Origin of the sequence: Micromonospora sp. NPDC049257 (genome assembly GCF_040678915.1) — a bacterium.
Lineage (GTDB): Bacteria > Actinomycetota > Actinomycetes > Mycobacteriales > Micromonosporaceae > Micromonospora > Micromonospora antibiotica.
Map to the genome: position 1 here is coordinate 114,761 of NZ_JBFAQU010000012.1, position 55,617 is coordinate 170,377.

Consider the following 55,617-nt stretch of genomic DNA (forward strand, 5'->3'; position numbering starts at 1 on the left):
CCCGTTCTGGGCCCCGCCCACCCGGATCCCCGTCGAGGGCTACACCCGGCAGGGCCACGGCGGCGCGGACACCCGGATGACCCGGGTGATCTTCGGTGGCGAACCGGACCCGCTGGACCGGGCCGCCACCGCCCACGACGGGGCACTGGCCCTGCTCACCGGCCTGGCCGCCAACCGGTCCTTCGCCACCGGCGACCCGGTGCGCGTCGCCGACCTGCTCACCCTGCCCTGACCGCTGCCGGCCGACCCTGCACCCACCCTGACCCGTTGCGGCCCAGCCACCTGCCTAGCCCGGCCGTTGCGGCCCACCCCACCACCGCCCCCGCCCTGATCCGCCGACCCGCCGCCCGCATCCGAGGAGTCCCCCGACGTGCCGACCTCTCCTGACCTGCTCCTGCCGACCGACCCGGGCGTCCGGGCCATCGCCCGCGAGCTGTACGCCCTGGCCGGGCCGCAGCCGATCATCTCGCCGCACGGGCACGTCGACCCGGCGCTGCTGGCCGAGGACCAGCCCTTCCCGGACCCGGCCCGGCTGCTCATCGTGCCCGACCACTACCTCACCCGGATGCTGCTCAGCCAGGGCGTCCCCCCGGCCGAACTGGGCGTGCCCAGCGTCGACGGCAGCCCGGTGGAGACCGACGGCCGGACGATCTGGCGGCGCTTCGCCGCGCACTGGCACCTGTTCCGGGGCACCCCGTCCCGACTGTGGCTGGAACGCACCTTCAGCGAGGTGTTCGGGGTGGACACGGCGCTGACCCCGGACACCGCCGACGCCGTCTACGACGAGGTGGCCGCCCGGCTGGCCGAGCCGGAGTACCGGCCCCGGGCGCTGTTCGAACGGTTCCGGATCGAGGTCCTCGCCACCACCGAGTCGCCCCTGGACGACCTCGCCGCGCACGCCAAGCTCGCCGCCGACGGCTGGGGCGGGCCGGGTGGCCGGGTGGTCACCACGTTCCGCCCGGACAACGTGGTCGACATGGAGTTCGACGGTTGGGCCGACAACGTGGCCCGGCTCGGCGAGGTGGCCGGCGTCGACACCGGCACGTACACCGGTTACCTGGACGCGCTGCGGGCCCGCCGGGCGGCGTTCGTCGCGGCCGGCGCGACCTCCTCCGACCACGGCCACCCCACCGCACGCACCCTGGCGCTGACCGCCGACGAGGCGGCGATGCTCTACGACAGGGGCCGGCGCGGGCTCGCCGACGCCGCCGACGCCGAGACGTTCCGGGCGCACATGCTGGTGGAGTTCGCCCGGATGTCCCTCGACGACGGGCTGGTGCTGCAACTGCACCCCGGGGCGGTCCGCAACCACAACCGCCGGCTGTACGCCCGCCACGGCCGCGACGTCGGCGGCGACGTCCCGCACGCCACCGAGTACGTGCACGCGCTCGCCCCGCTGCTCGACGCGTACGGCAACGACCCGCGGCTGCGGGTGGTGCTCTACACCCTCGACGAGTACACGTTCACCCGGGAGCTGGCCCCGCTGGCGGGCGGCTACGCCGCGCTCTACCTCGGGGCGCCCTGGTGGTTCCTGGACTCCCCGGAGGTGCTGCGCCGGTTCCGGGAGGCGGTCACCGAGTCCGCCGGGTTCTACAACACCGCCGGGTTCGTCGACGACACCCGCGCGTTCTGCTCCATCCCGGTCCGCCACGACGTGGCCCGCCGGATCGACGCCGGTTTCCTGGCCCGCCTCGTCGCCGAGCACCGGTTGACCGAGGACGAGGCCGCCGAGACGGTCGTCGACCTGGCGTACCGGCTGCCCAAGAAGGTCTTCAGGTTCGGAGGGTCCGCATGAGCACCAGGATCACCGACGTCGACGTGCACGACGTCCGGTTCCCCACCGCGGCGGCCGGCGACGGCTCCGACGCGATCAACCGGGGTGACTACTCGGCCAGCTACGTGGAGCTGCGCACCGACGGCGGCCCGACGGGTGCCGGGTTCACCTTCACCAACGGCCGGGGCAACGAGATCACCTGCGCGGCGATCGAGGCCCTCGCCCACCACGTGCGGGGGCGCACCGTCGAGGAGATCGCGGCCGAGCCGGTGGCGTTCTGGCGCTCGCTCACCGCCGACGTGCAGCTGCGCTGGCTGGGGCCGGAGAAGGGGGTCATCCACATGGCCGCCGGCGCGCTGGTCAACGCGGTCTGGGACCTGCGGGCCAAGCTGGCCGGCAAGCCGATGTGGCGCTACCTCGCCGAGCTGCCCACCGACGAGCTGGTGGCCAACATCGACTTCCACCACATCACCGACGCGCTCACCCCCGACGAGGCCGCCACCCTGCTCGACAAGGGACTGGTCGGCGCGGCGGAACGGCTCGCGGAACTTGAGCAGAACGGTTTTCCGTCGTACACCACGTCGGTGGGGTGGTTGGGGTATCCGGACGAGAAGGTGCGGGCGCTGACCCGCGAGGCGTACGCCCAGGGGTGGCGGGCGATGAAGATGAAGGTCGGCGGCCCGCCGGCCGACGACCTGCGCCGGGCGCGGATCATCCGGGCCGAGATCGGCCCGGACGCGCTGCTGATGATGGACGCCAACCAGGTCTGGGACGTCGACGAGGCGATCACCAACATGACCGCGCTGGCCGAGGTCGACCCGTACTGGATCGAGGAGCCGACGCACGCCGACGACATCCTCGGCCACGCCCGGATCGCCCGCGCGGTGACCGCGCTGACCGACGGCCGGTGCCGGGTCGCCACCGGCGAGGTGGCCGCCAACCGGGTGATCTTCAAGCAGTTGCTCCAGGCCGAGGCGATCGGGGTGATGCAGATCGACGCCTGCCGGGTCGCCGGGGTCAACGAGGTGCTGGCGGAGATCCTGTTGGCGGCGAAGTTCGGGGTGCCGATCTGCCCGCACGCCGGTGGCGTCGGCCTCTGCGAGTACGTGCAGCACCTGGCGATCTTCGACTACCTGCGGGTCGGTGCCAGCCTGGACGGGCGGATGGTCGAGTACGTCGACCACCTGCACGAACACTTCGTCGACCCGGTCCGCACCCGGGGCGGCCGGTACCTGCTGCCCACCGCCCCCGGCTACAGCGCCACCATGCGCCCCGAGTCGATCGCCCGGTTCCGCTTCCCGGACGGCCCGGCATGGCGGTGAACGTCGGCACCGACCGGCTGGGGCTGGCCACCCTGCGCCGGGTGCCCGAGCAGAGCCGACCGCTGATCCGGCCGGGCAGCGTGCCGGCCGGCATCGTCCACCTGGGACTGGGCGCGTTCCACCGGGCCCACCAGGCGGTCTACACCGAGGCGGCGGTCGACGCGGCCGGCGGCGACTGGGGCATCATCGGCGTCGCGCCGCGCAGCACCACGCTGGTCGAGGCCCTCGCGGCGCAGGACGCGCTGTTCAGCGTCACCACGCTGGCCGCCGACCGGTCCGAGACCCGGGTCGTCGGCGCGCTGGCCGGGGTACGGCACGCCGCCAGCGACCCGGCGGCGGTGCTCGCGCTGCTGGCCGACCCGGCGATCCGGGTGGTGACGCTGACGGTGACCGAGAAGGCGTACCGGCTCGACCCGGTCTCCGGGGCGTTGCGGGCCGACCCGGAGCTGACCCGCGACCTCACCACCGACCGGCTGCCGGTCACCGTGCCGGGCCTGCTGGTGCGCGGGCTGCTCGCCCGTGCCGCCGCACAGGCGGGGCCGATCGCGCTGGTCAGCTGCGACAACCTGCCGTCCAACGGGCGTCGGCTGCGCGGCCTGGTGCAGCAGTCGCTGGCCCTGGCCGGGGTGCCGGACGCCGTGCTGGACGCCCTCGCCGGGCAGGTGAGCTTCCCCGGCACGATGGTGGACCGGATCGTCCCGGCCAGCACCGACGCGACGCTGGCGGACGCCCGCGCCGCGCTCGGGGTGACCGACCTGGCGGCGGTGGCCGCCGAGCCGTACACCCAGTGGGTGGTGGAGGACGACTTCCCCGGCGGCCGGCCCCGGTGGGAGCGGGCCGGTGCGGTGCTCACCACCGACGCAGGCCCGTGGGAACGGCTGAAGCTGCGCGGCCTCAACGGCGTGCACTCGGCGGTGGCCTACCTGGGTGCGGTGGCCGGCCGCGAGACGATCGCCGAGGCGCTGGCCCTGCCCGGCCTGACCGACGTGCTGCGCCGGTTCGTCGCCGACGACGTGGCCGAGAGCTTCACCCCACCCGACGGGGTACGGGTCACCGGGTACGGCGACGAGGTGCTGGCCCGCTTCGCCAACCCGGCGATCCGGCACCGCACCCTCCAGGTGGCGATGGACGGGTCGCAGAAGCTGCCGCAGCGGGTCCTGCACACCGCCGTCGACCTGCGCGCACAGGGCCGGCCGGCGTACTGGTCGGCGCTGGTCGTGGCGGCCTGGCTGCGGTTCCTCGACGGGCGGGCCGACGACGGCACGGTGCTGCCGCTGGACGACCCGCTGGCCGACCGGATCACCGCCGCGCTCGCCGCCGCCGGGGGCACCCCCGCCGGCACGGTGGAGGCGCTGTTCGCCCTGCCGGAGGTCTTCCCGGCCGCGCTCGCCGACGACGACGGGTTCCGCACCGACGTCGCCGGCTGGCTGGGCGCGTTGCGTACCCACCCGGTGGCGGCGGTCCTGGCCGGTGCGGCGTGACCGCCCCGGTGCCGCCGGCCGCCGTCGGCGGGCTCGCCGCCCGGGGCGCACCGGCGACGACCACCGGGACACCGCCGGGCTCCCCAGCCGGGACACCGCCGGGCGGCCCGGCCGGGGCCGCCCACCCCGACCAGCCCGCCGGGGCCGGGGTCGCCGTGCCCCGGGTGGCGATCGTCGGCGCGAACGGGCACGGCCGCTGGCACCGGCGGGCGGTGGCCCCGCTGCACGCGGCGGGACGGCTGCGGCTGGTGGCGCTGGTGGACGTACGGCCGATCGAGGACGAGCCGGCCGCGCCGGTGCCCACCGGGACCACCGTGCACACCGACCATCGGGAGATGCTCACCGCCGCCCGCCCCGACGTGGTGATCGTGTGTACCCCGCCGCACACCCACCTGCCGATCGCCCTGGACGTCCTCGCCGCCGGTGCCGACCTGCTGCTGGAGAAGCCTCCGGTGCTGTCCACCGCCGAACACCGGACGCTGGCCGGGGCGCTGGCCGCGACCGGTCGGGCCTGCCAGGTCGGCTTCCAGGCGCTCGGGTCGGTGGCGCTGGCGCAGTTGTCGGCCGCCGTCGGGCAGGGCCGGCTGGGCACCGTCACCGGCATCGGCACGGTCGCCTGCTGGCAACGCCCCGACAGCTACTACGCCCGTTCCCCGTGGGCCGGCCGGCGCACCCTGCACGGCCGACCGGTGCTGGACGGGGCGTTGGCCAACCCGCTGGCGCACGCGGTGATGCAGTGCCTGGCGGTGGCCGAGACGGTGACCGGCGCCCCGGTCCGGCCGGCCCGCATCGAGCTGGAGCGCTACCGGGTCCGGCCGATCGAGGTGGACGACACCGCCACCCTACGGATCGTCACCCCCGGCGGGCCGCCGATCGTGGCGGCGGTGACGCTGGCCGGGGAGGACTTCGTCGCCGGTGAGGTGATCGTCACCGGCACCACCGGGCGGGCGGTGCTGGAGTACCCGACCGACCGGCTGCTGCTGCCCGGTGACCCGCACCCCCGGGAGGTGCCGGGCCGGCAGGGGCTGCTGGCGAACCTGCTCGCCCACCGCGCCGACCCGGACGGCACCCCGCTGATCGCCCCGCTGGCCCGCACCGCACCGTTCACCGCCGTGCTGGAACGGGTGCGGCAGGCCCCCGAGCCGACCCTGCTCGACGGCGACCTGGTCACGGCCGCCGGCAGCGGGCCGGAGCGGGTGGTGACGGTACGCGGGATCAACGCGGTGCTGCGCCGGGCCGCCGAGCAGGGCGCGCTGCTGTCGGAGCTGGCGGTGCCGTGGGCGGTGCCGCCGGCGCGTATCCCCCTGGCGGCACAGGACGACTGACGCACCACCCACCACCACCCTTCGGGAGAGTCCCATGCGTCCACGCACCACCGGGGCGGCCCTGGTCGCCCTCACCCTCCTGCTGACCTCGGGCACCGCCGCGTACGCCGCGCCACCCGACGGGCCGCCCCGGGGCGTCGAGCGGTTCGCCCGGCAGACCCTGCCGGCCGGTGACGGCTGGGCGGCCGACGGCCCCGGCACCACCGGCGGCGCGGCGGCCGCCCCGGACCAGGTTCACCTGGTGCGCAGCCGGGCCGACCTGGTCCGCGCGCTGGGCGGCGACAACGCCACCAACAAGAGCAACGCCACCCCGAAGGTGATCGTCGTGGACGGCACCGTCGACGGGTTCGCCGCCGACGACGGCCACCTGCTCGGCTGTGCCGACCTGGCCGACCCGGAGTACAGCCTGCCGGCGTACCTGGCCGCGTACGACCCGGCGGTGTGGGGCATGGTGCCGCCGACCGGGGCGCTGGAGGCGGCCCGGGTGCGCTCGGTGGCCAACCAGACCCGCCAGACGCAGATCAACGTCGGGCCCAACACCACCATCGTCGGCCGGCACGGGGCCACCCTCACCGGGCTGACCCTGATGATCGACGGGGCCAGCAACGTCATCGTGCGCAACCTGACCTTCGACGACGCCCGGGACTGCTTCCCCGCCTGGTCGCCCACCGACGGCGCGACCGGCAACTGGAACTCCCAGTACGACCAGGTCTCGGTGCGCCGCAGCGAGCACGTCTGGGTCGACCACAACACCTTCACCGACGGCGACAACCCGGACAGCGCCCAGCCGGTGTACTTCGGCCGGCCGTACCAGGTGCACGACGGGTCGCTGGACGTCACCCACACGGCGAGCCTGGTGACCGCCTCGTACAACCGGTTCACCGGACGGGACAAGCTGATGCTGATCGGCTCGTCCAACACGGTCGGGCCGGACGTCGGCCGGTTGAAGGTGACGCTGCACCACAACCTGTTCGACCGGGTGCTCCAGCGGCTGCCCCGGGTGCGGTTCGGCCAGGTCGACGTCTACAACAACTGGTACCGGCTGGCCGGCGACGACTTCGCGTACGCGATCGGGGTGGGCGTGCAGTCCGCCGCGTACGTGGAGAACAACTTCTTCACCCTCGGCGCCGGCATCGCCGCCGGCGACCTGCTCTACGACTGGGGTGGCACCGCCGTCACCACCCGGGGCAACTGGGTCGACGCCGACCGGGCGCTGCCCCGCCCGGTCGACCTGGTGGCCGCCTACAACGCGACCCACGACCCGGATCTGGGCGGCGACGCCGGCTGGACGCCGACCCTGCGCGCGGCGCAGGCGGTGCCCGCGCCGCTGGTGCCGCTCGTGGTGGGGCCGTTCGCCGGGGCCGGTCGACTGCCCTGGTGACCCGCGTCCGGGGCCAACTGTCACGGTGACCCGTTCCGGTCGGGCCGTGCCGTCGCCGGTGCGGTCCGACCGGTCGGTCGGCCCGGCCGGGGCGGCGCTGACCGGGGTGCGCTGACCGGGCCGGGGGCTACTTCGGCAGGGTCATCACCTCGGCGCCGTCGTCGGTGATGGCGATGGTGTGTTCGCTGTGTGCCGTCCGGCAGCCGGTCACGCTGCGCAGCGTCCAGCCGTCGCGGTCGGTGACGAGTTCGGCGGTGTCCGCCATGATCCAGGGTTCCAGGGCCAGCAGCAGCCCGGGGCGCAGCCGGTAACCGCGACCGGGCCGGCCCGTGTTGGACACGTGCGGGTCCTGGTGCATGGTGGAGCCGACACCGTGCCCCCCGAACTCGGTGTTGATCGGGTATCCCGCCGCGCCGAGGACGCTGCCGATGGCGTACGAGATGTCACCGACGCGGGCTCCGGGGCCGGCGGCGGCGATCCCGGCGGCCAGCGCACGCTCGGTCGCGTCGATCAGCGCGACGCTCTCCGGGGACGGTGTGTCGCCCACGACGAAGCTGATGGCCGAGTCGGCGACCACACCGCCGAGGGAGACCGCGAGGTCGAGGGAGAGCAGGTCACCGTCGGCGAGCGGATAGTCGTGGGGCAGGCCGTGCAGCACCGCGTCGTTGACGGAGGTGCAGATGTAGTGGCCGAACGGCCCGCGTCCGAAGGATGGCTCGTAGTCGACGTAGCAGGACTGCGCACCGGCCTCGACGATCATCTGGTGCGCCCACCTGTCGATCTCCAGCAGGTTGGTGCCGACCACGCTGCGGCCCTTCAGCGTCCGCAGGATGTCGGCGACCAGCGCGCCGGTGTCCCGCGCGCGCAGGAGGTCGGCGGGGTTCAGGATCTCGATCATGCAGCGCCTTCCTCGGACCACCAATAAGTATCCCGGTCATGTTATCCCGGTACTAGAATCGCAGCCATGGTCAGGTTGCCGCTCACTCCCGCCGAGGTCGAACGCGGACAACGCCTCGGCGCCCTGCTGCGCCGCGCCCGGGGCCAACGGTCGATGCTCGGCACCGCGCTGGCCGCCGGGCTCTCCCCGGAGACCCTCCGCAAGATCGAATCCGGCCGGGTCGCCACCCCCGCCTTCCCGACCATCGCGGTACTCGCCGACGTCCTCGGCCTCTCCCTCGACGCGGTCTGGTCGGAGATCAACCAGTCCGACGGCGGCCTCGATCTCGCCGGCCCGGTGCACGACCCCGCCGGACGGCTGGCCTCCTAGCCCCCACCGCCGACCGACCCGGCCGGGCCCGGTGGCACCGAGCACCCGCCCGCCGGACCCGTGTGCGGCGTCACCGTCACGGGAAGACCCTGGTCCGGGTACGGCCGGCCGGGACAGGAAGAATGGCGGGAACGACGGTCGGGCCCGGCCCCGGCGGCGAGGATCAGCGGAGGTGGGCGCGGGTGACGGGTGGACGCGACGTCGGCGCGAGCTGCCCCGACCTGGTGGCCGCACGCCACCCGGCGCACGACCCGCCCGGCACGCCACCACCTGCCGGTCCGGCGGCCCGGGACGCGCCGGTGGTGTTCCGCGCCGCACTGGCCGCCGACCCGGCCCAGCTCTCCCCCACCCGGGAGGCGCTGCGGTCGTGGCTGACCGGGGCCGGGGTGGACGAGGCCGACGTGGAGGTGGTGCTGATCGCCGTCGGCGAGGCGTGCGCCAATGCCATCGAACACGGCTGCCGCTTCGCGTCCGGGGCCACCGTCACGGTACGGGCCGGACTGCACGCCGGCCGGCTGGAGATCGAGGTGTCCGACACCGGCGGCTGGCGCGACGGGCCCTCCGACGGGCGCGACCGGGGGCGAGGGCGACTGATCATGGCCCGGCTGATGGACGAGGCACAGCTCGACGGCACCTCCGACGGGACGACGGTACGCCTGGTCAAGCACCTTTCCGGCAGGAGGTGACCCGGTCACATGCCCGACGACGGGGTCCGCTGGACAGTGAAGATCGGCTATAAGTAGGCGATGGAGTTCCCGCCGTACCTCGCCACCATGCCGATGCACGCGATCACCGAGCTGCACGGTGAGCCGGGCCTGCTGGCCCGGTTCCGGTTGGAGCTGCCGGCCTTCGCGGCGGCCGACCGGGACCGGCTGACCGCCGCCCTGGACCTCGCCGCCGAGCTGCACCGCGACGACCGCCGGTCCCGGGAGCCCTACCTCAACCACCTGCTGCGGGTGGCGATCCGGATGATGCACCACTACCAGGTGCGCGACGTCGACGTGATCGTCGCCGGTCTGCTGCACGACGCGGTGGAGGACCACCCCCGGGAGCTGGCCGGCACGCAGGCGTCCGACCCGACGGCGGCGGCGCTGGCCACGCTGGCCGACCGGTTCGGGACGCGGGTGGCCCGGCTCGTCGGCGCGGTCACCAACCCGGTGTACGACCCGGACCGGGACCCGCACGTGCAGTACCGCGAGCACGTCGCGGCCAGCCTGGACCGGGAGCCGTGGGCCCGGGTCATCAAGATCTCCGACTTCACCGACAACGGCGTGGGGGTGGTCTACGCCGTCGGGCCCAAGGTGGCCCGCTCGGCGGCGAAGTACCGCCCACTGGTGCCGGTGTTCCGGGATCTGATCGCCCGGCCGGACACCCCGCTGTCGGCACCGGTGAAGCGGCACATCTTCGCCCAGCTCGACCTGGCCGAGGAGCGGTTCAGCGCGATCCTCGACCACCCCAACTGACCTCGCCCCGCCGACACCTTCGCTGCGCCTCTCCCGCCGGCAGGTCGGGCGGGGCCGGCTCAGCGCCCCGGGCCTGCCGGTGGCCGGAAAACGACCCGACCCGGCACGGCACCGCACGGCTCAGCGCGCCACGCCGCCGGGTGGGACGGCCACGCCACAGCCGCCGAGGACGGCGGAGAGCCGCAGTCGCAGGGCGGGCAACGCCTGCGGGGTGTCCCGCAGCACCAACCGGACCGGCTCCCGGGCACCCGCCGACACCCCGCCCACCACGTCGAGCAGTGTGCCGAGCTGGCCGGACGGCTCGTCGGCGAGCAGCAGGCCGGCGTCGGTCACCTCCAGGGTGAGCGGGCCGGCGTCGAGCCGTTCGGCCAGCACGTCGGCGAGCGCGTCCCAGTTGCGGCCGAAGTGTCCGGGCAGGTCGAGGGCGACGGCGAGGGCGTCGAACAGCGCGGGACGGGTGCGGGCCGCCGCGCCGGCCACGGTGAGCGACGGCGTGGGATGCCCCGACGGCGACGGCTCGTCGGTCACCCGCAGCCAGCCCGGCTGGCGCTGTCCGGTCATCGTGCATCCTCCTGCTCACCCGGGGTGGGCCGACCGACCGGCCCACCCCGATGGTTCCTGGCTCAGATCCGGTAGAAGTTCGCGTAGTGGTCGGGCGAGAACCAGGTCGCCCCGGTGCTCCTGTTCACCACGATGCGGTACGCGTCCCGCGCCGCGCCGGAGACCCGCGGGTAGACGTCGTACTCGTAGTAGGTGGCGCCGCCGGGGAGCTGCCCCTCGTAGTTGTGGAACTGGCCGCCGGCGAAGTTCGACAGGCCGCCGCTCCAGGCGTACCAGCCCCGGCTGGTGGGGAAGCTCTTGGCCGACCAGCCGGATCGGGCGGTACGGGCGTCCGCGCAGCGGGACATCGTGCAGGAGCCGTAGACCGCCGCCGACGCGGAGTCGGCCAGCCTCGGGGTCACCACGGACGGCCCGACCAGCACCGCCGCGATCATGGCGGTCAGCAGCGCGAGGGTGCCCAGCAGCCGGTGCGGTCGGGTGACGGGGTGCGGGGTGGCGGGGTGCGGGGCGGTGACGGGGGTGACGGGGTTCGCGGGAGTGCGCAACGGGTCCTCCGGGTCGCGGGGGCCGACAGGAACGTATCGATCGGGATGGTTATCCCGGTCAGCCACATTCTGGCGGGAGGCGAACCCCGCCGACCAGAGGTCAGCCTGGCAACCGTGGATGAACGCACCATGATCGGCACGTCACCGCCGGCTGAAATGCTCGGGCGACACGGCCGGGACCGGGCAGCCCCGTCGGCCACCCGGTCCCGGCGGGGGTCAGCAGCCGATCCGGCTGCTGCCCAGGGCCACGTCGTCGTACCAGATGGTGTCCGCGCCCTCGCCGTAGCTCTCCCAGCCCAGCTTCAGGTCGGTCAGCCGGGGCCGCCAGGTGCGGTTGAGCCACTGGCCGTCGACGTCGTGGGTGGGCACCCCGTCGGCGGTCAGCCCGGTGATGGCGGTGCCGTCGAGCCAGGTACGCAGCTGACCCTGGTTGCCGTCGACCATGAACTCCAGGCACGTCCAGCGCCCGGTGGGCAGCGGCACGCTCAACGCCACCCCGGCCGGGCTCTGCTCGGGCAGGGTCGCGTCGTCGGAGGCCCGGTTCCACTGCAACGCGCCGTTCTGGCCGCCCATCCGCAGATCCTTGTTGCCGTCGGCGGCGTCGGTCATCGCCGTCATGGTGACGTGCTGGGTCGGCAGGGCGGTGGTGTGGCGCAGCCAGATCCGGCCGTACCGGACGGTGCCCACGGCGCTGAGGTCCTTGTTGGACCGGACGAAGACGTGGTTGCAGTAACCGGCCGCGCCGTCGATGCGCAGCGAGCGGCTACCGCTGTGCGTGGTGGTCGTGTCCACCGCCGCCCGGCCCGCCCCGGAGCAGTCCGGGTTGACCACGCTCCAGTCGCCGGCCGGCGTCGAGCCGGTCTGGTTCTCGAATCCGTCGCAGAGCACCGCACCGGCGCACCCGGCCGGCGGCGGGGTGGTCGGCGGCGGGGTCGTGGGCGGGGGCGTCGTCGGCGGCGGCGTCGTGGGCGGCGGGGTCGTCGGCGGAGGCGTGGTCGGCGGCGGGGTCGTCGGGGGCGGCGTGGTGGGCGGCGGCGTCGTCGGGGGCGGGGTCGTGGGCGGCGGCGTGGTGGTCGGCGGCGGAGCGCCGTTGCACGGTACGCCGTTGAGCGCGAACCCGGTCGGCGCGGCGGAACCCGAGGTGCTGGTGCCCTGGACGCCGAACTCGGTCGAGCCGCCGGCCGGGACACTGCCGTTCCAGGCGGCGTTGCGGGCGGTGACCGTGCTGCCGACCTGGCTGACCTGGGCGTTCCAGCCACCGGTGATCCGCTGGCCGCCCGGGTAGGACCAGGTGACGGTCCAACTGCTCAGGGCGGTGTCGCCCGGGGAGACCCGGACGTTGGCGGTGAAGCCGCCGGTCCACTCGTTGGGCTGGTAGTCGACCCGGCAGCCCTGGGCCGCCGAGGCGGTGCCGGCGAGCACGGTGGTGACGGCCGCCGCCGCTGTGACGGTGGCAGCCACGGCGGCGGTGATACGGGTACGGGAAATCCTCACAGGGGTCCTTCCGGCTGGCCGTCGGGGAAACACCGACGGCGCGGGAGCATCGACATCGCTCGCGCGTCGACATGCCTCTCGGCACGTGGACAACAGCCCGGCTCAGGCCACACCGCCGCCCGGCAACAGGGCGGCACCCGGACCCCAATGTAGTGATGGTTGCCTATGGAAACAAGTGCCCCACCGCGTACGGCGATGGTCGCCGGCGCAAACCCCGGCGTCGAGCCCCACCCCGGTCGGCGTCACACTGCCGGCGCGCGGTCGACCCGCCACCGGGTCGACCGCACGCTGCCGCCTCAGCGGTCGGTGGACAGGCTGGCGCAGTCGGTCTCGTCGGGCAGCAGCGGCCGGAGGGTGATCGACCAGCGTTTCCCGCCGGAGGTCCACGGGGTCACCGCGTTGGCCTTGTCGGCGGCGGCGATCACCTGCTGCACGGCGGCCCCGGTGACCGTCACGCAACCCAGTTGGAGCCCCTCACCGAGACTGGTGCCGGGCAGCGCCGGGCCGGGCCACTCCACCCTGGGCTGCTTCGCGGTCTCCGGTGTGGCGACCCACGGCCCGGCCACCGCCGCGATGGCGGTCGGCTGGTACGGCTGCGTCGCGGCACCCGCCGGATCGGTCACCTTGTCGGCGAAGGTCCGCAGTTTCTCCCGGGCGGCCTGCTGGGCGGCGGTCAGGCCGGCCTCCGGGCCGGTCGCCTCACCCAGGGCGTAGACCTCCAACCGCTCGGTGCCGACCGGCCCCCGGATGGTGAACCGGGTGGTGGCCACGTCGGTGATCGACGGGGTGCCCACGTCGACGGAGCTGCCCACCCCGGCGGCGCGGGCCTGCTCGACCAGCTTCGCCACCTCGGCCTTGCTGATCGTGCGAACCTGGATGTTGGGCAGCGCCGGCCCGGGATAACTCAGGATCGTCGGCCCCTCGGTGATCACCCGACCGTCGCCGTAGACGCTGACGGCCGGCAGCCGGGTCACATTGGTCTCGGGCCGCACGAAGCCACCCGTATAGTCGATCCGCAGCACCGGCACATCAGCGGGAAGAGCGGATGGGACCGCGTCGGGGGCCACACCCGCCCCGTCCTGCCCCGCACACGCCGCCGTGAGCAGGAGCACCGGAACAACCACCACCCACATGCCTCGAAAACTCGTCATACCCCTTGGACGCACCCAGACCCCCCACGGCTCCCCCCACTTTCCCCACCCCCGCCCCGCTCCCACCCCACCCCCACCACGCCCCGCCCCACCCCGCCCCGGTGATCAAGAGGTTTACGTCAACTTTGATCTTCTGAATGACCTAAACCTCTTGATCACCGGGGCATAACGCTCGACGTGGGGAGCGAACGAGGCGGAGCGGAGACAGAGGGACGCGGAGCCTGCCACGCGCCTGGTGATCAAGGAGTTTGCGTCATCGGGGAGATCAAAGTTGACGTAAATCTCGTGATCACCGGGTAGATCGCCGTGTGGGGGCGGGGTGGGTGGGTGGGGTGGGGTGGGGTGTTGCGGGTGGACGGGTCAGGCACCCGGCGCGGGTTCGGAAACCTGCCGATCCGGCTGGGGTTGGCGGGCGCGCAGGAACGGGCCGAGGCCCATTCCGTCCTCGGTGGCCAGGAACGCGCCGCGTGCGGTCAGCAGGGTCTCGTCGGCGTGCGCCATGCACCCCCACGCCGTGTCGCCCCACGAGTCGGCGAGCTTGACCTCCGCCGGTTCGGGGCAGGGCTCACCGCGCGGGCCGCCGATCTGGCACCGGGCGGGTGCGCCGCCGCGCCGACCGGCCGCCTCGGCGGCCTCCCGGATCAGCGAGAACCGCACCTCACCGCCCGCCTGCGGGTCACGCTCCTGCGGCGGTACGGCCTGCCGCTGCCCGAAGGCGACCACGTTGCCGTCGGGGTCGGTGACCCGGCACTCGCCCCCGGGGGCGTGCTCCGGGTAACCGCTCTTCTCGACCGGGTGCCCGGCGGCGGTGAGCCGCTCGGCGGTCGCGGTCAGGTCGTCGACGTACAGGTAGACGAGCAGGGGCAGCTCGACGGTGACCAGGCGGGGGGTGACCGCCGCCAGGAGCAGCGTCAACTCCCCGCACCGCAGGTACGACCAGTGTGAGCCACCGTCGCCGCCGGCCCGGATCTCGGTGTAGCCGAAGTTCTCGTAGAACCGTCGGGCCGCGTCGGCGTCCGCCACGTACAGCACCGGCACCTGGGACCGCACACCACCACTCTGCACGGCGTCACTCTAGTCACCGATGATCGGGGATTCACGTTGTGCAGATCGGGGGTTCTCCGCCCGCCCGGTCGGCCCGGGTCAGCCGGCCAGGGTGGCGTACCGGCCGGCGCGGGCCAGCAGCGTCTCGTGGGTGCCGGACTCGACGATCCGGCCGTGGTCGAGCACCGCGATCTGGTCGGCGTGGCGCACCGTGGACAGCCGGTGCGCGATGGTGATCACCGTGCGTCCCTCGGCGAGGGTGTCGAAGGCCCGTTGGACGGCGCGTTCGGTCTCGGTGTCCAGCGCGCTGGTCGCCTCGTCGAGCACCAACACCCGGGGGTCGCGCAGCAGCGTACGGGCGATGGCCAGGCGCTGCTTCTCGCCACCGGAGAAGCGGTGGCCCCGGGAACCGACGACCGTGTCGTACCCGTCGGGCAGGGCGGCGATCAGGTCGTGGATCTGCGCGGCGCGGGCGGCGTCGGCCAACTGGGCGTCGGTGGCGTCGGGGCGCGCGTACCGCAGATTTTCCCGGATGGTGGTGTGCAGCAGGTAGGTCTCCTGGCTGACCACGCCCACGACGGCGGCCAGGTCGGTCAGCCGCAGGTCGCGCAGGTCGACACCGTCGATGGTGATCCGGCCGGCGTCCGGGTCGTGCAGCCGGCTGACCAGGGCCGCGAGGGTGCTCTTGCCGGAGCCGGTCTCGCCGACCAGGGCGAGGCTGGTGCCCGCCGGGACGTCCAGGCTGATGCCGGCGACGGCGGCGGTGTCGCTGCCCGGGTAGCTGAAGGTGACGTCCTCGACGCGCAGGTGCCCGCGCACCCGGGTCGGGTCGATGGTCACCGGCCGGGCCGGGTCGTCCACCTCCACCGGCAGGTCGAGGTACTCGAAGATCCGGGCGAACAGCGCCAGCGAGGCGGTCAGCGTGACACCCACGTTGAGCAGCCCCATCAGCGGCCGGAACAGCCCGCCCTGCAGGGCGGTGAAGGCGACCAGGGTGCCGATGCTGAGCGTGCCGGCGGTACCGGGCAGCCCCGCGCCGAGGTAGATCACCGCCGGGATGGCGGCGAAGATGATCGTCATGGTGGCCATCCGCCAGCGGCCGGCCAGCTCCGAGCGCAGCTCCAGATCGACCAGGCGGGCCGAGCTGCTGGTGAACCGGTCGATCAGTGCGTCACCCGCGCCGAGGGTCTTGCTGAGCTGCACGCCGCTGATCGACAGCCCCTCCTCGATGGTGACGTTGAGGTCGGCCAGCTCCTGCTGACGCTGGGCGGTGATCTCACGGCGCATCGCGGCGACCCGGCGGGTGAGCCAGATGGCCGGCGGCAGCACCACCAATGAGACCAGGGTGAGCCGCCAGGACAGCGCCACCATGGCGACCAGGGTGGCGACCACCGTGGTCAGGTTGGACGCGATCGAGGTGGCGGTGGAGGTGACCACCGTCTGCATGCCGCCGATGTCGTTGGTGATCCGCGACTGCACCTCGCCGGTGCGGGTGCGGGTGAAGAACGCGATCGACTGCCGGTGCAGGTGGGCGAAGACGTCGGTGCGCAGCCGGTGCATCACCAGCTGCCCGACCCGGGTGGAGATCCAGGTCTGCGCCACGCCGAGCACGGCGGTCACCGCCGCGACGGCGATCATGCCGACGACCAGCCAGACCAGCAGGGTCAGGTCGCGCTCGGGCAGCGCCCGGTCGATCACCGCCCGCAGCAGGAACGGCGAGGCCATCGCGACCATCGACGACACCACGATGATCGCGGTGACCACAGCCAGTTGACCACGGTACGCGGTGAACAGCCGGCCGATGCGGCGCAGCGAGACGGCACGGGCCTGGGTCTTCTCGGCGGCACTGGCGGTCCGGGGGGCGCCGCCGCGGCCCTCCCGGTGGGTCTGGGTGGTGTCCAAGGGGGTCCTTCTTCCGTTCGGGGTTGTCCGCGGGGGTGGAGGTTCACGCTCTGCGGCGCGGTGCGCTCGGCACAGCGGGCGAACCGGTGTTCCGTTCAGGTCCAGTTACTGAGGTTACCTCATCATGAGGTAGCAACAGTGAACACTGCTACCGTATTCCGGTGACCGGTGCGACATCCGACCCCCTGGCCGACCCGCCCGCAGGCGTTCCGGTGGAGCCGTCGGCCGAGCCGGTCGGGGAGAGCCTCGCCGAGTTGTTCTGGGCGGTGGCCCGTCGGCTGCGCCACCAGTCCCGACGTACCCTCGAACCCTGGGACGTCAACCCCGGACACGCCCGCGCCCTCGCGGTGCTCACCCGGCACGGGGCGATGCGGCTCAGCGCCCTCGCCGAGCACCTGCACATCGCCCCCCGCTCCACCACCGAGGTCGTCGACGGCCTGGAGGAACGCGGGCTCGTCGCGCGCCGCACCGACCCAGCCGACCGGCGGGCGACCCTGGTCGCGCCGACCGACGAGGGTACGCGGGTAGGCGCGGCCATCCGGACGGCCCGCGCGGCCGAAGCGGAGCGCTTCTTCGGCCACCTCTCCCCCACCGACCACGCCGACCTCACCCGCATCCTGCGCACCCTGCGCGACTGAGCCCACCCCGGCCCGGCGGCACCTCGACAGCCACACCGGCCCGACATGCCCGGACGCGGGAGCGGGTGGGTGGGCGTAGCGGCGGGTGGGTGGGGTATGCGCGGGCGGTGCGGGTGGTGGTGGTCGGTGGGGGTTTCTCGGGGCTCGCCGCTGCGGCGGTGTTGTGCCGGGGTGGGGCACGGGTGCTGGTGCTGGAGGCGCGGGAACGGGTCGGGGGGCGGGTGGCGACCCGGCGGCTGGACGACGGCACGGCGCTGGACCTGGGCGCGCAGTGGATCGGCCCGACCCAGGAACGGATGGCCGCCCTGGTGGCCGAGCACGGGCTGACCACGTTCCCGTCGGCCGCGTACGGGAGGCCGGTGGTGCGCTGGGACGGTCGGCTGCAGGAGACACCGCCGGAGTCGGTCCGGCAGACGGTCAACCTGCTCGACGACTTCGCCGCCGAGGTGGACCCGGCAGCCCCGTGGCGGGCGGCGCGGGCGGACGAGTGGGACCGGCTCACCCTCGGCGGCTGGTTGGCCACGGTCACGCCCGATCCGGTGACGGCCCGGTACGTGGGTCGGCTGATCGCCGGTGGGTTGCTGGCGGCGGACCCGGACGAGGTGTCGCTGTTGCAGGTGCTCTTCTACCTGCGCAGCGGCGGTGGGAGCGGGTTGCTGCTGGGGATGGCCGGGGGCGCCCAGCAGGATCGGATCGTGGGCGGGCCGGCCCTGCTGGCGCAGCGGATGGCGGCGGCGCTGCCCCCGGGGACGGTACGGTCCGGGGCACCGGTGCGGACGATCCACCAGGACGGGCACCCGGTGGTGGCGTACACCGATGACGGGGCGTACCCGGCGGAGGCGGTGGTGGTGGCGGTGGCCCCGACGCTGGCGGGCCGGATCGCGTACTCGCCGGCGCTGCCGGCCCTGCGCGACGCGTTGACCCAGCGGATGCCGATGGGGTCGGCGTTGAAGCTGCACGCGGTCTACCCGACGCCGTTCTGGCGGGCCGACGGGTGTTCCGGGGTGACCACGTCGACCGACGGGCCGCTGACCGAGACGGTGGACAACTCGACGCCGGGTTCGACGCGTGGGGTGCTGACCGCGTTCAGCTACGGCCGGCAGGCCCGGGAGCTGCGCCGGCTGTCGCCGGGCCGGCGACGGGCGGCGGTGCTGGCCGCGCTGGTGGGGCTGGTCGGCCCGGCCGCCGCCGAGCCTGACGACCTCGTCGAGTACGACTGGTCGGCCGACGAGTGGACCCGGGGCTGCTTCTGCGGGGCGTTGACCCCCGGCTCGTGGCGGGACCACGGTCCCGAGCTGCGCCGGCCGGTGGGGCGGGTGTACTGGGCGGGCACCGAGACGGCGACCCGGTGGGCCGGCTACCTGGAGGGCGCGGTGCTGGCCGGCGAGCGAGCGGCGGCCGAGGTCCTCGCCCACTACGCCGCCTGACCCGGGACCAGTCGACCCGCCCACCTCTCGACCGTCGGGCAGACCGCGCGACCCGGGCCCGGTGGATCCGCTCGCACCGCGATTGTCGGGCGGGTGGACGGTAGCGCCACGTGCAGAAATAGATAATCTTGATTCAGTCTATTGAAACCTATCTCCGGCCGTGACCTAATACCTGACAGTTCCTTTCGTCGCTCCCGCCGTAACCACGCGGCATCCCCCAGGGAGGAAAGATGAACCGTCTCCGTGCGGTCACGGGCGCGCTGCTGGCGGCCGTCACCATGGTCGCCGCCACCACCCTCGGCATCGTCACCCCGGCCACCGCCGCCCCGGCCGGCCTGCCCGGCATGGACGTCTCCAGCTACCAGGGCAACGTCAACTGGTCCGCCGCCTGGAACAACGGCGCCCGGTTCGCCTACGTGAAGGCCACCGAGGGCACGTACTACACCAACCCGTACTTCGCCCAGCAGTACAACGGGTCGTACACCGTCGGGATGATCCGGGGTTCGTACCATTTCGCCCGGCCGGACACCACGACCGGCGCGACCCAGGCCAACTACTTCGTCGACCACGGTGGCGGCTGGTCGAAGGACGGCCGGACGCTGCCCGGCGCGCTCGACATCGAGTACAACCCCTACGGCGCGACCTGTTACGGGCTGAGCCAGAGCGCGATGCGCAACTGGATCGCGTCCTTCGTCAACCAGTACTACGCCCGCACCGGGCGCTGGGCGACGATCTACACCACCACCGACTGGTGGACCACCTGCACCGGCAACTACAGCGGCTTCGCCGCCACCAACCCACTCTGGCTCGCCCGGTACGCCGGCACGGTGGGCACCCTGCCGGCCGGCTGGGCCACGTACTCCTTCTGGCAGTGGGCGTCGTCGGGCACCTTCCCGGGCGACCAGAACGTCTGGAACGGCACCCTCGACCGGCTCCGGGTGCTGGCCTGCAACGGCCCCTGCTGACCCGACCGGAGCGCCGCAGCCGCCCGGTCGGCCCGGCAACGACCCCCGGCCACCCCGGAGTCGTCGCAATGGTCGACCGGCCGGCACCTCCCCCACCCCCTGAGGAGCCCGCCATGTCCGTACCCGTGTCCCGGCGCAGCGTGCTGCGCGGCGCGGTCCTGCTCGGCACCGCCGGGGCGCTCGCGCCGAACCCGTTCGGCGGATCCGCCGCGAGCGCCGCCGCCGTGGGCCACTCCGCCGTCGACCCGGCCCTGACCACCGCCAGCGCCCTGACCCACGGCAGCGCCCTGACCACCGGCAGCACGTCGGCCGACGGCCGGGTCGTCCTCGGTCGGGTCGACCAGCCGGTGATCGCCAACTGCGCCACCTGGGGGGCCCGGCCGCCGTCCTCGCCGGTGAGCGTGGTCGGCAGCCGGCCCAACAAGATCATCGTGCATCACACGGCGTTCCCGAACTCGACCGACTACAGCCTGGCCCACGCGTACGCCAACTCGCGGGAGATCCAGGACCTGCACATGGACGGCAACGGCTGGCTGGACTCCGGGCAGCACTTCACCAACAGCCGGGGCGGCCAGCTCACCGAGGGCCGGCACGGCAGCCTGTACGCGCTGCTGCACGGGCAGACGATGGTGCAGGGCGCGCACTGCGTGGGGCAGAACAGCCAGGCCATCGGCATCGAGAACGACGGGATCTACGTCGACGTGCAGCCGCCGCAGGCACTCTGGGACAGCCTGGTGGTGTTCTGCGCGTTCACCTGCCAGCAGTACGCCATCCCGGCGAGCCAGATCTACGGCCACAAGGACTTCGCCAGCACCCAGTGCCCGGGTCTGCTGCACGACCGGTTGCCCGAACTGCGCTCCGCCGTCGCCGCTCGACTGGGTTGATTGCTTATATAAGCCATGCCTGATACAAAGGGGACCGTGCACGCCTTCGACGTCCTCGGCGACCCGGTACGCCGGCGCATCCTCGAACTGCTCGCGCAGGGCGAACGGAGCGCCGGTGGGGTCTGCGCGGTCATCCAGGAGGAGTTCGGGATCACCCAGCCCGCCGTCTCGCAGCACCTCAAGGTGCTGCGGGACAACGGGTTCGCCACGGTCCGCCCGCAGGGCGCCCGTCGGCTCTACGCGGTCGACCCCGCTCCGCTGCGGGAGGTCGACAGGTGGCTGGAGGGATTCCGCCGGTTCTGGACGCCGGCCCTGGACGCCCTGGCCACCGAGATCGCCCGGGGTCGGCGCGAACGGCGGGCGCACACCACGACGGACGACCCGACCGAGCACCGGAGCACCTCATGATCGAGACCAGCCACCAGATCAGCGCCGTACGACGCACCGTGGGCAGCCGCACCCTGGAGGCGGGTGAGGCACGGGTGCTGACCATCAGCCAGACGTACCCGACGACGCTGGACGACCTCTGGGACGCCTGCACCAGCGCCGAACGCATCCCGCGCTGGTTCCTGCCGATCTCAGGCGACCTGCGGCTGCACGGCCGCTACCAGTTCGAGGGCAACGCCGGGGGCGTGGTGCAGCGCTGCGACCCGCCGAAGAGCTTCGCCGCCACCTGGGAGATGGGCGACGAGACCAGCTGGATCGAGGTCCACCTGACCCCGGAGGGCGACGAGCGGACCCGGTTCACCCTGGAACACGTCGCCCACGTCGACGACGTCCGGTGGACCGAGTACGGCCCCGGCGCGGTCGGCGTCGGCTGGGACTCCGGCCTGCTCGGCCTCGCCAGCCACCTCGACGCCGACGGTGGAGGCGTCACCCCCGACCAGGCCGCCGAATGGATCGGCTCGGCGGACGGGCGACGCTTCATGACGCTCAGCGGCGAGGCGTGGGCCGAGGCCGACATCGCCGGCGGCACCGACCCGCAGGCCGCCCGGGCCGCCGCCGCCCGGACCATCGCCGCGTACACCGGCACGCCGCCGGCCTGACCCCGGGGCCCGCACCGGGTCCGGGCGAAACCCGGGCGCGGGTTGTCGGTGCCGGCAGGGACACTGTGCGGCATGTCGATGCGCCGCGCCGAAGACGTCCTCGCCCTGCACCGCGCCGGGCACCGGGTGCGCTACCTCTGCTTCTGGGGGCACCAGCCGCAGCGGGACGGCACCGTCGGCCGCGGCTGCCTGAGCCAGTGGTGGCCGGCGGCGTTCACCGTCGACGGGCGGCGCTTCGCCACCGCCGAGCACTGGATGATGTGGCGCAAGGCGCTGCTCTTCGACGACGCCGAGGCCGGGGAGCGGGTGCTCGCCGCCGGCCACCCGCAGCAGGCCAAGGGGGTCGGCCGCCAGGTCCGCGGGTTCGACCAGGCGGTGTGGGAGGCCGAGCGGTACGCCGTCGTGCTGGCCGGCAGCCTGGCCAAGTTCGGCCAGCACGCCGACCTGCGGGCGTACCTGCTGGGCACCGGGGACCGGGTGCTGGTGGAGGCCAGCCCGGTCGACCGAGTGTGGGGGGTCGGGCTGGCCCCCGACGACCCGCGCGCCGAGGACCCGGCCCGCTGGCGTGGGCTCAACCTGCTCGGGTTCGCCCTGATGGAGGCCCGGGAGATCCTGCGCGACGACCGGCCGACCGACCCCGGGCCGACGGCGGACCTGCCCTGAGCGGGGTGGCCCGGGGGCGGTAACGTGCGGCGGCATGACCGTCCTGCCGTACGCGCACTGCCACTACTGCGGGGCGGCCTACCCGCCGGACGCCGACTGGCCCCGGCTCTGCCCGGCCTGCGGCCAGACGGTGTGGCGCAACCCCACCCCGGTCGCGGTCGCGCTGCTGCCGGTACGGACCGACGCCGGGCTCGGCCTGGTGGTGGTGCGCCGGGACATCGAACCGGCCCGGGGCCAGCTCGCCCTGCCCGGCGGGTTCGTCGAGTACGGCGAGGAGTGGTCCGAGGCGCTGGTCCGGGAGCTGCGGGAGGAGACGGGGCTGGTCGACGAGGCGCAGCGGGCCCGGTTGTTCGCGGTGCACGGCGCCCCGCACGGCGGCACCATGATGATCTTCGGGGTGCTGCCGGAGCGGCCGGCCGCACAGCTCCCCCCGTCGACGCCGACCGAGGAGGCCACCGAGTGGCTGGTCCTCACCGAGCCGGTCGAGCTGGCCTTCTCGACCCACACCCGGGTGCTGGCCGACTTCCTCGCCGGCCGGCACTGACCCCGCCGCGCCCGGCCGGCGCGGACCCGCCGCAGGTGCCGGACCCGCCGGACGCGCCGTGGTCAGACCCGGGCGGGCTGCGGGGCGAACGGGACGCTCGGCGTCGGGTCGGGGGCCGGCTCACCGGCGGGATGCCGCCACAGGCCCCGGGCCCGCAGGATCGGCAGCACCCCCTCACCGAACCAGTACGCCTCCTCCAGGTGCGGGTGGCCGGAGAGGACGAACTCGTCGATGCCGAGCGCGTGGTACTCGGCGATCCGGTCGGCGACCTCGGTGTGGCTGCCCACCAGGGCGGTGCCGGCCCCGCCCCGGACCAGCCCCACTCCGGCCCAGAGGTTCGGGGCGACCTCCAGCCCGTCGCGGCTGCCGCCGTGCAGGGCCAGCATCCGGCGCTGCCCCTCGGACTCGCTGCGCCGCAGCCCCTCCTGGGCGGCCCGGATGTCGGCCTCGTCGATGCCGTCGAGCAGCCGGCCGGCCTGCGCCCAGGCCGCCTCGGCGGTGTCCCGGGCGATGACGTGCAGCCGAATACCGAAGCGCGGCGACCGGCCGGCGGCGACCGCCAGGGCGCGGATGTGGTCGAGCTTGCCGGCCACCTGGGCGGGCGGCTCACCCCAGGTCAGGTAGACGTCGCTGTGCCGGGCGGCGACCGGGCCGGCGGCGGTGGACGAGCCACCGAAGTAGACGGGGGGCACCGGGTCGGGCAGCCGGGCCAGCCGGGCGCCCTCGACGCGCAGGTGTTCCCCGACGTGGTCGACGGTCTCCCCCCGCCACAGTGACCGCACGACGTGCAGGAACTCGTCGGTGCGGGCGTACCGGGCGTCCTTGTCGAGGAAGTCGCCGTAGGCGCGTTGCTCGGCGGACTCCCCGCCGGTGACCACGTTGAGCAGCAGCCGGCCGCCGGACAGGCGCTGGAAGGTGGCGGCCATCTGGGCGGCGAGGGTGGGTGAGAGCAGGCCGGGGCGGAACGCCACCAGGAACTTCAGCCGTTCGGTGACCTCGGCGAGCATCGCGGTGGCCAGCCAGGCGTCCTCGCACCAGGCCCCGGTCGGGGTGAGCGCGCCGACGAAGCCGAGTTGCTCGGCGCTGCGGGCGATCTGCCCGAGATAGGCGACGGTGGCGGGGCGGGCCCCACCGGCGGTGCCGACCGCGACGCCGTGACCACCGCCGACGATGTCGCGGCTGTCGCCGTAGGTGGGCAGGAACCAGTGGAAGGTCAGCGGCATCGGGGGTCCTCCTGAGGGATGGGACGACAACCAGGACAGGCTACCCATAAAACCTATCGGTTTGGTAGGTTACTGCCCGCCGCCGACCTGCGGCGTCGCGAGCACATCGTCCACTCCCGAGGAGCCGACATGTCCACCCCGCCGAGGAACCTGCGCCGGCTGGCCACCACCCTGTTCACCGCACTGTCCCTGGTCGCCGTCGGCGGGGTCAGCGGCTGCACCGACGACGCCGACGCCCAGGCCGGCAGCGGCCCGCTGCGCATCGGCTACCAGCGCTTCGGCGGGCTGAGCCTGGTCAAGGCCCGCAACGCCGCCCCGGACGCGCAGTGGTCGCTGTTCGAGAGCGGCCCCGCCCTGACCGAGGCGCTCAAGGCCGGCGCGATCGACATCGGACAGGTCGGCGAGGCACCCCCGATCTTCGCCGCCGCCGCGAAGATCCCCTTCTCGGTGGTCGGCACCTCCGCCCCGATCCCCCAGGGCGAGGCGGTGCTGGTCAAGGAGAGCAGCGGCCTGAAGACCTTCGCCGACCTGCGCGGCCGGACGGTGGCGCTGAACAAGGGCAGCAACGTGCACTGGCTGCTGGTCCGGCTGCTGGCGGCCAACAACATGACGCTGAAGGACATCACCGTCAAGTACCTCAAGCCGGCCGAGGGACGGCCTGCGTTCGACAACGGCCAGATCGACGCCTGGATCATCTGGGACCCGTACTTCGCCCTCGCCGAGCAGCCCGGGGTGAAGGTCCTCGCCGACGCCACCGGCCTGGCCAGCAACCGGGAGTACGTGCTGGCCTCACCCGAGGTGGTCCGGGACCGCACCGACGACGTCCGCGCCTTCCTCACCACGTACCGGAAGGTCACCGACTGGGGGATCGCCAACCCGGCCGAACGCGCCACGGTGCTCGCCCCCGAGCTGAAGATCCCGCTGGACGTCACCACCCGGGCCCTGGCCCGCAGCGCCCGCCCGCTGGCCCCGGTCACCCCTGCCGTCGGCACCGAACTCCAGGCCATCGCGGACGGCTTCACCACCCTCGAGCTCGTCCCCGGCCCGGTCGACATCGCCGGTCGGGTGGACGACCGGTTCAGCGCGGTGTTCCAGTGAGCAGCACCGTGCTGGTCAGCGCGCCACCGGCCGCCGTCGCGGCACCACCCGACGCCGGCCCGCGACGACGTGCCGGCCTGCGCTGGCGGCGACTGGTCAGCCCGGTCGTGCTCGTCGCCGGGTGGGAGGCCGCCGCCCACGCCGGACTGCTCGCCCCGGAGAAACTGCCCGCGCCGAGCCGGGTGCTCGCCACCGGCGTACGACTGGCCCGCGACGGCACCCTCGGCGTCCACCTGCTCGACTCCCTCACCCGGGCCGGCGTCGGGTTGCTCCTCGGCGGGCTGCTGGCGCTGGTCCTCGGCGTCGCCGCCGGGCTGCTCCGCCTCGGCGACGACCTGGTCGACCCGCCGGTGCAGATGGCCCGGATGCTGCCCCACCTGGGACTCGTCCCGCTGCTGATCATCTGGGTGGGGATCGGCGAGTCGCTGAAGGTAACCCTGGTCGCACTCGGGGTGTTCTTTCCGATCTACTTCAACACCTACGCTGGCATCCGGGACATCGACGAACGGCTCGTCGAGGCAGCCCGCACCTGCGGCCTCGGGCCCGCCGCCCGGCTGCGGCACGTGGTGCTGCCCGGGGCGCTGCCGTCGCTGTTCCTCGGGCTGCGACTGGCGATCGGGGCGGCCTGGCTCAGCCTCGTCGTCGGCGAACAGATCAACGCCCAGACCGGCATCGGCTTTCTGATGATGGAGGCCCGGGAGTTCAGCCAGACCGACGTGGTGGTGCTCGGCCTGGTCGTCTACGCGCTGCTCGGCCTGCTGTCCGACCTCGCCCTACGGATCCTGGAGAGGAGGACCCTGACGTGGCGACGCGGCCTGCGCGCGACCTGACCGGCCCGGCCGGCGGCGCGGACGGGGCACCCGCCCGGGCGGACGGGGTGACCGGTGGGGCCACGGTGCTGACCGCCCATGCGGTGCGGCGGGCCTTCGACGGCCGGCCGGTGCTCGCCGGGGTCGACCTGACCATCGCCGCCGGTGAGGTGGTGGCGCTACTCGGCGGCAGCGGGTCCGGCAAGAGCACCCTGCTGCGGGTCCTCGCCGGCCTGGACGCCGAGGCCACCGGCCGGACCCGGGTGCGCGGCACCGCCGCCGTGGTCTTCCAGGAACACCGGTTGCTGCCCTGGAAGCGGGTCGGCGACAACGTTGCGCTGGGGTTGACCGGTCCCCACGTGCGCTCCCGGGTGGACCGGGCGCTGACCGAGGTGGGGCTGGCCGACCGACACCGGGCCTGGCCGGCGGAACTCTCCGGCGGTCAGGCGCAACGGGTCGCGGTGGCCCGGGCCCTGGTCCGGGAGCCGGACCTGCTGCTGCTCGACGAGCCGTTCGGGGCACTCGACGCGCTGACCCGACTGCGGATGCAGTCCCTGCTGCGCCGGCTACGCGCCGAGCACGGCTTCGCCGCCCTGCTGGTCACCCACGACGTCGAGGAGGCGCTGCTGCTCGCCGACCGCATCCTGCTGCTCGACGGGGGCGTCATCGCCGAGGAGATCCCCGTCGACCTCGGCCCCGCCGGCCGGTCCGCCGACCGACCGGCCCGCTCCCCCGACCAGCCCGCCTTCGGCGCGTTGCGTCGCCGGCTACTCGACCGCCTCGGCGTACCCGCCGCCTGACCCCGGAGCCGACCATGACCCGCTGGACACCCGACCCGAGTTTCTACCCCTCCCCCCGCGAGGCGGCCACCGCGCCCGCCGAGAAGCTGGCCTACGTCGCCGCGTTCGACCGTGCGGCGCAGCGGCCGGACGCGATCGTCGTGCTCGACACCGACCCGGACTCCGCCGACTACGGCCGGGTGGTCGGCTGGACCGACCTGCCGCACACCGGCGACGAGCTGCACCACTTCGGGTGGAACGCGTGCAGCAGCGCGCTCTGCCCCACCGCACCGCACCCGCACGTCGAGCGGCGCTACCTGATCGTGCCGGGGCTGCGGTCGTCGCGCATCCACGTGTTCGACACCCGGCCGGACCCGCGCGCCCCGCAGCTGGTGAAGGTGATCGGCGCGCAGGAACTGGCCGAGAAGTCCGGCTACTCCCGCCCGCACACCGTGCACTGCGGCCCCGACGGCATCTACCTGTCGGCGCTCGGCGGCGTCGACGGTGCCGAGGGTCCCGGCGGCATCGCCGTGCTCGACCACACCACGTTCGCCGTCCGGGGCGCCTGGGAGGCCGACCGGGGCCCGCAGTTCCTGGCGTACGACGTGTGGTGGCACCTCACCCAGGACGTCCTGGTCACCAGCGAGTGGGGCACCCCGTCGATGATCGAGGACGGCATCGTCGGCGAGCTGCTGCTGGGGCGCAAATACGGGCACGCGATCCACTTCTGGGACCTCGCCAAGCGCCGGCACGTGCAGCGGGTCGACCTCGGCGACCAGTACCAGATGGCGCTCGAACTGCGCCCCGCGCACGACCCGACCCGGTCGTACGGCTTCGTGGGGGTGGTGATCAGCGTCGAGGACCTGTCCGCGTCGGTCTGGTTGTGGCACCGCGACGGCGCGGGTGCGGACGCCCCGTGGACGGTGACCCGGGTGATCGACATCCCGGCGGAACCCGCCGACCCGGCCGACCTGCCGGACCTGCTCAAGCCGTTCGGGGCGGTGCCACCGCTGGTCACCGACATCGACCTGTCGGTGGACGACAGGTTCCTCTACGTCTCCTGCTGGGGCACCGGGGAGCTGCGCCAGTACGACGTCAGCGACCCGTTCCACCCGGTGCTGGTCGGCTCGGTGCGGCTCGGCGGCATCGTGGCCCGCACCGCCCACCCGGCCGCGCCGGACGAGCCCCTGGCCGGTGGCCCGCAGATGGTGGAGATCAGCCGGGACGGCCGGCGGGTCTACGTCAGCAACTCGCTCTACGGTTCCTGGGACGACCAGTTCTATCCCGACGGGGTGGGCGCCTGGCTGGCCAAGCTGGACGTCGACCCGGAACGCGGCGGGCTCACCCCGGACGTGCGGTTCTTCCCGCGCGGCGAGGAGTTCCGGGGGCTGCGGGTGCACCAGACCCGGTTGCAGGGCGGCGACGCCAGCTCCGACTCGTACTGCTTCCCGTGACCGGGCGGACCCTGCTGGCGTTGGTGGCGCTCGGCGCGTTCCACGGGTTGAACCCGGCGATGGGGTGGCTCCTCGCGGTCGCCCGGGGGTTGCAGGAGCGTCGCCGGGCGGCGCTGCTGGCCGCGCTGCCCCCGGTCGCGGCGGGTCACCTGGCCTCGGTGGCGGTGGTCGCCGCGCTGGTCACCGCCACCCGCTCGGTCACGGCCAGCACCGCGCTGACGGTGACCGGCGGGGCGGTGCTGGTCGGTTTCGGGCTGTGGCGGCTGTTGTCGCAGCGGCACTTCCGCTGGGCCGGGATGCGGCTGTCGGCGGCGCAGGTGGCCGGTTGGTCGTTCCTGATGTCGTCGGCGCACGGCGCCGGGCTGATGCTGCTGCCGGTGCTGCTGGCCGACCCGCAGCCGGCCGGCGGGCACGCCGGGCACCTGGCGGCGGCGCCGGCCGGCGCGCTGCCGGGGCTGGTCGCGGCCGGGGTGCACACCCTGGTCATGCTGGGCGTCGCGTCGACCGTCGCGCTGGTGGTGTACGAGGTGCTGGGGGTCGGGGTGCTGCGCCGGGCCTGGTTCAACGTGGACCGGCTCTGGGCCGGGGTGCTGGTCGCGGCGGGGGTGGTGACGCTGGCCGCCGCGATCTGACCGAATGGCCCCGGCCGTGGTCGGCCAGTGGCCCTGCCCGGCGGGTAACTCCTACTGATTCAATAGGAGTTACCGTCGCCGAGCCGAAGGAGCCCCGGTGTCCACCGTTGTGTCGTACGACGAGGCAGACCACGACGCCCGCCGGGCCCGGCAGTGGCTGGCCGGTCAGGCCCGGGACCCCGGGGTGTCCCGCGCCGAGCTGATCGCGGTGGGCACGGCGATGAGCGCCCTCGCCACCGACACCCGGGAGCCGGTCACGCCCGCCACCGGGCCGGTCGGGGTGCCCCCGGGCATCGTCAAACCGCTCGACCCCGCGCAGCTCACGCCCCGCGAGGGCAACGCCGAGATGCGGTGGGAGGCGATGGCCGGCCAGGGATACGTGGTGCCGAACGACCGGTTCTTCGTCCGCAACCACACCCACACACCCCGCATCGACGCCGACACCTGGCGACTGCGGCTGCACGGCGACGGCCTGCGCGACGCCCCGACCCGGGACGCCCCGGTCGAGTTCGGCTACGCCGACCTGCGGGCGCTACCCGCCGTCGAGCTACCCGCCCTGGTCGAGTGCGCCGGCAACGGGCGGCACTTCTTCGCCAGCCAGCAGGACACCCCCGCCGCCGGGGTGCAGTGGCGGCTCGGCGGTGTCGGGGTGGCCCGCTGGCGCGGGGTGCCGCTGGCCACCGTGCTACGGCACGCCGGGCTGACCCCCGACGCGGTCGACGTGATGCCGGAGGGCCTGGACCCGCCGTACGTCACCGGGGGTGTCGACCTCGGCCGGGTACGCCGTCCGCTGCCGATCGGCAAGGCCCTCGACGACGTGCTGCTGGCGTACGAGATGAACGGTGCGCCGCTGCCACCCGACCACGGCTTCCCGGTCCGGGTGGTGGTGCCCGGCTGGATCGGGATCTCCTCGATCAAGTGGGTCGGTGCGATCGAGGTCTCCACCGTCGCGCTGTTCTCCCCGTGGAACACCAGCCTCTACCGGATGTTCGGACCCGGCCGGCCGGTCGACGGTGGGCCGGCCGACACGCAGTCGGTCAAGAGCGCGTTCGAGCTGCCCTGGGACGCCCGGCTGGCGGCCGGTGTCGAGACCACGCTGACCGGCCGGTCGTGGTCCGGGGCCGGTCCGATCGACCGGGTCGAGGTCGACACGGGCGACGGGTGGCAGCCCGCCACGCTGGTCGGGGCGGACCGGGGCGGGCCCTGGCAGCGGTGGTCGACGCGGTGGTGTCCGCCGACCGCCGGCCGGTGGACGCTGCGGGCCCGCGCGGTGGACGTGACCGGCCGGGGTCAGCCCGACCGGGCCCCGGGCAACGACCTCGGGTACCTCTTCGACGGGGTGGTCCGGCATCCGGTGACGGCGGTCTGACCGCGACGGTCGCCGCCGCGCCGGGGTGGGGTCGGTGTCCGGTCAGGCGCGGGCGCAGGTCGCCGTGCCGGTGGGACCGTTGCCGGTGCCCTGGAAACCGAACTCGGTGCCGGCTCCCGCACCGACGGTGCCGTTGTAGCTGACGTTGCGGAAGCTGACCGCACCGGAGGTGCCGGTGTGCTGCGCGTTCCACGCGTTGGTGACGGTGGCGTCCGACGGCAGGGGCAGGTTGACCACCCAACCGTCGAGCCCGGCCGGGCCGGCGGTGACCTTGACGGTGGTCACGAAGCCGCCGGGCCAGGAGTTCACCGACACCGCCGCGGTGCAGGCACCGTCACCGGGCGGCGGCGGCGTGGTCGGCGGCGGAGTCGTCGGCGGTGGTGTGGTCGGCGGGACGGTGGTGCCGCCCGCGTTGAGCGCGTCCAACGTGGAGGCGTACGCGGCCTTCTTGGCGCCGTTGCCGTCGAAGAGCAGCGGGGTGGCGCTGGCCCGCCACGAGTCGGTGTCCCGGATGCCGGAGACGGTGATGCCGGTGCAGCGGGAGACCGCCAGGCAGGCGCTGACCACGCGGGAGTAGCTGTCGGCCTGGGAACTGCCGGAGCCCTCGATGTCCAGCTCGGTGATCTGCACCTCGACGCCGAGGTCGACGAATCGCTGGAGGTTGGCCTGGTAGTCCGACGGCACCGGCGACTGGGCGGTGAAGTGGGACTGGAAGCCGACGCAGTCGATCGGCACGCCCCGGGCCTTGAAGTCCTGGACCATGGCGTACACGCCGTTGCTCTTCGGGTTCTGCCCGTCGGTGTAGTAGTCGTTGTAGCAGAGCTTCGCGCCCGGGTCGGCGGCGCGGGCGGCCCGGAACGCCGCCTCGATCCAGTCGTCACCGGTGCGCTGCAGGTTGGAGTCCCGACGCGCACCGCTGCCACCGTCGGCGAACGCCTCGTTCACCACGTTCCACGCGTGGATCTTGCCCCGGTAGTGGGTGGCGACCTGGGTGACGTGGTTGAGCATGGCGTTGCGCAGGGCGGTGCCGGACAGGACCGCCGTCCAGCGCGGTTGTTGCTGGTGCCAGGCCAGCGTGTGACCGCGGACCCGCATCCCGTTGGCCTGGGCGTGGCTGACCAGCTTGTCGCCGCTGGCGTAGGTGAACTGGTTCGGGCTGGGCTCGGTGGCGTCCCACTTCATCTCGTTCTCGGCGGTCACCGAGGTGAACTCACGGTTCAGGATGCCGACGTAGACGGAGTCGGCGAGCCTGTTCACCGCCACGGCGGTGCCGAAGTAGCGGCCCGTCTCGGCGGCGGCGGCACCGAGGGTGGTGCCGGCGCTGGCACTGGAGGCGAGGGCGACGGTGGTGCCGACGGCGACCACGCCGGTAACGATCGAGACCAGTGCGGCACGCAGCTGCGGTGGTGTGGTCCGACGCCCGCTGCTGCGGGCGGACACATGGTTCATGGCAGAGACCTTTCAAGACGGTGAGGGGTGCACCGTCCCGACCTTTCGCCCGAGTGCGGTGGCCGGCCCGGGGAGGCGGGGTGGTCGCCCGGAGGCCACGCCCGCCTGTGCCGTCGCTCAGCCGCCACCGCCGAGGTCGAGGGGTTACCAGGTGACGCTATCGAAACATCCCCAAGAGTTCAACGAACGTCGATGCCTGAGCCGCCGTCACTCGGTGGCGGCGAGGTAGCCGCTCGCCTGCAACTCGAACAGCTCCCGGTAGGGCCCGTCGGCGGCCATCAGCGTGTCGTGGTCGCCCTGCTGCACCAGCCGACCGTGGTCCATCACGAAGATCTGGTCGGCGTGCCGGACGTTGGCCAACCGGTGGGTGATCAACACGACCGTCCGGTCGGGCCGCCGCCGCAGGTGCTCGAAGAGCGCGTGCTCGGCGCGGGCGTCGAGGGCGGCCGACGGCTCGTCGCAGATCAGCAACCGGGCGTCGCGGTAGAGGCCCCGGGCGGCCACCAGCCGCTGCCACTGCCCGCCGGAGAGGTCGTGGCCGTTCTTGAACTCCCGGGCCAGCAGGGTGTCGTAGCCGAACGGCAGCCCGGCGATCATGTCGTGCGCGGCGGCCGACCGGGCGGCGTCCTCGACGGTCGGGCCGGCCGCGTCCGGGGGCCGGTCGTGCCGGCCGATGCGGATGTTCTGCGCGGCGGTGAACGGGAACTTCCACCACTCCTGGGTCATCACCGCCACCTGGGCGGCCGTCGCCGCCGGGTCCAACTCGGCGACGTCGACGTCGTCCCACCGGATCACCCCGCCGGTGGGCCGGTAGAGGCCGGCGATCAGCTTGGCCAGGGTGGTCTTGCCGGAGCCGTTCTCACCGACCAGGGCGATCACCTCGCCCCGCCGGATGGTCAGGCTGACCTCGTCCACCGCCGGGGCGTCGGTGTCCGGGTAGCGCAGGCTGACCCGGTCCAGCTCGATGTGCTCGAAGCCGGCGGTGGGCCGCCCCTGCCCGGCGGCGGTGCGGCTGTCGGCCCGGTCGAGGAAGTCCCGGTAGTCCTGGTAGTAGAGGGCGTCCTCGTAGAGGTTGTTGGTGGCGTAGACGGCGAGCGCGAGGCTGCTGCGCGCCGACTGGAGGGCGAGCAGGGCGGTCGCCGCCGCGGCGAGCGCGACCACGCCGGTGAGCAGCAGCCCGCCGAGCACGGCGTAGACCGCGAAGGCCGCGATCCCGCCGACGGACATCCCGACGGCCCTGGTCCGGCTCTGCGCCCGGGCCAGCCGCAGCAGCGCGGCCGTCTCGACGGTCATCATCCGGCGGAACTCGGCGAGCAGGAAGTCCCGCATCTGGTAGGCGCGTACCTCGGCGGCGGTGTGCCGGTTGGCCATCAGGTGGGCGAGCATCCACATCCGGCGGCGGCGGTTGATCCGGGCCAGCATGTCCAGGTACTGCCGGCGGGCCATCCGCACCGCGGTGACCGCCTCCGGCACGGCAGCCAGCAGCAGGCAGGGCAGCAGCACCGGTTGGATCACGGTCACCGCGGCGGCGGTGGCCAGCACGCCCACCACCCCGGTGATCAGGTTGACGGTGTGGTCGACGATCGACGCCGCCTCGGCCATCCCCCGGTCGCGGACCCGGTCCATCTCCTCGGCGAAACCGGCGTCGTCGAAGGCGGCCAGCTCGACCGCCGTGGTGGTCTCGAACAGCCGCAGCTCCACCGCGTAGTTGATCTGTGGGATCAGCCGGGCCTGCGCCCAGCCGGCGGTGACGGTCAACGTGCCCTTCACGGCCACCGCCGCGGCGGCCAGGACCAGCGCGGGCAGCGCGGCCCGGACCCGGTCGGGCGTCGGACCGGCGGCGAACAACTCGCGCAGCACCCCGGTGGTGGCGAGCAGGCCGAGGGTGGTCATCACCCCGGCGGCGAGGTTCAGACCGATCGCGGCGAGGGTGTCGCGACGGTTGGTCGCCCAGGCCAACGCGATGGCCTCGCGCACCAGCCGGGGCAGCCGGCGGGCCACCGACCGGAAACTGGTGTGCGCGAACTCGGTGGCGTGGTGCATCCATCCGCCGTCCGCCAACTCCGGCAGATCCAGCCCGGCCTCCGCCGAACCGGCCTCCGCCGCAGGCTCGTCCGTGGGGGTCGAACGGCGGGGGCCGATCACCGTCGCCATGGGTCCTCCCGGGCCGAAGGGGGCAGGGCACGGCGAGCCTACTGTCGGCGACGAGGCGATGTCGCCCCGTGGTCGGCGTGTCGTACACCTGTCGCATTGGCGTGTCGCCGGCCACCCCGGGGCGGCGGCTGCGCCGGGTCGCGTCGCGTGGCCGCGCCCCGGGTGGCAGGCTGGGACGCGAACCGTCGGCGGCACCACGCGCCGACGACCGTCGTGAAGGAGAAGATCGACCCGATGGCTGCGAGTGTGACCACCACCGACGAATGGCAGGCGCTGCGCAAGCACGCCGAGACGATGCGCGGCACCCACCTGCGGGAGCTGTTCGCGGCCGACCGGCAACGGGGTGAGCGGCTCACCGGCGAGGTCGCCGACCTGCACGTCGACTACAGCAAGCACCTCGTCACCGACGAGACCATCGGGCTGCTCACCGCGCTGGCCGGGCGGGTCGGGCTGACCGACCGGATCGCCGCGATGTTCGCCGGGGAGCACATCAACTCCACCGAGGACCGGGCCGTGCTGCACACCGCGCTGCGGCTGCCGCGCGACGCCGCACTGACGGTGGACGGGCAGGACGTGGTCGCCGACGTGCACCGGGTGCTGGACCGGATGGCCGCGTTCAGCGAGCGGGTCCGCTCCGGGCAGTGGCGCGGGCACACCGGCGAGCGGATCAGCACGGTGGTCAACATCGGCATCGGCGGCTCCGACCTCGGCCCGGTGATGGCGTACGAGGCGCTCAAGGCGTACCGGGACGGCGGGATCGCCTGCCGGTTCGTCTCCAACATCGACCCGACCGACATCCACGACAAGACCCACGACCTCGACCCGGCGAGCACCCTGTTCGTGGTGGTGTCGAAGACCTTCTCCACGCAGGAGACGCTGGCCAACGCCGAGCAGGCCAAGACGTGGCTGCTGTCGGGCCTGGACGCCGACGACGACGCGGCGATCGCGAAGCACTTCGTGGCGGTGAGCACCAACGCGGGCCGGGTGGCCGACTTCGGCATCGACCCGGAGAACATGTTCGGCTTCTGGGACTGGGTGGGTGGCCGCTACTCGCTGCCGTCGGCGGTCGGGCTGTCGGTGATGCTGGCGGTCGGGCCGGACCGGTTCCGCGAGCTGCTGGCCGGCTACCACGCCGTCGACGAGCACTTCCGTACCGCGCCGGTGGAGCGGAACCTGCCGGCGCTGCTGGGCCTGCTCAACGTCTGGTACGTCGACTTCCTCGGCGCGCAGACCCACGCCGTGCTGCCGTACTCGCAGTACCTGCACCGGTTCCCAGCGTACCTGCAACAGCTGACCATGGAGAGCAACGGCAAGTCGGTGACCCTGGACGGCACGCCGGTCGACCACCCGACCGGGGAGATCTTCTGGGGCGAGCCGGGCACCAACGGCCAGCACGCCTTCTATCAGCTCATCCACCAGGGCACCGTGCTGATCCCGGCGGACTTCATCGCGTTCAGCCAGCCCAACCACGACCTGGGCGAGATGCACGACCTGTTCATGTCGAACTTCTTCGCGCAGACCGCCGCACTGGCCTTCGGCCGGACGGCGGAGCAGGTCGAGGCGGAGGGCACGCCTGCCGAGGTGGTGCCGCACCGGGTGATGCCGGGCAACCACCCGACCACCTCGATCATCGCGCCGAAGCTCACCCCGTCGACGCTGGGCCAGCTCATCGCGCTCTACGAGCACATCGTGTTCACCTGCGGCGCGGTGTGGAACATCAACCCGTTCGACCAGTGGGGGGTGGAGCTGGGGAAGGTGATGGCCAACCAGCTCGCGCCGAAGCTGACCGGGGACGCGCCGGACCTGTCCGACGTGGACTCCTCCACGGCGGCGCTGATCAGCCGCTACCGCCGGGAGCGCGGTCGGGCCTGAGGTCCGCGCGGCCGTTGCGGGCACCCGGCAACGGTCACCGGTGAGGTCCGTCGGGACGGCGGCCGGGTCACCCGACCCGGCCGCCGTTTCTTTCGGTACGACTGGTCCAACCAGTTGACGGGTTGATGGGTACGCCGGCACACTGCTGCCGTGGCCTTCGTCCCCGTGCCCCGCAGCTCCGTCTCCGACCACGTCTTCGCCCAGCTCCGCGACGCCATCGTCAGCGGGCGGCACGCCCCGGGCGACCCGCTGCCCGGTGAACGCGAACTCGCCGCCGCGTTCGCCGTCAACCGGCACGCCGTGCGGGAGGCGCTGCGCCGGCTCCAACAGCTCGGGCTGCTACGGGTCAGCCAGGGCGGCGTCACCCGGGTGCTGGACTGGCGGGTGCACGCCGGCCTCGACCTGGCCCTGTCCCTCGTCCAGTCCGGCGACGTGCTGCCGGTGGAGCACCTGGTCCGGGACATGCTGGAAATGCGCGCCTGCGTCGGGGTCGACGCGGCCCGGCGCTGCGCCGTCCGGGCCACCGGGGCGGTGGGGCGGGTCGTGGTCGACACCGTGGAACGGTTCGCCGCGCTCGCACCCGACCTGGCCGCCATGGCCGAGGCGAACATCGCGCTGTGGCGGCACATCGTCACCGGCAGCGGCAACACCGCCTACCTGCTCTCCTTCAACAGCCTGGTGGCCGGGGCGCTGGCCGTCGGGGAGGTGCCGCCGCAGCGACGCGCAGCCGAGTTGCTGGACGTCGCCGGGCACCGCCGGCTGGCCGCCGCGATCGCCGACGGCCGGGGCGACGACGCCGCCACCGAGGCCCACACCCTGCTCACCGCGTCCCTCACCGCCCCCACCGGCTGACCGCCACCCACCCGCCGACCGCCCGTCGGCCCGACCCGCCGACCGCTACCCACCCCGACCCGCCGACCCGTCCCGGGCGTCCACCCCCGCCGCCCGTCCCCCGGAAGGGAACGTCGCGCATGATCCCCGCCGTGCTCTACGCCGTACCGGCGTTCCTGCTGCTCATCGCCGTCGAGGCGTGGTCGTACCGGTTCGCGCCGGACGACGACGAACGCGGCTACGAGCGGCGGGACACCACCACCAGCCTCACCATGGGCGCCGGCAGCCAACTGATCGGCTTCCCGTGGAAACTGCTCACCGTCGGTCTCTACGTCGCGCTGTGGACCGTCGCCCCGGTGCAGCTCTCCCCCACCAGCGTCGGGACCTGGGTGCTGCTGTTCCTCGCCGACGACCTGGCCTACTACTGGTTCCACCGCACCCACCACGAGGTACGCCTGTTCTGGGCCAGCCACGTGGTGCACCACTCCAGCACGCACTTCAACCTGTCCACCGCGCTGCGGCAGAGCTGGACGCCGATGACCTCGCTGCCGTTCTGGCTGCCGCTGGCGCTGCTCGGCATCCCACCCTGGATGATCTTCCTCCAGCAGTCGGTCAGCCTGCTCTACCAGTTCTTCCTGCACACCGAGCGGATCGACCGGCTGCCCCGACCGGTCGAGTGGGTCTTCAACACCCCGTCGCACCACCGGGTGCACCACGGGGCGAACCGCGAGTACCTGGACCGCAACTACGGCGGCATCCTGATCGTCTGGGACCGGCTCTTCGGCAGCTTCGCCCCGGAACACACCCCCGTCCGGTACGGGCTGACCACGAACATCGGCACCTACAACCCGCTGCGGGTGGCCACCCACGAGTACGCGGCGATCTGGGCCGACGTCCGGCGGGCCGGCTCGTGGCGGCACCGGCTCGGGCATGTCCTCGGCCGCCCCGGTTGGCAGCCCGCCCGATGAGCCGCTCCCGACCCGACCGCCCACCCGGGCGTCCCGCGCCGCACCAGGCGGGGGCCGGCGCGTCTCCGGCGGGAGTGCCGGTGCCGCCACCGCCGACCGGGGTGCCAGAGCCGGCGGGGGTGCCACAGCCCGCAGGGACGACCGGGGTGGCGGGACGGTGGCTTCTCGGGTCGTTCGGGCTGGTCACCGCCGTGGAGCTGACCGGGGTCGCGCTCGACTCGACAGCGGTGCAGTGGGCGGCCAAGCCGCTGCTCGCCCCGCTGCTGCTCGGCTGGCTGCTCACCGTACGGCGGCGGTGGGACCCGGTGGCGACCGGGCTGGTCTGCGCGACGGCGGGTGACGTGGCGCTGCTGGTCCCCGGCACCACCGCGTTCCTGATCGGGATGGGGTGTTTCCTCGGCACCCAGGCGGCGTTCCTGGTGGCGTTCCTGCGCCACCGGCGGCCACCGGCGGGGGCAGTCGCCGGATACCTCACCCTGTGGGCGGCGGGGAACGCGCTGCTCTGGGGCCGGCTGGGCGACCTGCGGCTGCCGGTGCTCGGCTACAGCCTGGCGCTGAGCCTGATGGCCGCCGCCGGCTGGGGGGTGTCCCGGCGGGTGGCCGCCGGAGGTGCGCTGTTCCTCCTGTCCGACCTGCTGATCGGGGTCGAGGCGACGGGTGTCCGACTGCCCGGCCACGGGCTGTGGGTGATGACCACCTACCTGGCCGCGCTGCTGCTGATCACCACCGGCTGGGCGGGCCGCCCGGCACCGACCGCCGTCAGGTGAGGGCGGCGACCAGGGCTTGCGGGGCCATGGTGGACGGGCGGTCGCTGACCTGGCCGTCGCCGATCTCCACCAGCCGCCACCGACCGTCGGCATGCCGGGCCAGGTCGGCGGTGACGAACGGCAGACCGAGCGCGGACAGCACGGGGGCCAGCGGCCCGGTGTCCACCGGGGCGTCGGGAAGCTCCCCCGGGGTGTCCGGGTGCGGGCCGGTGAGCACGCACCGGCCGGCGACCCACCAGGTGCGCACCTCGACACCGGACAGCGGCTCGAACCGGCGCAGCACGAAACCACCGGTGAAGTCGTCGTCGCGCAGTTCGCGCAGCCGGGTCGCGATCCGCCAGGCGGCCTCCGCGTCGGCCAGCGCGGGGACGAAGCACGCCTCGTGCCAGTGGTGCTTGGCGGACTTCGTCCAGTCGCGCAGCACGGCCGGGCCGGCGCCCAGCCCGGCTCGCGCCCGGTCGAAGTCGGCCCGGTCGACGCCGACCGTCCAGCGGGACTCGGGGGTGAGCGTCGCCGCGGTGGCGTACCACCCGGGCAGCTCGTGGGCACGGCGGTACTGGTCGGGGTCGGTGCGTAGGGTCACCTGCCGGGCGCGGAGCGCCTCGGCGAATCCGGCGTACCCGGTGGCGGACAGCATCCAGCCCCGGTAGACCGCGTCGTCGTCGGCGGGGACCCCGGCGACCGCCCGCCCCGGGTCGCGGCCCGCCGCGAGCGCGTCGTGGTCGACGACGGCCACCCGGTGGCCGGCCTCGCGGGCGGCCTGTGCCTCCGGCGCGAAGTGCGGGTCCGCTCGACGGGGGCGCAGCGGGTCGGCGGGGACGATCAACAGCATGCCCGCATCCTCCCCCAGCCGCGCCACCCCGGGCCGCACGCCCCGGGCGGTGCGGCTCCCCGCGTCGGGGGTGGCTGAGCCGGCAGGTCGGCTCCGGGCGGTGCGGCTCCCCGGGCCGGGGGTGGCTGAGCCGCCGGGTCGGCGAGTCGGCCTGGGCGCGGGCCGTCGCGGGCCCCGACCGGTGCGGCGCGCGGCTGCGGCGTCAACCCGCTGCCGGCCGGTCGCCGTCGGGCGGGCGGATGCCGGTCAGCCGGCACAGCGCGGCGAAGCCGTCCTCGGTGCCCGGCCAGTGCCGGCGTACCGCGTCGACACCCGCCCGGCGGACCACCGCGCGCAGCACCGCGGCCACGATGATCGCGTCGTCGGCGTACCCGATGACCGGAACGAAGTCCGGGATCAGGTCGATCGGGACCGCCAGGTAGGCCATCAGCAGGCCGAGACGCACCCGTACCCCGCGCGGCAGGGTGGCGTCACCGGCCAGCCGGCGCAGCAGCCGCAGCAGGTCCGGCAGCAGCCGCAGCGCCTCCGTGAGCAGCGCACCCCGGGGCCGCACGATCAGCAGGCCGACCAGCAACGCCGCCCAGGTGGCCAGCGCCGCGACGGCGACACCGAGCAGGACGTCCCGGAGCATCTGCTGACTCCCTCCCCGCCGGACGACCTCCCGGAACGGGCCCGCCGCCCCGGCCCGGACCAGCGGCGCGACACCCGGGTCCGCTCCCCGCCGACGGGCCGACACCCGCACGGCATCCCACCACGGGACACCACGGGCGGGATCAGGGGGTCATCTCGTATCGGCCGGCCAGGGCCTGGACCCGGGACCAGACCCGGCCGGCGCGGGCCGCGTCGGCGACCGGGCGACGGACCTGGGTCAGCGCCCAGGTGGCCTGGGCGTCGGTGGTGGTCGGCTTGCCGTGCAGTTCGGTGGCGTGGCCGGCGAAGTCGCGGACCAGGACGTCGAAGATCTGGTCGAGCAGGTCGACGTCGAGCCCGGTCGCCCCGGCCTGCTCCAGGATGAGCTGACCGTAGACGACCAACGCGAAGAGCTGCCCGAGGGCGAGCAGGAAGTCGAGGTCACCCTGCTGCTCCTCGCCCGGCGGGTGGGCGGCGAGCAACTCGCGCAACCCGTCGGCCTGGGCGGTGAACCGGGCCACGTTCGGCACCTCGGCCCGGGCGGCGTACGCGGCCCGCCAGTCGTGGAACCGGATCGCGCCCAGACCACGCGCCGGGCCCTGCCGGAACAGGAACCCGTCGTCGGCCGGGTCGTGCCGGGTGGGCACCGGGGGAAACTCGGCCGGGGCGAAGAAGTAGTTCGCCATGAACTTCAGGATCAGCGCCAGGTTGACGTGCACGGTGCCTTCGAGCTTGGGCAGCCCCCGGATGTCCCGGGCGGCCTTGTCGAAGTAGGTGTCCGCCTCGAACCCCTTGGCGGCGATGACGTCCCAGAGCAGATCGATCACCCGCTCGCCCTCGGTGGTCACCTTCATCTTGGTCATCGGGTTGAACAGCAGGTAACGCCGGTCGTCGGGGCCGGCCGAGCGGAAGTAGTCCACCGCCCGGTCGCTGAACAGCTTCATCGCGACCAACCGGGCGTACGCGTCGGTCAACTCCCGGCGGACGTGCGGGAAGTCGGTGACCCGCCGGCCGTAGAGCACCCGGCGGTGGGCGTGGGTGACCGCCTCGTACATGGCGTGTTCGCAGATGCCGATGCTGGCGGTGCAGAGGTTGAACTTGCCGACGTTGACGGTGTTCAACGCGGCGTCGAACGCAGCACGGCCGGTGTGCAGCACGTCCTCGGCGCGCACCGGGTAGTCCTCCAGCCGGAACTCACTGACGTACATCTGCGCGTTGACCACGTTGCGGACCAGCCGGTACGCCGGGTGCCGGCTGTCGGCGGCGAAGAAGACGTAGCCGTCGGGCCCCTCGACGTCGGCGCGGCGACCGAAGACCGAGACCAGCCCGGCGACGTTGCCGTTGCCGATGTAGTACTTGCCGCCGGTGGCCCGGAAGCCGTCCGCGCCGTCGGGGGTGAGCAGCATGTCGGTGGAGTAGATGTCGGCGCCGTGGGCCCGTTCGGAGAGGCCGAACGCCATCACGTGCCCGTCGTCGAGCAGCCCCGCCGCGCGGGCGCGGACGGCGGCGTTGTCGCTCTGCCAGACCGGGCCGAGACCGAGGACGGTGACCTGCCAGGTGTACCAGTAGCCGAGCCCGTAGAAGCCGAGCACCTCGCTGAGCGCGGCGTTGCGCGCGGTGTCCCAGCGTTTGGCCGGGTCACCGCCACCGTCGGCGGCCGGGGTGCAGAAGGCCGCGAACAGCCCCTGCGCGGCGACGAAGTCGAGGAAGTCGGCGTACCAGGTGTGGTCGTTGTAGCTGTCGACGAGCGCCTTCTTGCCCCGGCGCTCGAAGAAGTCGACCGTGGCCCGCAGCAGCCGGCGGGACTCCTCGTCCAGGTGGTCGGGGTCGTAACGGTGCGGGTCGAGCAGCAGGTTGTCGTCGGTCATCGCGAGGTGGTCCCTTCTCCGAAGGTGGTCAGCGGTCGGCGCGTGCGGGTGGTCAGTGGTCCAGGCCGCGCAGGATGGCCAGGACGTCGTCGAGCCAGGCCAGCACCATCCGCTCGTACGCGATGCCGCCGCGCAGCACGACGTGCTGGAGGGCGGCACGGTCGTCGCCGGAGACGCCCCCGGGGAAGTCGCGGCGCTCGCCGGCCAGGTAGCGGGCCAGCACCGCCTCGTGGTCGGCGCGGTACCGGGCGACCTCGACGAGCAGGGCGACCCGGCCGGCCCGGTCGGTGAAGGCGGCCCCCCGGACCTTGACGGCGAGTTCGTGGCGCACCGCCTCCGGTTGGACCTCCTCGCGGAGCCAGTCGGTGAGCACGGCGTGGCCGGTGCCGGTGACCGACCAGCGCCGCTTGTCGGGCCGGCCGTGCTGGCCCACCTGTTCGGCGGTGATCCAGCCGTCGGTCCCCATCCGGGCGAGCACCCGGTAGATCTGCTGGTGGGTGGCGGTCCAGAACCGACCGATGGAGCGGTCGAACCGGTGGGCCAACTCGTAGCCGGAGCCCGGCTGCTCCAGCAGCGAGACCAGGATCGCGTGTTCGAGGGCCATCCCGGCATCCTGCTATGCAACGAGTTGCACAACAAGGGTGGAGTGGTGATCCCCACCAAGGTCGGTTGGTTTTGCCACCCGACCCGGTGGAGACTCTTCTCCGGTACCGACAAAGGGGGAGACCATGCCCGACACCGACCGCCCGCAGCGACATACCCGCGCCGCCGTGCCCGCCGGGGTGACCGATCCGCTCCTGTGGCGGATGGCCCTCGACGTGATCGACGCACACCATCCGGACCAGGTGGGGCGTTGCGACAACCTGCTCTGCGAGCACCAGGAGTGGCCCTGCGACGCCGCGCGCAACGCGCAGCGGGCGCTGACCATGGCCGGTGACACGACGACCGGCGGCGCCGACGACCAGCGCACCGGCTGGGAGCAGCCCGGTCGGGCCGCGCGTCGCACCCGGTCCGTCGAAGCGGCCTGAACCGGCTTCCGTCGTCCTGTCCGCACCTGCGGCGGCTGGCGCACCGCAGCGGCGGACGGAGACGACCGCACCGGCACACCACCGGTGCAGCGGTCGGCACGGTGACGCCCGGTGGCGGGGTGTCCGCACGCGGGCACCCCGCCCACCACCGGTCGCGCCGGGCGACGGTCCGCCCGCTCTCGACGGGCCGACCCGGCCGGGCGGCTGCGGCGATCCGGTGGCAGCCTCAGCCGAGACGCTTGGCGGAACGGATCGCGGTGGCCAGGCTCTCCAGCAGCGGGGCCGCGCCCGCGTACGAGAAGCGGGGCACCGCGTCCCACGGGGTGACCTGGTTGGCCCGGACCGCCGGCAGCTGCGCCCAGGTCGGCTTGGCCGCGAGGTCCTTGGGCTGCAACGCGGTGGAACGGTTGTCCAGCAGGATCAGGTCGGCCGGGAACTTGCCGGCGTTCTCCCAGCTCAGCGCCTCGAAGTAGTCGCCGGACTCAAGTTTGGTCGGCACCACGATCTCCACGCCCAGCTCGGCGAAGTACATCAGGTCCGTGCTGACCTTCGGGTTGGAGACGTAGAACAGGTCGGGGCTGCCCGAGGAGGCCATCACCCGGATGCCCGGGTTGGCCTTGACCGCCGCCCGCACCTGCTCGGCGGCGGCCTCGAAGCGGGCCTTGGCCTCGGTGACCTTCGTGGCCGACAGGTCCGCGCCGAGCGAGCGGGCCAGCTCGGCATAGCGCTCGATCGGGCGGGTCATCGGAGTCCGGGCGGTGGTGATCGCCACGCTCGGCGCGAGCTGGAGGATCTTGTCGCGGCTCTCGTCCGGGACGTACCAGAGGGCGTCCGGGTCGTACATGTGGGTGACCAGCAGCTCGGGGCGCAGCGCGGCGTACTTCTCCACGTTGAACTCACCCCAGACGTTGCCGAGCACGGTGACCCGGTCGACGTCGAGGTCCCCGGCCTGCGGGTCGCGGGAACCGTCGGTCCGGGTGGTCTCCCCGAACACGCCCACGAGCTGGGAGTCGAGTCCGAAGTCGACGAGCGCGGCGGCCACCCCGGTGAAGGCGACCACCCGGGTCGGCGCGGCGGGCGCGTCGACCTTGCGCTGCCGGTCGTCGGTGAAGCTCCACGGGCCGGCGGAACCACCGGCGGCGGGCTTCGCCGGGTCGTCGCCCCCGCCGCAGGCGGCGAGGAGGGCGGTCAGGGCCACGCCACCACCGGCGGCGAGCAGGCCGCGGCGGGAGAGTCGGGGTGAGGACGAGGAAGGCAGCATGTGACGTCTTTCGGTCAGGCCGGAGCCGCGCCGGTCCGCGACGGCATGGTTAGGGTAACCTAACCTAAATCGCTGTCAACAATCGGCGCGCGCCACTCTCGCCCCCTGGAGCCGACACTGTCCGCCACCCTGTCCCCACCCACCGTCCTGCCGGGAGCGACGACGAACCGTCGGCGCACCGGCGTCCGGACCGCCGGGCTCGGCGCGGGCCTGCTGCTGCTCGTCGCGGTGGCGGTGCTGAGCATCGCCGTCGGCGCGAAACAGCTCACCCTGGTCGAGGTGTGGCACGGTCTGACCTCCCCCACCTCCCCCGAGCATGCGGTGGTGCAGCAGATGCGGCTGCCCCGTACCCTGCTCGGGCTGCTCGCCGGGGCCGCCCTCGGGGTGGCCGGCGCGCTGATGCAGGCCCTCACCCGCAACCCCCTCGCCGACCCCGGTCTGCTCGGCATCAACGCCGGAGCGTCGGCCGCCGTGGCCACCAGCACCGCGCTGCTCGGCGTCGCGACGGTGCGGGGTTGGATCTGGTTCGCCCTGCTCGGCGCGGTCGTCGTCACCGTGGCGGTGCACGCCGTCGGCGGCGGCCGGCAGGCCACCCCGCAGCGGCTGGCGCTGGCCGGGGCCGCCCTCAACGCGGTGCTCTACTCGTACGTCAGCGCGGTGATGCTGCTCGACGCGGCAGCGCTGGACCGGCTGCGGTTCTGGACCGTCGGCTCGCTGGTCAACGCCGACTTCACCACCGTCGCCACGGTGGCCCCGTTCATCCTGGCCGGCCTGCTGGTCGGGCTGGCCGGGGCCCGCCCACTCAACGCCCTGGCCCTCGGCGACGACGCGGCCCGCGCGCTCGGCGCCCGCCCCGCCCTGGTCCGGGCCGGCACCGTCACCGCGGTCACCCTGCTCTGCGGCGCGGCCACCGCCGCCTGCGGCCCGATCGTCTTCGTCGGCCTGCTCGTCCCCCACCTGGTCCGCGCCCTGACCGGCCCCGACCTGCGCTGGCTGCTGCCCTACGCGGCGGTGCTCGCCCCGGTGCTGCTGCTCGGCGCCGACGTGCTCGGCCGGGTCCTCGGTCGACCCGGTGAACTCCAGGTCGGCCTGGTCACCGCCGTGCTCGGCGGGCCGCTGTTCCTGCGTCTGGTGGCCCGCCGATGAGCCGCGCCCGCGCCACCGCCGCACCGACCCGCCCACCGGACCGGGTGGTCCGCATCGGCACCCGCTCGGTGCGCTGGCGCGGCCGGTCCCTGGTGGTCGGACTCGGGGCCACCGCCCTGGCCGTCGTCCTCGGGGTGCTCGCCATCGGTGGCGGCGACTACCCGATGAGCCCCACCGACGTGCTGCGCACCCTCACCGGCGGCGGTAGCGCCGCCGAGGACTTCATCGTCGGTGAGCTGCGGTTGCCCCGACTGGTGACCGCGCTCGCCGTCGGCGCCGCCCTGGCGCTGTCCGGCGCGGTCCTCCAGTCGCTGGTCCGCAACCCGCTGGGCAGCCCCGACGTGCTCGGGGTCACCCAGGGCGCGGCCACCGGTGCGCTGATCGTGGTGGTTGCCGGGGGCGGCACCCTGCTGCTGTCCGGCGCGGCGCTGCTCGGCGGCCTCGCCACCGGCCTGCTGCTGTGGGCGGTGGCCGGCCGGCACGGCCTGCACGGCTACCGGCTGGTGCTGGTCGGCATCGGCACCACGGCGATCCTCACCGGCGTCAACGGCTGGCTGCTCACCCGGGCCCCGCTGATGGACGCGGCCCGCGCGGTGCTCTGGCTCACCGGCAGCCTCGACGGGCGGGGCTGGGCACAGGCCGTCCCGCTGCTCGGCCTGCTGGCGCTGCTGACGCCGGTGGTGGTCGGCACCGCCCGGGCGCTGTCGGTGATCGAACTGGGTGACGACACCGCCACCGCGCTCGGGGTGCCGGTGTCGCTGGTGCGGCAACTGCTGCTCGGGGCGGCGGTGCTGCTCGCCGCCGGGGCCGCCGCCGCCGCCGGGCCGGTCTCGTTCGTCGCCCTGGTCGCGCCGCACCTGGCCCGCCGGCTCACCCGGGCGCCCGGCCCCAACCTGGCCGCCGCCGCCGCGACCGGGGCGGTGCTGCTGCTCGCCGCCGACCTGGCCGCGCAGCGGGCGATCGACGGCCACCAACTGCCCGTCGGGGTGGTCACCGGCCTGGTCGGCGGGGCCTACCTGGTGTGGTTGCTCGCCGCGCAGGGACGCGCGGCCCGGATCTGAGGAGGACACGGTGACCGAGGACAGTCGACTCGGTGGGGTCGGGCTGACCCTGGCCTACGAGCGGCGGGTGGTGGCCCGGGACCTGTCGGTCGCCGTGCCCGACCGGTCGTTCACGGTGGTGATCGGCCCCAACGCCTGCGGCAAGTCCACCCTGCTGCGGGCCCTGGCCCGCACGCTGCGACCGACCGCCGGCACGGTGCTGCTCGACGGCCGCGACATCCACTCGCTGCGCTCCCGGGAGGTGGCCCGCACCCTCGGCCTGCTCCCGCAGTCGTCGGTCGCCCCGGAGGGCATCACCGTGGCCGACCTGGTCGCCCGGGGCCGCTACCCCCACCAGGGCCTGCTGCGCCAGTGGTCCACGCAGGACGAACAGGTGGTGACCGCGTCGATGGCCGCCACCGGCGTCGGTGAGCTGGCCGACCGGCCCGTCGACGAACTCTCCGGCGGGCAGCGGCAGCGGGTCTGGATCGCGATGGCGCTGGCCCAGCAGACCTCCCTGCTGCTGCTCGACGAACCCACCACCTACCTGGACGTCGCGCACCAGATCGAGGTGCTCGACCTGTGCGCCCGACTGCACGAGGAGCAGGGCCGCACCCTGGTCGCGGTGCTGCACGACCTGCACCACGCCGCCCGCTACGCCACCCACCTGATCGCCATGCGCGACGGTCGGGTGGTGGCCCAGGGGGACCCGCGCGAGGTGGTCACCGCCGCGCTCGTCGAGGAGGTGTTCGGGCTGCCCTGCCGGATCGTCGAGGACCCGGAGACCGGCACCCCGCTGGTCGTACCCCGGGCCCGGCGCGGTCGTCAGTCCGGACCGGTGGCGGCGGGGTAGTCGGCGGCGGTAAACGGGCCCGACGACAGCGAACCGTCGGCCCGGGGCACCTCCAGCGGCCGGCCCCGCCGCAGGAACGACACCCCGGCGACGTCCGGTCGGCTGTCCAGGGTGCAGACGATCTGACCGTACGCCAGCACCTCGTCGCTGCGACCGGACTCCTCCCCCAGTGGCTCCACCTCCACCTGGGCCCGCCCGTCGACCAGCCGGGCGCCCAGCACATGCACCGCACCGGGCAGGGCGGTGCCGAGGCCGGCCACCCGCTCCGCGTCGTCGGGGCCGGCCAGCAGCCGCCGCAGGTGCCCGTCCACCCCGCCGGACGCGTCGACCTGCCGGACCACCCGGACCAGTCGACCGGCGCGGACCAGGCAGAACGCCTGTTCCACCCGACCCGGCACACTGCTCGCCGCCGGTGCGGCCGGCGGCCCGAACGGCGGCTCGACGGCCCGGGGCCGATCGTCGGCCGGCACCCCGCACCCGGCGAGCAGCAGGGCCGCCACCGCCGGCAGCAGCCACCGCCACGACCACGGCAACCGCCGGGTCACCGCCGGGGAACGCAGCGGGCGGGTCACGGCCGGGCCCCCGGCAGCTCCACCCGGAACCGGGCGCCGCCGCCGGGCCGGTCACCGACACCGGCCCGGCCACCATGCGCGGCGGCGTGCTGGGCGACCAGCGCCAACCCCAGGCCGGTGCCGTCCCCGCCGGCCCGGTCGTGCGCGGCCCGACCCCGGACGAACCGGTCGAAGACCACTTCCCGGTCGGCCACCGGCACCCCCGGCCCCTCGTCGTCGACCTCCACCACCCCGACCCCGTCGGACACCCACAGCCGCACCGCGACCGGGCCACCGCCGTAGCGGACCGCGTTGTCCAGCAGGTTGACCAGCACCTGCTCCACCCGCCGAGGGTCCACCGACCATCGCCCCGGCGCGGGTGGGCCGGGCTGGACCAGTGACTCGGGCAGCCCCCGCCCCCGGCACACCCCCCGGGCCAACGCCAGCACGTCGACCTCCTCCCGCTGCACCGGCCGGTCACTGCGGGCCAACTCGATCAGGTCGTTGACCAGCCGTTGGAACCGGGTGATCTCCTCGCTGACCAGGCCGGCGGCGGTGGCCGTCCGGTCGTCCAACCCGTCGCGACGCCGGGACAGCACGCTGGCCGCCGCCGACAGCGTCTGCAGGGGTGAGCGCAGCTCGTGGGCGACGTCGGCGGCGAACCGGCGGTCCCGTTCGATGCGGACCGCCACCTCGTCGGCCATCCGGTTGAACGAGGTGGAGAGCCGGGCCAGGTCCGGGTCGGTGCCCGGGGCGAGCCGGGCGGTCACGTCCCCCGCCGCGATCTTCTCCGCCGCGTCGGCCACCGCCGTCAACGGGCGCAGCCCGTGCCGGGTGGCGTACCAGCCCAGTGCCGCACCGGAGCCGGCCACGGTGACCGCCACCACGGTCAGCGCCAACGCCAGCACCTGGAAGGTCTGCTCCAGCTCCCGCAGCGAGGTGATCTCGTAGTAACCGGTCGAGTCGGCCAGCGGCACCCCCACCAGCAGCGCCGGTTGCCCGTCGACCCGGATCCGCTGCACCGCCGGCTCACCGTCGGCGACCATCGCCATCAGCCCCGCCGGCACCGCCCCGGACGGGCCCTCGTCGGCGGTGCGGGCGTACCAGCGGCCGTCTCGGTGCACCAGCGCCCGGCGGGTGCCACCGGTGTCCAGGGTGCGCAGCACCTCGTAGACGTCCGGGGTGTCGGTGTCCAGGCCGGCCCGCACCACCGCTGCGTCGAAGTACGCCGCCCGTAGCGCCGTGCGCTCCCGCTCGTCGAGCAGCGAACGGCGCACCAGCTCGTACGAGATCAACGCCATCAGCGCCGACAGCAGCAGCGCCCCGATCGCGAACGCGGCGGTGACCCGGGCCCGCAGGCCGAGCCGCCTCATCGTTGCAGCTTGTAGCCGAGGCCCCGCAGGGTCACCAGGTGCCGGGGGTTGGCCGGGTCGGCCTCGATCTTCTGCCGCAGCCGCCCCACGTGCACGTCGACCAGTCGCTCGTCACCGGTCTCGTAGCCCCACACCCGGCTGAGCAGCTGCTGGCGGGACAGCACCCGGCCGGCGTGCTCGGCCAGCTCGCAGAGCAACCGGAACTCGGTGCGGGTCACCGGCACCGGCTGTCCCGCCCGGCGCACCTCACCGGCCTCCGGGCTGATCTCCAACGGGCCGAAGACCAGCACCGGCACCGCCGCCGACGGCGCGACGGCGGTACGCCCCCGGCGGCGCAGCGCCCGCAACCGGGCCGAGAGTTCCTTGATGGCGACCGGCTTGACCAGGTAGTCGTCCGCGCCCGCCTCCAACGCGGCGACGATGTCGTGGGTGTCGTCGCGGGCGCTGACCACTACGATCGGCACGTCGTCGTCGCGGCGCAACTGCCGGATGCACTCGAAACCGTCGAGGCCGGGCAGCATCAGGTCCACCAGCACGTAGTCGGCCGCCTCCTGCCGCTGCGCCCGCAACCCCTCCTCCGCCGTGGCCGCCCCGCGCGCCAGATAGCCCTCGTCCTCCAGGGCCAGCAGCAGCGCCAGACGGATCCGGTCGTCGTCCTCGATCACCAGTACGCCCGCCATCGGGAAATCGTGCCCGGTGCGCGCCGACGATGACGAACCGGCTTCGGCGTACGCGGAATTTGTCACGCAACTGACATACGTCCGCGCGGCCCCCGCCAACCTCGCCCACCAGGCTGGGTCCGGACAGCGAGCCGGAAGGAGGCCGATCGTGGGAGCATCCCGCCCGGAGTGCACCGTACCGCTGGTGGAGGTGTGCGTCACCGACGACCTGGACCTGGCCGCGCTGGCCCGGTCCCGGGAGGTCTTCGACCGGCTCGTCGCGTTGCGCCCGGCCCACGTGGTGGTGGACCTCTCCGAATGCCGGCACCTCGACGCCGCCGCCGTCGGGCTGCTGCTCGACGTGCACCGGGAGCTGACCCGCCACGGCGGCGTGCTGACGCTGCGCGACCCCAGCCCCCGGGCGTTGCGCGTGCTGACTGCCGCCCGGGTGTCCCGGGTGCTGCCCATGGTCACCACCCCGAGGGCACTGCCGGTGGGCGACGGGCTGGTCCCGTCCGCCGTCCACCGGCGACCAGCGCCGCGGCGGGTCCGGGAGCACAGCCGATGAGCGTGCCCGGCATCGTCGCCGCCGTCGTCGTGGGGCTCGTGGTCGGCACGCTGGGCCGGCTCGTCATCCCCGGCCGCAAGCAGGTCCCGGTCTGGCTCACGCTCGCCGTCGGCCTGGTCGCCGCGCTGCTCGGCACCATCCTGAGCCGGCTGGTCGGCATCGACGGTGACGGCTACACGCTGCGGCAGCTGATCGTGCAGGTCGGCCTGGCCGGGGTCGCCGTGGCGCTGGTCGTCGGCACCGCAGGCGGCCGCACCGAGCCCTGACCCACCGGAACCGGTCGTGGTCCGGCGCATGCGGGGTCTCCGGTCGACCACCGCGCGCCGGGCCACGACCACCGGGCCGCCGCGACCACCGGGCCGCCACGGCCATCCTCAAGGAGGAGATCCGATGACCGTCGTACCGGACGACCCGATGATGACCCTGATCTGTGACAGCTGCGGGACGGTCGCCACCGGCCCGGCCTGTGTCCTGCCCGACGCCGAGGTGGTCTGGACGTTCGTCGCCGAGCAGGGCTGGACCGGTTCGCCGTTCGCCACCGGCCCGCACCGCTGCCCCCGCTGCGAGCTGGTCCCCGAACCGGCCCCGGTGCCGGCCCGCGCGCCCCGCCGCACCGACCCCCCCGGGGTGCTCGGCGTCGAGCACACCGACCAGGTGGCGATCGTCACCGCCGCCGGGGACCTGGACATCGCCACCGGCGACGACCTGCACGGCGCGTTGTCGGAGGCGGTCGACGCCGACCGGCACGTGGTGGTCGACCTGGTCCGGGTGCACCTGATCGACTCCACCGCCCTCGGGGTGCTGGTCCGGGCCCGGCAGGACGCCCGGCAACGCGGCCGGCGGCTCAGCCTCGCCGGACCGTCCCGGTTCGTCCGCACCGCTCTGCACACCATGCGGCTCGACCGGGTCTTCCCGGTCTTCGACACCCGTCAGGAGGCGGTGGACTGGTCCCGGGCCGGCACGGCCGACCGGCCCCGGGAGAGGAGCGCGGCGTGGTGATGCCGTGGCCGCTGCCCGACGACAGCTGGTTGCGTCCCGAGCCCGACCCGCCCGGCCCACCGGGTGACGACGTCCGGCTGGCCGCCGAGGTGGCGTACCGGATCGTGGGCGGGGTGGGTCTGCGGGCCCGACGGATCACCGTCACCGTGCAGAACCGGGTGGTGATCCTCGGTGGCGTGGTGCCCGACGTCGAGGCCCGGCAGCTCGCCGGTGAGGTCGCCTGGCAGGTGCCCGGCGTGGCCGACGTCTGCAACGCGCTGCGGCTGTCCACGAAGCGCTGATCCCCGGCGTCGGTGCCGCCGGGGATCAGCCGGGTGCCGGGCCGGCGGCGCAGCGCAGTGCCACCGACCAGCGCAGTGCAGGGCCGCCGACCGGCGTCGCGCTCGGCCGCCGCCGGGGTCAGCGTGGCGCGGCGACGTGGGCCGGCGGTTGCGGCCCGAACGTGGTGAGGAACCGGTCCCGGAAGGTGTCCATCGGCCACACCGGCGCGTCCGGGCCGGGACGCAGCCCCTCCTGCCAGCCCCAGCCACCCACCCGGGCCAGCACCGCCGGGTCGCGGGTGACCACCGTGATCGGCACGTCCCGGCTGGCGTTCGGGCCGGTGACCAGCGGGGACGGTTGGTGGTCACCGAGGAAGACCAGCACCAGGTCGTCGTCGCCGTACGTCTGGACGTAGGAGATCAGGCTGTTCAGCGAATATTCGATCGCCCGGCGGTAACCGGTACGCACCTCGGTGGTGCTCCGCCCCACCACGTTCTTCGGGTTGAACGCCACCGACGTCGGCCGGCGGTAGATCGAACCGTCCCCGACGTGGTCCCAGTCCAGCATGCGGGGGATCGCCACCCACGGGGAGTGGCTGGAGACCAGCGGAATCTGCGCCATGATCGGCGCGTGGTCAGGGTTGGCCCGCTCCCGGCGTTGGAAGGCGGACAGGGTGTACTGGTCGGGCATCGGCGCGTAGCTGAACTGCGGTCCCCGGTAGTCCAGCCCCGCCGCGTCGTGGTAGCGGTCGTAGCCGAAGAACGCCCCCTCCGGCCAGGGCGAGGTGGCCGCCGGCATCACCCCGACCGTCTGCCAGCCGGCCCGCCGGAACGCCCCGTTGAGGGTCAACCGGTCACTGGCCAGCAGGCTGTCGTGCCGTTGCTGGTTGTTGATCCACAGCCCGGACAGCAGGGTGTCGTGGGCCAGCCAGCTCCCGCCACCGGCGGTGGGTGAGGTCAGGAAGCCGCTGCGGGCGGTGAACCCGGCGGCGGCCAGTCGCCGGGTGCCACCGTCGAGCACCGCACCGACCTGCCCGGCGAACTCGGGGTCCTCGACCGCGTCCCGGCCGTAGCTCTCGACGAACGCCAGCACCACGTCCTTGCCGCGCAGCGCGGTGAGCAGTTGGTCGCCGGGCGTGTCACGGAACGCGTCCCGGGTGACCTGGTCGGTGAACTCCCGACGGTCCCGCAGGCCCGCGCCGACCTGACCGACGTGCTGCCCGACCAGGGTCGCCGTGCCGGAGTCGGCGACCGGCACACCGAGCGTCGCGGCGGCCACCCACAGCGCGGTGAGGCCGGCGACGACCCGGGTGGCGACCCGGTGGTGCCCGGCCGCCACCCGGGTCAACCGCAGCACCGACCAGCTGGTGAGCACCAGCAACGCGACCACCAGGGCGACCAGCCCGACGGCGGCGGCGACCGCGCCGCCGGTACCCACCGAGTCGGTGAGGAAGGCGTACCCGTCGTCGAGCAGCACCCAGTCGAGGACCAGGTCGAACGGGCGGGCCAGGCTGGCCGACATGCCCAGGTCGAGCACCTTGACGATGGCGACCAGCCCCAGCACCACCCCGATCGACACGGCGACCGGCCGTCGGGCCCGACCGGGCAGCGCCAGCAGCAGGGCGGCAGCCAGCAGCCCCTCGACCGGCACCCGCAGGAACGCGACCGGGGTGACCTGGTCGAGCCGGTCCGGTGCGGTCAGCACCGCCAGGACCAGCATCCCGGCCAGCACGGTGGTCACCCGGACCGCGACGGTCCGCCACCGGGCCCGCCCGGCCGCCGCCGGGGCCTGCGGCGTCGTCGGGTCCGCCTCCGGCGGGGTCGGGGTCGGCGCGTCGCCGGCGGGCCCGCCGGTCGGGGTGGACCGGTCGGCCCGGGCGGGGGCCCGCCCGGTTGCCGTGCTCGGGCGACGCAGGCGTGACAACAACGACACTCCGGAAGGTCCTTCCTGGCAGGGAGCCCGGCGGCAGGGCCGGGCGGGATCGACGGTCCGGATCAGACCGGCTGGTGGGCGACGAACGGCGGCCGGTCGGCGACGGCTTCCACCCGGGGCCGCACCGATGGTACGGACGGCAGCATCCCGACCGGCGACACCCGCGGGACGGAGATCGACGTGCCGGCGGTCGGCGCGACGGGCCTGACTGGCAGGACGGGCCGGATCGACCGGATCGACCGGTGCCACCAGAGCCAGCCCACGTCGTGACCGAACGACTCGACCAGCAACGCCAGCGCCACCGCCGCCAGCACGGCGGTCAACGGTCGGGCCAGCACGTCCGCGGCGACCACGAGCAGGAGCACGCCCTGCGCGGCGGCGACCACCTTGCGCCAGAAGCGCGGCGGCAGCGCCCCGCGCATCCAGGGCAGCAACCAGCCGGCGGCGACGAAGGCGTACCGCAGGCCGCCGATGGCAAGCACCCACGGCCCCACCGCCGGCGCCACCTGGACGCTGAGCACCAGGATGAGGAACGCGTCGACCTCCATGTCGAAACGTGCGCCGAGGGCGCTGACCGTGCCGGTGCGCCGGGCCACCCAGCCGTCCACCGCGTCCAGCGCCAACGCCACCGCGGTCATCGGCACCAGCACCGCCAGCGGGGCCGGTTCGGAAAAACCGGTGACGACCAGGGCGGTCACCCCGCCGACCAGCACCCCCCGGGTCAGCGTCACCCGGTCGGCCGGCCCGAGCCGGTCGACCCCCCGGCGGCGCAGACCGCGCTGCAACGCGACGCAGGTGACCACGCCGTACCCGAGGCCGGCCAGCCAACCGGCGACGTCGAGCCCGACGGTCGCGGCCAGCCCTGCCAGCAGGACGGTTTGTACGGTCAGGCCGAGCACCGGACCGGTTCGAACCCTGGACACCCTGCCTCCGTGTTTATGATCGACGACCTCGGCAGTGGGTACGCAGGACGCGGCCGTTTCGTTCGGTTCCGCCGGCAGAAGAGGAGAAAACCCGCGTGATCCGCGATGCCCGGGCCTTCTGGCTCCGCTCCCCCGGCGTCGGTGAGCTGCGGCCGGTGACCCTGCCCACGCCCGGCCCCGACGACGTGCTGGTCCGCAGCCGCTACTCCGGGGTGAGCCGCGGCACCGAGACGCTGGTCTTCACCGGCGGCGTGCCGGAGAGCCAGTACACGGCGATGCGTGCCCCGTTCCAGGAGGGCGACTTCCCCGCCCCGGTCAAGTATGGCTACCTCAGCGTCGGCGTGGTCGAGGTCGGCCCGGCGGCGCTGCGCGGGCGGACGGTGTTCTGCCTGCACCCGCACCAGAGCGCGTACGTGGTGCCGGCGTCGGCGGTGGCCCCGGTGCCGGACGACGTGCCGGCGGCCCGCGCGGTGCTGGCCGGCACGGTGGAGACGGCGGTCAACGCCCTGTGGGACGCCGCGCCGCTGGTCGGCGACCGGGTCAGCGTGGTCGGCGGCGGGATGGTGGGGTGCAGTGTGGCGGCCCTGCTGGCCCGTTTCCCCGGGGTGCGGGTGGAGCTGGTCGACGCCGATCCGGCGCGGGCGGCGGTCGCCTCGGCGCTGGGCGTCGACTTCGCCCTGCCGGCGGCGGCGACCGGTGGACGGGACCTGGTGGTGCACGCCAGCGCCACCGCCGCCGGGTTGCAGCGCAGCCTGGACCTGCTCGCCCCGGAGGGCACCGTGGTCGAGCTGAGCTGGTACGGCGACCGGCCGGTCGAGCTGTCGCTGGGTGGGGCGTTCCACGCCGGGCGGTTGACCGTCCGCAGCAGTCAGGTCGGCACGGTCTCCCCGGCGCGGGCGTCCCGGCGCGGTTTCGCCGACCGGCTGGCGCTCGCCCTGGAGCTGCTCGCCGACCCGGTGTTCGACGCGCTGCTGACCGGGCGGTCCCGCTTCGCGGAGCTGCCCGAGGTGCTCGGCCGCCTGGCCTCGGGGGAGCTGCCCGCACTGTGCCATCTGATCAGCTACGACGAGGAGACACCGTGTTCAGCGTGACCGTACGGGACCACATCATGATCGCCCACAGCTTCCGGGGCGAGGTGTTCGGGCCGGCCCAGAAGCTGCACGGGGCGACCTTCGTCGTCGACGCCACCTTCCGCCGCCCGGAGCTGGACGCCGACGGCATCGTGGTGGACATCGGCCGGGCGATCGACGAGCTGAAGGCGGTGCTGGCCGACCTGACGTACCGCAACCTGGACGAGGAGCCGGCCTTCGCCGGGCAGAACACCACCACCGAGGTGCTGTGCCGGGCCGTCGCCGACCGGCTCGCCGACCGGGTGCACGCCGGTGGGCTGGGCGAGGGCGCCCGGGAGCTG

At 74.1% G+C, this 55,617-nt stretch carries 55 protein-coding genes and 2 pseudogenes (2 of these 57 only partly in view); 37 read left to right on the top strand and 20 right to left on the bottom strand.

Translation table 11 applies throughout. The features are described from left to right. From AB0K25_RS19145 to AB0K25_RS19170, 6 genes are all read left to right on the top strand, one after another. Positions 1 to 232, top strand: the final stretch of a protein-coding gene (locus tag AB0K25_RS19145; protein WP_219462499.1) for a Gfo/Idh/MocA family oxidoreductase. Its footprint begins 1,097 nt before the window's first position; only the last 232 of its 1,329 coding nucleotides appear in the window; the start codon falls outside the window, past its left edge; the stop codon is at positions 230 to 232. A 138-nt stretch (positions 233 to 370) separates the two neighbouring features. Then, complete coding sequence (gene uxaC, locus AB0K25_RS19150) at positions 371 to 1,795, top strand: glucuronate isomerase (RefSeq protein WP_363821446.1); 1,425 nt, start codon at positions 371 to 373, stop codon at positions 1,793 to 1,795. Next, complete coding sequence (locus tag AB0K25_RS19155; protein ID WP_357536800.1) at positions 1,792 to 3,096, top strand: enolase C-terminal domain-like protein; 1,305 nt, start codon at positions 1,792 to 1,794, stop codon at positions 3,094 to 3,096. Before uxaC ends, AB0K25_RS19155 begins: the two co-directional genes overlap by 4 nt. Beyond that, positions 3,087 to 4,577, top strand: coding sequence for a mannitol dehydrogenase family protein (locus AB0K25_RS19160; protein WP_363821449.1), 1,491 nt, complete (start codon positions 3,087 to 3,089; stop codon positions 4,575 to 4,577). The genes AB0K25_RS19155 and AB0K25_RS19160 overlap by 10 nt, the downstream gene beginning before the upstream one ends. Positions 4,578 to 4,732: 155 nt before the next feature. Further along, the gene (locus AB0K25_RS19165; protein WP_363821541.1) at positions 4,733 to 5,902 is read left to right on the top strand and encodes a Gfo/Idh/MocA family oxidoreductase; all 1,170 of its coding nucleotides are present in this window, start codon (positions 4,733 to 4,735) and stop codon (positions 5,900 to 5,902) included. 34 nt (positions 5,903 to 5,936) lie between these two features. Next, a complete protein-coding gene (locus AB0K25_RS19170) occupies positions 5,937 to 7,283 on the top strand; it encodes a pectate lyase (RefSeq protein WP_363821452.1) in 1,347 nt (448 codons plus the stop codon). 127 nt (positions 7,284 to 7,410) lie between these two features. On the opposite strand, the gene map is transcribed toward AB0K25_RS19170, so the two are convergent. Then, on the bottom strand, positions 7,411 to 8,181 hold the full coding sequence (map, locus tag AB0K25_RS19175; protein ID WP_357536805.1) for a type I methionyl aminopeptidase: 771 nt from the start codon (positions 8,179 to 8,181) through the stop codon (positions 7,411 to 7,413). Between the two features lie 66 nt (positions 8,182 to 8,247). Here map and AB0K25_RS19180 point away from each other — a divergent pair, with 66 nt between their 5' ends. The 3 genes from AB0K25_RS19180 (at position 8,248) to AB0K25_RS19190 (ending at position 10,013) form a co-directional block, all read left to right on the top strand. Continuing rightward, positions 8,248 to 8,550 (top strand): helix-turn-helix transcriptional regulator, encoded by a 303-nt coding sequence (locus AB0K25_RS19180; RefSeq protein WP_219462511.1) that lies wholly within the window; start codon positions 8,248 to 8,250, stop codon positions 8,548 to 8,550. Between the two features lie 182 nt (positions 8,551 to 8,732). Next, entirely contained in the window at positions 8,733 to 9,236 is a 504-nt protein-coding gene (locus AB0K25_RS19185; RefSeq protein WP_308290777.1) for an ATP-binding protein, read from the top strand. A 60-nt stretch (positions 9,237 to 9,296) separates the two neighbouring features. Further along, positions 9,297 to 10,013, top strand: coding sequence for an HD domain-containing protein (locus AB0K25_RS19190; RefSeq protein ID WP_219462514.1), 717 nt, complete (start codon positions 9,297 to 9,299; stop codon positions 10,011 to 10,013). 120 nt (positions 10,014 to 10,133) lie between these two features. Here the strand turns inward: AB0K25_RS19190 and AB0K25_RS19195 are convergent, their stop codons facing one another. The 6 genes from AB0K25_RS19195 to AB0K25_RS19220 all read right to left on the bottom strand — a co-directional run bounded on the left by AB0K25_RS19195 (position 10,134) and on the right by AB0K25_RS19220 (position 16,710). After that, positions 10,134 to 10,574 (bottom strand): barstar family protein, encoded by a 441-nt coding sequence (locus AB0K25_RS19195; protein WP_208566564.1) that lies wholly within the window; start codon positions 10,572 to 10,574, stop codon positions 10,134 to 10,136. Between the two features lie 62 nt (positions 10,575 to 10,636). Continuing rightward, positions 10,637 to 11,008, bottom strand: a complete 372-nt coding sequence (locus AB0K25_RS19200) for a ribonuclease domain-containing protein (RefSeq protein ID WP_357536834.1) — start codon at positions 11,006 to 11,008, stop codon at positions 10,637 to 10,639. Between the two features lie 327 nt (positions 11,009 to 11,335). Beyond that, positions 11,336 to 12,580, bottom strand: a complete 1,245-nt coding sequence (locus AB0K25_RS19205; RefSeq protein ID WP_357536809.1) for a cellulose-binding domain-containing protein — start codon at positions 12,578 to 12,580, stop codon at positions 11,336 to 11,338. 329 nt (positions 12,581 to 12,909) lie between these two features. After that, positions 12,910 to 13,725 (bottom strand): hypothetical protein, encoded by an 816-nt coding sequence (locus AB0K25_RS19210; RefSeq protein ID WP_363821457.1) that lies wholly within the window; start codon positions 13,723 to 13,725, stop codon positions 12,910 to 12,912. A gap of 399 nt (positions 13,726 to 14,124) precedes the next feature. After that, complete coding sequence (locus AB0K25_RS19215; protein WP_219462521.1) at positions 14,125 to 14,829, bottom strand: VOC family protein; 705 nt, start codon at positions 14,827 to 14,829, stop codon at positions 14,125 to 14,127. Positions 14,830 to 14,907: 78 nt separating this feature from the next. After that, positions 14,908 to 16,710, bottom strand: a complete 1,803-nt coding sequence (locus AB0K25_RS19220) for an ABC transporter ATP-binding protein (protein ID WP_219462523.1) — start codon at positions 16,708 to 16,710, stop codon at positions 14,908 to 14,910. Positions 16,711 to 16,922: 212 nt separating this feature from the next. On the opposite strand from AB0K25_RS19220, the gene AB0K25_RS19225 reads away from it, so the two are divergent. The 8 genes from AB0K25_RS19225 (at position 16,923) to AB0K25_RS19260 (ending at position 22,877) form a co-directional block, all read left to right on the top strand. Continuing rightward, complete coding sequence (locus tag AB0K25_RS19225; RefSeq protein WP_219470050.1) at positions 16,923 to 17,348, top strand: MarR family transcriptional regulator; 426 nt, start codon at positions 16,923 to 16,925, stop codon at positions 17,346 to 17,348. An 89-nt stretch (positions 17,349 to 17,437) separates the two neighbouring features. Next, positions 17,438 to 18,775, top strand: coding sequence for an FAD-dependent oxidoreductase (locus AB0K25_RS19230; RefSeq protein WP_305072038.1), 1,338 nt, complete (start codon positions 17,438 to 17,440; stop codon positions 18,773 to 18,775). Positions 18,776 to 19,005: 230 nt separating this feature from the next. Then, the gene (locus AB0K25_RS19235) at positions 19,006 to 19,740 is read left to right on the top strand and encodes a lysozyme (RefSeq protein WP_363821461.1); all 735 of its coding nucleotides are present in this window, start codon (positions 19,006 to 19,008) and stop codon (positions 19,738 to 19,740) included. Between the two features lie 113 nt (positions 19,741 to 19,853). Next, a complete protein-coding gene (locus AB0K25_RS19240; RefSeq protein ID WP_255597603.1) occupies positions 19,854 to 20,624 on the top strand; it encodes a peptidoglycan recognition family protein in 771 nt (256 codons plus the stop codon). 36 nt (positions 20,625 to 20,660) lie between these two features. Next, positions 20,661 to 21,032 (top strand): metalloregulator ArsR/SmtB family transcription factor, encoded by a 372-nt coding sequence (locus tag AB0K25_RS19245; protein WP_204922997.1) that lies wholly within the window; start codon positions 20,661 to 20,663, stop codon positions 21,030 to 21,032. After that, positions 21,029 to 21,670: an SRPBCC family protein gene (locus AB0K25_RS19250; RefSeq protein ID WP_363821464.1), complete on the top strand. Its 642-nt coding sequence runs from the start codon at positions 21,029 to 21,031 to the stop codon at positions 21,668 to 21,670. The genes AB0K25_RS19245 and AB0K25_RS19250 overlap by 4 nt, the downstream gene beginning before the upstream one ends. A 72-nt stretch (positions 21,671 to 21,742) precedes the next feature. Next, entirely contained in the window at positions 21,743 to 22,333 is a 591-nt protein-coding gene (locus tag AB0K25_RS19255) for an NADAR family protein (RefSeq protein ID WP_363821467.1), read from the top strand. 34 nt (positions 22,334 to 22,367) lie between these two features. Further along, entirely contained in the window at positions 22,368 to 22,877 is a 510-nt protein-coding gene (locus AB0K25_RS19260; protein ID WP_357534453.1) for an NUDIX domain-containing protein, read from the top strand. Positions 22,878 to 22,939: 62 nt separating this feature from the next. Here AB0K25_RS19260 and AB0K25_RS19265 read toward each other — a convergent pair whose 3' ends face one another. Then, complete coding sequence (locus AB0K25_RS19265) at positions 22,940 to 24,100, bottom strand: LLM class flavin-dependent oxidoreductase (RefSeq protein ID WP_363821470.1); 1,161 nt, start codon at positions 24,098 to 24,100, stop codon at positions 22,940 to 22,942. Positions 24,101 to 24,229: 129 nt separating this feature from the next. On the opposite strand from AB0K25_RS19265, the gene AB0K25_RS19270 reads away from it, so the two are divergent. The 6 genes from AB0K25_RS19270 (at position 24,230) to AB0K25_RS19295 (ending at position 30,241) form a co-directional block, all read left to right on the top strand. Further along, positions 24,230 to 25,198 carry an aliphatic sulfonate ABC transporter substrate-binding protein gene (locus AB0K25_RS19270; RefSeq protein ID WP_219462533.1) on the top strand — a complete coding sequence of 323 codons (969 nt, stop codon included), beginning with the start codon at positions 24,230 to 24,232 and terminating at the stop codon, positions 25,196 to 25,198. After that, complete coding sequence (locus AB0K25_RS19275; RefSeq protein WP_363821473.1) at positions 25,195 to 26,028, top strand: ABC transporter permease; 834 nt, start codon at positions 25,195 to 25,197, stop codon at positions 26,026 to 26,028. The genes AB0K25_RS19270 and AB0K25_RS19275 overlap by 4 nt, the downstream gene beginning before the upstream one ends. A 65-nt stretch (positions 26,029 to 26,093) precedes the next feature. Further along, positions 26,094 to 26,807 carry an ABC transporter ATP-binding protein gene (locus tag AB0K25_RS19280; protein WP_308291099.1) on the top strand — a complete coding sequence of 238 codons (714 nt, stop codon included), beginning with the start codon at positions 26,094 to 26,096 and terminating at the stop codon, positions 26,805 to 26,807. 14 nt (positions 26,808 to 26,821) lie between these two features. Continuing rightward, positions 26,822 to 28,240, top strand: a complete 1,419-nt coding sequence (locus AB0K25_RS19285) for a selenium-binding family protein (protein WP_219462559.1) — start codon at positions 26,822 to 26,824, stop codon at positions 28,238 to 28,240. Next, on the top strand, positions 28,237 to 28,872 hold the full coding sequence (locus AB0K25_RS19290; protein WP_219462561.1) for a hypothetical protein: 636 nt from the start codon (positions 28,237 to 28,239) through the stop codon (positions 28,870 to 28,872). Before AB0K25_RS19285 ends, AB0K25_RS19290 begins: the two co-directional genes overlap by 4 nt. Before the next feature lie 97 nt (positions 28,873 to 28,969). Continuing rightward, positions 28,970 to 30,241, top strand: a complete 1,272-nt coding sequence (locus AB0K25_RS19295; protein ID WP_363821476.1) for a sulfite oxidase — start codon at positions 28,970 to 28,972, stop codon at positions 30,239 to 30,241. 42 nt (positions 30,242 to 30,283) lie between these two features. Here the strand turns inward: AB0K25_RS19295 and AB0K25_RS19300 are convergent, their stop codons facing one another. Beyond that, positions 30,284 to 31,690, bottom strand: coding sequence for an endo-1,4-beta-xylanase (locus tag AB0K25_RS19300; protein ID WP_363821479.1), 1,407 nt, complete (start codon positions 31,688 to 31,690; stop codon positions 30,284 to 30,286). 207 nt (positions 31,691 to 31,897) lie between these two features. Beyond that, positions 31,898 to 33,844, bottom strand: a complete 1,947-nt coding sequence (locus AB0K25_RS19305) for an ABC transporter ATP-binding protein (protein WP_219462566.1) — start codon at positions 33,842 to 33,844, stop codon at positions 31,898 to 31,900. 234 nt (positions 33,845 to 34,078) lie between these two features. Between AB0K25_RS19305 and pgi the strand changes: the two genes are divergently transcribed. From pgi to AB0K25_RS19325, 4 genes are all read left to right on the top strand, one after another. Beyond that, complete coding sequence (gene pgi / locus AB0K25_RS19310) at positions 34,079 to 35,716, top strand: glucose-6-phosphate isomerase (RefSeq protein WP_219462568.1); 1,638 nt, start codon at positions 34,079 to 34,081, stop codon at positions 35,714 to 35,716. 150 nt (positions 35,717 to 35,866) lie between these two features. After that, positions 35,867 to 36,568, top strand: coding sequence for a GntR family transcriptional regulator (locus AB0K25_RS19315; RefSeq protein ID WP_219462578.1), 702 nt, complete (start codon positions 35,867 to 35,869; stop codon positions 36,566 to 36,568). Between the two features lie 119 nt (positions 36,569 to 36,687). Beyond that, entirely contained in the window at positions 36,688 to 37,515 is an 828-nt protein-coding gene (locus AB0K25_RS19320; RefSeq protein ID WP_219462579.1) for a sterol desaturase family protein, read from the top strand. A gap of 146 nt (positions 37,516 to 37,661) precedes the next feature. After that, complete coding sequence (locus tag AB0K25_RS19325) at positions 37,662 to 38,282, top strand: lysoplasmalogenase (RefSeq protein ID WP_363821484.1); 621 nt, start codon at positions 37,662 to 37,664, stop codon at positions 38,280 to 38,282. Here the strand turns inward: AB0K25_RS19325 and AB0K25_RS19330 are convergent. The 4 genes from AB0K25_RS19330 to AB0K25_RS19345 all read right to left on the bottom strand — a co-directional run bounded on the left by AB0K25_RS19330 (position 38,275) and on the right by AB0K25_RS19345 (position 42,216). Continuing rightward, complete coding sequence (locus AB0K25_RS19330) at positions 38,275 to 39,114, bottom strand: ATP-grasp domain-containing protein (RefSeq protein ID WP_363821486.1); 840 nt, start codon at positions 39,112 to 39,114, stop codon at positions 38,275 to 38,277. The genes AB0K25_RS19325 and AB0K25_RS19330 overlap by 8 nt on opposite strands. A gap of 202 nt (positions 39,115 to 39,316) precedes the next feature. After that, on the bottom strand, positions 39,317 to 39,745 hold the full coding sequence (locus AB0K25_RS19335) for a DUF1232 domain-containing protein (RefSeq protein WP_363821488.1): 429 nt from the start codon (positions 39,743 to 39,745) through the stop codon (positions 39,317 to 39,319). Between the two features lie 142 nt (positions 39,746 to 39,887). After that, complete coding sequence (locus tag AB0K25_RS19340) at positions 39,888 to 41,612, bottom strand: acyl-CoA dehydrogenase (RefSeq protein WP_363821490.1); 1,725 nt, start codon at positions 41,610 to 41,612, stop codon at positions 39,888 to 39,890. A gap of 52 nt (positions 41,613 to 41,664) precedes the next feature. After that, a complete protein-coding gene (locus AB0K25_RS19345; protein WP_219462588.1) occupies positions 41,665 to 42,216 on the bottom strand; it encodes a PadR family transcriptional regulator in 552 nt (183 codons plus the stop codon). A gap of 124 nt (positions 42,217 to 42,340) precedes the next feature. Between AB0K25_RS19345 and AB0K25_RS19350 the strand changes: the two genes are divergently transcribed. Further along, positions 42,341 to 42,640, top strand: a complete 300-nt coding sequence (locus AB0K25_RS19350) for a hypothetical protein (RefSeq protein ID WP_363821493.1) — start codon at positions 42,341 to 42,343, stop codon at positions 42,638 to 42,640. A gap of 226 nt (positions 42,641 to 42,866) precedes the next feature. Here AB0K25_RS19350 and AB0K25_RS19355 read toward each other — a convergent pair whose 3' ends face one another. Next, on the bottom strand, positions 42,867 to 43,901 hold the full coding sequence (locus AB0K25_RS19355; RefSeq protein ID WP_357534433.1) for an ABC transporter substrate-binding protein: 1,035 nt from the start codon (positions 43,899 to 43,901) through the stop codon (positions 42,867 to 42,869). A 147-nt stretch (positions 43,902 to 44,048) separates the two neighbouring features. On the opposite strand from AB0K25_RS19355, the gene AB0K25_RS19360 reads away from it, so the two are divergent. Genes AB0K25_RS19360 through AB0K25_RS19370 form a run of 3 tightly spaced genes read left to right on the top strand, consistent with a single transcriptional unit; the run spans position 44,049 to position 46,940 of the window. Beyond that, a complete protein-coding gene (locus AB0K25_RS19360; protein WP_255598234.1) occupies positions 44,049 to 45,047 on the top strand; it encodes an iron chelate uptake ABC transporter family permease subunit in 999 nt (332 codons plus the stop codon). Next, positions 45,044 to 46,108, top strand: a complete 1,065-nt coding sequence (locus AB0K25_RS19365; protein ID WP_357534431.1) for an iron chelate uptake ABC transporter family permease subunit — start codon at positions 45,044 to 45,046, stop codon at positions 46,106 to 46,108. The genes AB0K25_RS19360 and AB0K25_RS19365 overlap by 4 nt, the downstream gene beginning before the upstream one ends. Before the next feature lie 43 nt (positions 46,109 to 46,151). Beyond that, a complete protein-coding gene (locus tag AB0K25_RS19370; RefSeq protein WP_219470065.1) occupies positions 46,152 to 46,940 on the top strand; it encodes an ABC transporter ATP-binding protein in 789 nt (262 codons plus the stop codon). Here the strand turns inward: AB0K25_RS19370 and AB0K25_RS19375 are convergent. From AB0K25_RS19375 to AB0K25_RS19385, 3 genes are read right to left on the bottom strand one after another with little or no spacing between them, the layout of a single operon-like run. Next, positions 46,913 to 47,452, bottom strand: coding sequence for a GerMN domain-containing protein (locus tag AB0K25_RS19375; RefSeq protein WP_219470067.1), 540 nt, complete (start codon positions 47,450 to 47,452; stop codon positions 46,913 to 46,915). The genes AB0K25_RS19370 and AB0K25_RS19375 overlap by 28 nt on opposite strands. Before the next feature lie 56 nt (positions 47,453 to 47,508). After that, complete coding sequence (locus AB0K25_RS19380) at positions 47,509 to 48,864, bottom strand: HAMP domain-containing sensor histidine kinase (RefSeq protein WP_208566597.1); 1,356 nt, start codon at positions 48,862 to 48,864, stop codon at positions 47,509 to 47,511. Continuing rightward, on the bottom strand, positions 48,861 to 49,544 hold the full coding sequence (locus AB0K25_RS19385; protein WP_357534429.1) for a response regulator transcription factor: 684 nt from the start codon (positions 49,542 to 49,544) through the stop codon (positions 48,861 to 48,863). Before AB0K25_RS19385 ends, AB0K25_RS19380 begins: the two co-directional genes overlap by 4 nt. A 148-nt stretch (positions 49,545 to 49,692) precedes the next feature. Between AB0K25_RS19385 and AB0K25_RS19390 the strand changes: the two genes are divergently transcribed. The 4 genes from AB0K25_RS19390 (at position 49,693) to AB0K25_RS19405 (ending at position 51,371) form a co-directional block, all read left to right on the top strand. Continuing rightward, complete coding sequence (locus tag AB0K25_RS19390) at positions 49,693 to 50,091, top strand: STAS domain-containing protein (protein ID WP_363821496.1); 399 nt, start codon at positions 49,693 to 49,695, stop codon at positions 50,089 to 50,091. Continuing rightward, a complete protein-coding gene (locus AB0K25_RS19395; protein WP_208566599.1) occupies positions 50,088 to 50,357 on the top strand; it encodes a GlsB/YeaQ/YmgE family stress response membrane protein in 270 nt (89 codons plus the stop codon). The genes AB0K25_RS19390 and AB0K25_RS19395 overlap by 4 nt, the downstream gene beginning before the upstream one ends. A gap of 124 nt (positions 50,358 to 50,481) precedes the next feature. Further along, on the top strand, positions 50,482 to 51,090 hold the full coding sequence (locus AB0K25_RS19400) for an STAS domain-containing protein (protein ID WP_219462599.1): 609 nt from the start codon (positions 50,482 to 50,484) through the stop codon (positions 51,088 to 51,090). Further along, positions 51,084 to 51,371, top strand: a complete 288-nt coding sequence (locus AB0K25_RS19405) for a BON domain-containing protein (protein ID WP_357534425.1) — start codon at positions 51,084 to 51,086, stop codon at positions 51,369 to 51,371. The genes AB0K25_RS19400 and AB0K25_RS19405 overlap by 7 nt, the downstream gene beginning before the upstream one ends. A 118-nt stretch (positions 51,372 to 51,489) precedes the next feature. On the opposite strand, the pseudogene AB0K25_RS19410 reads toward AB0K25_RS19405, so the two are convergent. Further along, positions 51,490 to 53,091 (bottom strand): annotated as a pseudogene (locus AB0K25_RS19410) (sulfatase-like hydrolase/transferase); the annotation flags it as partial. Positions 53,092 to 53,507: 416 nt separating this feature from the next. Then, positions 53,508 to 54,206: pseudogene (locus AB0K25_RS19415) on the bottom strand (CDP-alcohol phosphatidyltransferase family protein); the annotation flags it as partial. 95 nt (positions 54,207 to 54,301) lie between these two features. Between AB0K25_RS19415 and AB0K25_RS19420 the strand changes: the two are divergent. Beyond that, complete coding sequence (locus AB0K25_RS19420) at positions 54,302 to 55,297, top strand: zinc-binding alcohol dehydrogenase (RefSeq protein ID WP_363821499.1); 996 nt, start codon at positions 54,302 to 54,304, stop codon at positions 55,295 to 55,297. After that, positions 55,285 to 55,617, top strand: the 5' portion of a protein-coding gene (locus tag AB0K25_RS19425) for a 6-carboxytetrahydropterin synthase (protein ID WP_219462602.1). 66 nt of this gene lie beyond the right edge of the window; only the first 333 of its 399 coding nucleotides appear in the window; its start codon is at positions 55,285 to 55,287; its stop codon lies beyond the right edge, outside the window. The genes AB0K25_RS19420 and AB0K25_RS19425 overlap by 13 nt, the downstream gene beginning before the upstream one ends.

Excerpts from the sequence above, each read along its gene's own strand:
- AB0K25_RS19170 (WP_363821452.1), top strand. The coding sequence starts at position 5,937 with ATGCGTCCACGCACCACCGGGGCGGCCCTGGTCGCCCTCACCCTCCTG.
- AB0K25_RS19260 (WP_357534453.1), top strand. The coding sequence starts at position 22,368 with ATGACCGTCCTGCCGTACGCGCACTGCCACTACTGCGGGGCGGCCTAC.
- AB0K25_RS19355 (WP_357534433.1), bottom strand. The coding sequence starts at position 43,901 with ATGCTGCCTTCCTCGTCCTCACCCCGACTCTCCCGCCGCGGCCTGCTC.
- map (WP_357536805.1), bottom strand. The coding sequence starts at position 8,181 with ATGATCGAGATCCTGAACCCCGCCGACCTCCTGCGCGCGCGGGACACC.
- AB0K25_RS19345 (WP_219462588.1), bottom strand. The coding sequence starts at position 42,216 with ATGGCCCTCGAACACGCGATCCTGGTCTCGCTGCTGGAGCAGCCGGGC.
- AB0K25_RS19365 (WP_357534431.1), top strand. The coding sequence starts at position 45,044 with ATGAGCCGCGCCCGCGCCACCGCCGCACCGACCCGCCCACCGGACCGG.
- AB0K25_RS19320 (WP_219462579.1), top strand. The coding sequence starts at position 36,688 with ATGATCCCCGCCGTGCTCTACGCCGTACCGGCGTTCCTGCTGCTCATC.
- AB0K25_RS19270 (WP_219462533.1), top strand. The coding sequence starts at position 24,230 with ATGTCCACCCCGCCGAGGAACCTGCGCCGGCTGGCCACCACCCTGTTC.
- AB0K25_RS19380 (WP_208566597.1), bottom strand. The coding sequence starts at position 48,864 with ATGAGGCGGCTCGGCCTGCGGGCCCGGGTCACCGCCGCGTTCGCGATC.
- AB0K25_RS19265 (WP_363821470.1), bottom strand. The coding sequence starts at position 24,100 with ATGCCGCTGACCTTCCACTGGTTCCTGCCCACCTACGGCGACAGCCGC.
- AB0K25_RS19385 (WP_357534429.1), bottom strand. The coding sequence starts at position 49,544 with ATGGCGGGCGTACTGGTGATCGAGGACGACGACCGGATCCGTCTGGCG.
- AB0K25_RS19240 (WP_255597603.1), top strand. The coding sequence starts at position 19,854 with ATGTCCGTACCCGTGTCCCGGCGCAGCGTGCTGCGCGGCGCGGTCCTG.
- pgi (WP_219462568.1), top strand. The coding sequence starts at position 34,079 with ATGGCTGCGAGTGTGACCACCACCGACGAATGGCAGGCGCTGCGCAAG.
- AB0K25_RS19195 (WP_208566564.1), bottom strand. The coding sequence starts at position 10,574 with ATGACCGGACAGCGCCAGCCGGGCTGGCTGCGGGTGACCGACGAGCCG.
- AB0K25_RS19400 (WP_219462599.1), top strand. The coding sequence starts at position 50,482 with ATGACCGTCGTACCGGACGACCCGATGATGACCCTGATCTGTGACAGC.
- AB0K25_RS19190 (WP_219462514.1), top strand. The coding sequence starts at position 9,297 with ATGGAGTTCCCGCCGTACCTCGCCACCATGCCGATGCACGCGATCACC.
- AB0K25_RS19335 (WP_363821488.1), bottom strand. The coding sequence starts at position 39,745 with ATGCTCCGGGACGTCCTGCTCGGTGTCGCCGTCGCGGCGCTGGCCACC.
- AB0K25_RS19255 (WP_363821467.1), top strand. The coding sequence starts at position 21,743 with ATGTCGATGCGCCGCGCCGAAGACGTCCTCGCCCTGCACCGCGCCGGG.
- AB0K25_RS19180 (WP_219462511.1), top strand. The coding sequence starts at position 8,248 with ATGGTCAGGTTGCCGCTCACTCCCGCCGAGGTCGAACGCGGACAACGC.
- AB0K25_RS19330 (WP_363821486.1), bottom strand. The coding sequence starts at position 39,114 with ATGCTGTTGATCGTCCCCGCCGACCCGCTGCGCCCCCGTCGAGCGGAC.
- AB0K25_RS19250 (WP_363821464.1), top strand. The coding sequence starts at position 21,029 with ATGATCGAGACCAGCCACCAGATCAGCGCCGTACGACGCACCGTGGGC.
- AB0K25_RS19350 (WP_363821493.1), top strand. The coding sequence starts at position 42,341 with ATGCCCGACACCGACCGCCCGCAGCGACATACCCGCGCCGCCGTGCCC.
- AB0K25_RS19305 (WP_219462566.1), bottom strand. The coding sequence starts at position 33,844 with ATGGCGACGGTGATCGGCCCCCGCCGTTCGACCCCCACGGACGAGCCT.
- AB0K25_RS19395 (WP_208566599.1), top strand. The coding sequence starts at position 50,088 with ATGAGCGTGCCCGGCATCGTCGCCGCCGTCGTCGTGGGGCTCGTGGTC.
- AB0K25_RS19285 (WP_219462559.1), top strand. The coding sequence starts at position 26,822 with ATGACCCGCTGGACACCCGACCCGAGTTTCTACCCCTCCCCCCGCGAG.
- AB0K25_RS19200 (WP_357536834.1), bottom strand. The coding sequence starts at position 11,008 with ATGATCGCGGCGGTGCTGGTCGGGCCGTCCGTGGTGACCCCGAGGCTG.
- AB0K25_RS19155 (WP_357536800.1), top strand. The coding sequence starts at position 1,792 with ATGAGCACCAGGATCACCGACGTCGACGTGCACGACGTCCGGTTCCCC.
- AB0K25_RS19300 (WP_363821479.1), bottom strand. The coding sequence starts at position 31,690 with ATGAACCATGTGTCCGCCCGCAGCAGCGGGCGTCGGACCACACCACCG.
- AB0K25_RS19340 (WP_363821490.1), bottom strand. The coding sequence starts at position 41,612 with ATGACCGACGACAACCTGCTGCTCGACCCGCACCGTTACGACCCCGAC.
- AB0K25_RS19160 (WP_363821449.1), top strand. The coding sequence starts at position 3,087 with ATGGCGGTGAACGTCGGCACCGACCGGCTGGGGCTGGCCACCCTGCGC.
- AB0K25_RS19235 (WP_363821461.1), top strand. The coding sequence starts at position 19,006 with ATGAACCGTCTCCGTGCGGTCACGGGCGCGCTGCTGGCGGCCGTCACC.